Source organism: Fibrella arboris (assembly GCF_041321095.1).
Taxonomy (GTDB): Bacteria; Bacteroidota; Bacteroidia; order Cytophagales; family Spirosomataceae; genus Fibrella; species Fibrella arboris.
Map to the genome: position 1 here is coordinate 230,686 of NZ_JBGGWE010000001.1, position 57,671 is coordinate 288,356.

Below are 57,671 nucleotides of genomic sequence, written 5' to 3' on the forward strand. Positions count from 1 at the left end.
GCACCGGCAAACCGCAGGTACTCCTTCACGTACAGATCCAGATACAACGGGTTATGCTCGGGCAGGTAGCCGACACTCCGGCGCACGGCCATTGCGTCTGTCTGCACGTCGTGTCCATTCACGAGTACTGTTCCCTCGCTGGGTGAGAGGTAGCCCGTCGCGATTTTCATGGTCGTTGATTTCCCGGCACCATTGGGCCCCAAAAAGCCGACGATCTCGCCGGGCGAGACCTGAAACGTGATCGAATCAACGGCCCGTTGTTGACCGTACTGTTTAGAAAGATTGGTGATCTGGATAGACATTTGGCAAAAAAGGGCAAACTCTGCCTATTTTTAACGAATCATCAAGGCAAAGTTGTCAAAGAGTTTGGCGAAATCCGCAAACTCCTGTTGACCATCCAGACTCACGACTTAGCACTTCTTCAGACTACCTCCCTCCATGATCGATTCTTTATTCCGCAAAAAGACCGTAACACAGATTTTGAGTGATGCTGCCGATGGCGAATCCAGCAAGATGGTGAAAACGCTGGGGGTACGCGACCTGACCTCGTTCGGCATCGCGGCCATCATCGGCGCCGGCATTTTCAGTACCATTGGCCTGGCCAGCTATAACGGCGGACCAGCCGTGTCGCTGCTGTTTGTGTTTACGGCCATCGCCTGCGTGTTCACTGCCCTCAGCTACGCACAGTTTGCCAGTACGGTGCCTGTCAGCGGCAGCGCGTACACGTATGCGTATGTGGCTTTCGGCGAAATTTTTGCGTGGGTCATCGGCTGGGCGCTCATCCTGGAATATGCCGTCAGCAACATGGTGGTGGCTATTTCGTGGTCGGAGTATTTCACGTCGATGCTCAGCGGATTCGGCATCACGTTCCCCAAGTATTTCGCCACCGACTACGGCACCGCCCACCGCGCCTTTGAGCTGGTTGAACAAACCCGGCAGGCTGGTACGTCGCTCGACACATTGCCTGACAATACCCGCGTGCTGGCTCAGGCCTGGGCCGATGCCCCGCTCGTTGGCGATATACACCTGATCGCCAACCTGCCGGCGGGCATCATCACGGTGCTGATCACGGCACTGGTCTATGTCGGCATCAAAGAATCGCGGGTGGCGAGCAATATTCTGGTGGTGCTGAAGCTGGGCGTTATCGCGCTGGTTATTGGCGTCGGCGCTTTTTATGTGAAACCGGCCAACTGGTCGCCCTTTGCACCCAATGGCGTGGCAGGTGTACTGAGTGGCGTGGCGTCGGTGTTTTTTGCTTTCATCGGCTTCGACTCCATTTCAACCACCGCCGAAGAATGTAAGAACCCGCAACGCGACCTGCCCCGCGCCATGCTCTACTGCCTGGCTATCTGTACGGTCCTCTACGTGCTGATCACGCTGGTATTGACCGGCATGGTAAACTACAAAGAACTGGGCGTAAGCGACCCACTGGCTTACGTGTTCCAGAAAGTGAATCTGGATTTCGTGGCGGGTGTTATTTCGGTCAGTGCTGTAGTAGCCATCACGAGCGCACTGCTGGTCTATCAGCTTGGGCAGCCCCGTATCTGGATGACGATGAGCCGCGATGGACTGCTTTGGAAACGCTTTGCGACGATTCACCCCAAATACAAGACGCCCTCGTTCGCCACCATCATCACGGGGCTGATCGTGGCTATTCCGTCGTTGTTTATGGACCTGAAAACGTTCGTTGACCTCACCAGCGTAGGTACGTTCTTCGCCTTTATTCTGGTGTGCGCGGGCATTCTGTTCCTCGACGCCCGGGGACTCACGGCGCAGTCGAAGTTCAAGGTGCCTTACATCAACGGCAAATACATTATCGGACTGGCCTTTATCGCAGCCTTCGCGTATGCGCATGGGTTGCACATCGCTGAAGTGGCCGACGAGAAGCCATTGTTGCTCGTTTTCTGGTTCACCTGGCTGGTATTGGCCGTACAGGGGTTCCGCTATAATTTCTCACTGCTGCCCGTCATCGGCGTCTTGACCAACCTGTACCTGATGACCGAGCTCGGCGTGAGCAACTGGATTTCGTTCGGCGCCTGGCTGATCATCGGGTTAGTCATTTATTTCTCCTACGGCTACAGAAAGAGCAAACTGGCATAGGTTTCACTTACCGAACTGCCCAGTTCACGCCTAGCTGGTAACTGTGGTAGGCATCATTGTAGGGCGATGTGGAAAGCTGGATCAGGTCGCGCTGATAACGGAGATCGAGCGACAGGCTTTTGCTGAATTGATAGTCAGCACCCAGCAGCAAACCCGTGTTTGTGTGGGATTGGATAGCCACGACGGGCTGGCCTTCCTGTTGTGAGGTACCTTCCAGCAGAAAAGCCAGATACGGCCCGGCATAAAGATGCCAGCGTTCGGCGGCCTCGTGCCGGAACAGGAGCGGCACGTCCAGGTACGTTGCATTGACAGTCAAGGCGGTGGCGCTCCGGCTACTGGTCTTGTACCCGTCGAACCGGTAACCGCGTTGGGTATAGTTGACCTCACCCCGCATGCCCCAGGTCAGTGATAACGGGTACTCCGCCCAGAGACCGGCTGCGAATTTGGTGACGTTGCGCGATGCGGCACTTGAACTGCCGTTCTCCCCTACCCGACTGGCCGCCAGGCGCACACCCCAGGTGAGCGGTTGGCCAGACCCTCTACTCATTCCCAGCGAGTCACGCGAGATGTTGAACCGATATGAGGTGCGTACTCCCAGCGTGGTCATGGCTTTTTCGTGGGCGGGCAGGTAAGCAACGGCGTTGACACCCACCGCCCAGCGCGTCGATAGGCGATAATCATAACCCAGGGCCAGCATTGGCATGGCCCGGCTTTGATCGGTATAGGTCGGTAACGCCTCATAGTACGGGTCGTTGGGCTGTTCCACAAAAATACTGTCGATGTTCACTTCCCGCCTCCGTTGCAGCGACAGGCCAGCCTGCACTTTCAACTGATGCCGATCTGTGAGTAGGGGTAGCCAAACTGCTGACAAATCGATCATGCGTTCCTGCCGGTTGTAGAAATCGAGCAGGGCGCGGGGGTCTGGCTGCCCATAGCTGTTTAGTGTACCGTATAGCGGGTCAGTATTGGCCGAGCCGCCCCAGCCGATGCCCAGCGCGACACCCAGCCGGGGCCGAACGTAGGCTGTCAGTTGCTGCCGTGCCTGCCATCCTTTCCGGTACGGCGCCGGTAAACGGAGACTCGATACGCCCGTTTCTGCCTCAAAGCGGAACGATGATTGGGCAACGGCTGGGTACGTTGCCAGGCCGATGAGAAGTAAAAGGAGACGTTTCATGACGTGTGATGTTAGTCTGGGGTGTAGTACCGAAGCTCCAGCTTCGGTACTACACTTTTTCTAAAACCGATAGCCTGCCTGTAGGCCGAAGGAGCCGAAATCCTGGGTAGCGCGTAGCCAGGGGCCAATAGCCAGCCGATCGGTGGGAAGAAACTGGTAGTCGATGCTTGCCTGCGGCCCTGCCTGAAACGCCCCTTTGCCGGCGTTGGTGGTAAGATTGACCGATTGAATCAGAACAGATTGACCGTTGATCAATACGGTGCGGGCACTACGGCCACTGCTGATATGGCCGCGCTGGTAGCTCAGCTGGGCACCAAACGTGAGCCCAATACGATGCTGACGACTGTATAGCGGCAGCACCCTAACCCCGGCCAGCGCTGAAACGACGTTGACTACCGACAAGCGTCCCGTCTGAAAACCGGACTCGTACCCGCTGAGCCCACGCAGGTAACTCAGGCCAAGCGTCCAGCCGAAACGGGGGCGAACATAATGCGTATACCGGTTCTCGTAGATGAACGCGCTGTTCAGATCCTCGAAAAGAATACCCACCCCAACATGGAATTCATTACGAACAAACGGAATATCGCGCTGGATACGGGCATAGGCTTTGTTTTTGCGCGGGGCCAGCAAGTGGCTTTTTAGCGGAAATAGTTTATAGCCTACCCCCAGCGACCAGAAAGCGTATTGTTGTTGAATGGCATAGGTTCGTCCCAGGTACGTTACTCCGTCAATAGCGGGCAGCAGGCCGGGGTTGTAGGTCAGGTCGAGCGTCAGGCCACCCACGTCGGCACCAATGCCCAATTGCGCCTCAAGCACGTTCCGTTTCAATGCCTTGCCAGCCGTTTCGTTAAGGCGGTAGTAATCGGCTTCATTCTGCCACCGCTCCCGCATCGACGGGTTCGGCTCGGCCTGAGCCAGGGCGTCTAACCGGGTAATATCGGCGGTATAATCGCGCTGTTTCCAGGTATTGAACCCACCAACCAGCCCCGCACTGAGCCGAAGCCAGGGCAAGGGTTTATAGCCTACGAGCAACCGCGCGTCATACCGGCGGGCGCTCGGATACAGCGGCGCTGAACCTGACCGGGACTGAACGTTTATGTTGGCGGCATAGCTTTGGGCCTGACTGGCATCCAGCTCGGCATACCAGTGTGGGCGGTCATACCGGGCAAAAGCCCCCAACCCACTCATTGTGGCATCGCCATCGGCTACGGTGCTGATGGAGCCGATGGGCAGCACGGCCTCATTGCCCACGGTCAGTACGCGGCTCAGGCCCAGGTAGGCTTTGGGACCGAACGACCATTCCTGTGCTCTGACCGTAGTGGTCAGCAGCCCCAGCAAGGCACTGGCCAGGTAGGTGTATGTTGTTTTCATCACGAAGAGAATTACCGGTTCACAATAGACTTATCGCTCTGAATGAGCACGTTGGCATAACTAGTCCGAATCACAAGCTCGACTTTCCGGCCGGGCGGTTCGTACGTAAATGTTTGCTTACTGCCAAATTTTCCCAACTCGTCGGCCAGCCCATCAGGCACGCGGATGTCGGCATAGGTGGTGATTATATCATAGCGGAAATCAGCCACGTTTCGGGCCTGAACTGTCGTCTCCGCGCGAGCCGATTCGACCGATAACGCTTTCAACGACTGCGGATTGGGCTGTACCAACAACTTTCCATAATGGCTAGTGATACGGCAGGAGCCACCCAGATCACGCAGACTCACATCCGCTTTCTCGGCTTTCAGCGTCAGTATTGCGTCAAGGTTTCGTCCCTCGATGTCGCCGTAGCTGGAGGTGACGGTCAGCTTACCGGCCATATCGTCGAGGGTTAGCCTGCCAAATTCAAAAGCCACCGTCACATCGCCCGATAACCCCCGCAGATTTATGTCACCGAACGAATTGGTCATGGCCAGCACGACCTTTTCGGGGACATTGATTTCATAGATAACCTTCAGCTGACTCTGTACCTTACCCGCTCCCCCCGGAATAACGATCCGGTTCGACAGGTCGAGGGTATTGCCGTTGGTTTGAAGCGTATACTGATGATAGGCCACCTCACGCTCAGCCACGGCCCGATCGGGATGTTTGGCCACCAGCCGGAGCCGGATCGATACTGTTGGCCGGTTCCAGGTACGTACCTGAACGTCGGCTTTCTGGGCCTTCAGCCGGATGGCCTGTCCGTCGGCATAAGGCAGGTCTTTTTCGACTACCTTCGTCACCACCTGTAGCGGTGTTTGCGCGCGCCCCAGAATGGGGAGCCAGAGCAGGAAAAAGAAGAGAAGACGGGTCATGATCGCAGAAGCGTTATGAGTTCTTTAGTGACTTCGGCGCGCTGATTCTCCAGTTTCACCTGCGCCATTACCAGCGCCGGGTCATCGCCAAACGTTTGTCGCTCAGCCGCCAGCCGTTTTTGTTCATTCGTCAGCTCGCCCAGCTGCGCGCGCAGCTCGCGCACTTCTGGCTTCTGACAGACGAGGGCTGCTTCTTCACACTGCCGGTTAATGAACTCCTCGGCACGCTGGTCGGCAGCGCTCTGTTCGGGTAGTTCCCTATCGGTGGCCATTGGTTCCGTTTGCTGCTCCACGGCGTATTCGATTCGTTCGGCAGGTAGTGCGGTCATGTACCGGAACAGCCACGTACCCAGCAGTACCAGACAGGCGGCTGCCACGCCGGCTCCCAGCCAACGTACCTGGCCAATTCGCCGCGCCACAGGTATTGTACGGGCCGGTTCCACGGCCGGATGAGCAAGCAGCCGAGGCGATTCCTGAACGTCGGCAGCGTCTATTCCGGGCCGGTCGATTGCCGCCTCGATCCGGTTCCAGAGGTCCTTATCTGGGTCAAAATCGGGCAGTTCAGCCACCACGATAGCCAGCCGCTCGTCGGAATCCAGATCGGCTTCGATCCGGTCCCAGAGGTCGGGCCGGGGCTCATAGGCGGGAAGGAGGGCGAGGAGGTCGTTCATGAGAGTCGCTGTCTTAACAGTTTCTTCGCGTAGCTGACCTGCGACTTCGACGTCCCCTCCGACACGCCCAGCATCGTGGCTACTTCGTGGTGCATGTACCCTTCCACTTCCACCAGCAGAAACATAGTGCGGGCTCCAGTTGGCAGGGTGCGAATAGCGGCGTCGAGTTCAGCACCCGTTACGGTGTCGGGCAACAAGGCGGGCTGGTCATGCCGCGTCTCGTCGATGGTTTCGAAGCGTCCTTCAAGCTGCTGTTTCCGAATGGCCTGCCGCACGACAATCGTCTTGATCCAGGCCCCCAGCGTTGACCGGAAGCTGAATTGACCAAGCGATTTAAACACCTCGACAAAGGCATCCTGCAACACGTCGTGGGCATGATCGGGGTCGTTGGTGATGCGGTAGGCGGTTGAGTACATCGCCCGTTTGTAGCGGTCATACAACAGCCGCTGCGCCATTCGCCGCTCTGCCAACTGGTCGTCAAGGCATTGGCTGACCAGATCGCGTTCAGATATGTCGGGTGAAGTGGCCAGGCGAAACATGGTTTTAACAGCTACACAACAAAGTGCAGCCCGCCCAGCAATTGGTTGGAAAGGAAACAAAAAAGTTTACTGTTTTCTGTTTGCTGTTTTCTGTTGCTTCGCTACTCAGCAGCGCAACAGAAGACTGAAGACAGAAAACAGTAAACTTTTTTTCACTTCTTCCCAAAGATCAGCACGTGCTGTTGGGGGAGGCGGCTGTCGTTTTTGAGGAGTTTCAGACCGAGGGCGGTCATTTCGCGGGTGGCCTGCATCACACTCATTTTGTGATGCTCTTTGATCGGTACGTTCGGATCTTCGGCGCGGTATTCGACCAGCACGATTCGACCGCCCGGTTTCAGCGAACGGGCCAGCGCAACCCCCATTTCGCGGGGATTCGAGAATTCGTGATAGGCATCGACCATCAGGGCCAGATCGACGCTGTTGGCAGGAAGTTTAGGATCGGTGATCGTGCCGAGAATAGGCTCAACGTTCGTGAGATTCTCCTTCTTCTTACCCTCATTCAGGTACTCGATCATTTCGGGCTGAATATCTACCGCCAGCACGTTGCCCTGCGGCACGGCCCGCGCCAGCCGGAAGCTGAAATAGCCCGTTCCAGCGCCAATATCGGCCACGACGTCGGTTGGTTTCAAATCGAGGGCGGCCAATAACAGATCGGTGCGTTCTTCCTGCTGCCGTTCGGGCCGTTCGAGCCATTCGGCACCGAGGTGCCCCATCACCTGCGAAATCTCCCGCCCCAGGTACACGCGGCCAGTACCGTCGTAAGCAGGCGTTTTCTCGGTATAAAACGCCACTTTCTGGCTCGACGCCGGTGCCGAATCGGTTTTGGTTGTCGACTGATTCTGCGTTGCTGACTGTGGCCGGTTGCAGGCGGTTAAGCCGATCAGCAAGGCGAGAGAGAGGTGCGGTTTCATAAGATCACTGTCAGTAGAAGGCTGTCGGCTTTGCCGACGGATAGTAAACCACCTATACCCAAGCTTGTTCAGCCATTAAAACCATTCTTCCCAAACAGGTTACCTACACATTCTGTAAACGGCTATACTTGTGTTATGAACACGTACCAACCCGGTTTGCACATCCTGGCTACCTTCGCAGCACCTGCCGACCGGCTGACCGACGCGGCCGCCTGCCGGGCCGTGTTCGACAGGCTCATTGCCGAGCTGGGCCTGACGAAAGTGGGCGAAGTGTATCATTCGTTCGACAATGGCGGGTTCACGGCGGTGGTTTGCCTGACCGAATCGCACGTATCGATTCATACCTGGCCCGAATTCGGCCGCGCCACGTTCGATGTGTTCCTGTCGAACTACCTGCGCGACAATGCCGACAAAGTGCGTCTGTTTTATGCCGACACCCTGCGGGCTTTTGCGGGTACGGAACTCACGCTAGATACCGTTAGCCGATGACTGATACGCTCCCTACCGACACCCAGCCCTGGCCCACACCCGACACGGTGACCTGCCCCAACTGCCAGCACGAGCTAACGTATTACGACCCAAACAGTTCGTTTTACGGTTGCCCTCATTGCCAAAAGCTGTTCAAGGCGGAATACGATAACAGGCCAGCGGTTATTCCGCATCCCCGTCCGGCACAAAACGAAAAGATACCCATTGCCATTGGTACGGAAGGCTATCTGACCGGTAGGTGGGTGCGCGTAGTGGGGTTCATGCTGAAGCAGGAAAAAGGCACCAACTATCGATGGCGCGAATACATGCTGCTGCTGAAAAACGGCACCACACGCCAACTAGCCGAATTTAATGGCCACTGGATGTGGATCGAGCCAGCCGCCAGTCCGTACACAATTTCTGTCAGCTATGGTAAATCCTATGTGATCACTACCACTGGCGACGATTACCGGCTGTATGCCCGCTATCAAGCCGAGTTGATCATGGCTGTCGGTGAATTCGACTGGAATATCCTCGACGATGAGTCGCTGACCATCGAGGAGTTCATTGCACCGCCGCGTATGGTGGTCAACGAGAAAAATAATGTTCAGAATGACTGGTACGAAGCGACTTATCTTGCCAAAAAAGAGATCACCACCGCCTTCGGACTGGATGCCAACAGCCTGCCAGACCCGTATGGTGTGGGGGCTATCGAGCCCAATCGATTTGCCGACCGCTGGCCACACACCTGGCGATTAACCCTGTTGGCGGTCGTTGCCGTGATCGGGATTCATATCGTAAACCTCCTGTTTCGACCAGCGGGTACCATTCACCGCGAAACGCTGGCCAGTGTAGCGCAGTTTCAGCCAGGCGCCTTGACAGACCCCGTTCAGCGCGCCATCGATTCGGCCAGAATTGCCCGGTCGCAGCCAGTGCCGAAGATGGTCCGCAGCCAGTCGTTCACGATCAAAGGCCCAACGGCAGTCGATATCGACTTCAAATCTGATGTTGACAACACATGGGTTGAGTTTGCCACCGAACTGGTGAACGAGCAGACCAACCAGCGCTACATTTTTACCGAAGCGGTCGAGTATTACCACGGCTACGAAGGCGGCGAAAGCTGGACGGAAGGTGGCACCGAAAGCTCGGCCACGCTATCGAAGATTCCGTCAGGGCAGTATCACCTGGAAATAACGCCTTACACGCAATACGGCCAACAGCTCACCTTTTTGGTGACCGTGGGCCAGAATACATCACTGATCAGTAATGTCTTACTGCTCATTGGCCTGCTGATTCTGTATCCAATTTATATCCTCTTCCGGCGAAGCGGAGTGGAGAATCTGCGCTGGCAACAAAGTGATTTTGGCCCGAAAGACGAGGAAGAAGCATGATCTTTCCATGTTATGCTCGTCGTAATCGCTTGCCTGTGGCGAGTGACAACGCAGTTATCAACACACAACACGCCTCCCAAGCTTATGCTATCAAAGATTATCTCCACTCTTACGAAATCACCAATCTATGTCGGGCTTGTGCTTGTGCTGCTTGGCTTCTTCGCCTGGGCGGAGTTTACGGGCAATCGCCTCCTGGGTGACGACAACTACGAGACCGAAAAACATGGCTACGGCTCCGGTTCAGGCGGACGCGGCGGCTATCGTGGACGAACCGGCTTTTATCACAAATAACCCCCTTTTCGCATGGAATATTTAAACCAGAAGGCCATTGTTGCCTCCATTGTGTACTCGCTGATCGGCATCGTGATCCTGGTGGTCTCGTTTGTGGTGATCGAGAAGCTGGCCCCGGAAAACCTCTGGAAAAAGATCGTCGACGAGAAAAACGTAGCGCTGGCGATCATGGCGGCCGGGTTCATGCTGGCCGTGGCCTTCATCGTCGGTATGGCGTCGCATGGTTGACCAGCCAACACAGTCGGGCAGCAGACGCGGGGTAGCGGAGCAGGAATCATCGCAGCAATGGCTGTTGCTGCTGTCGGTCTTTGTCATTGCTACCTGCGGGCTGATCTACGAACTCATCGCGGGTACGTTGGCCAGCTACCTCCTCGGCGATTCGGTCACGCAGTTTTCAACGATCATCGGGACGTACCTGTTCGCGATGGGCGTGGGCTCGTGGCTGTCCAACAAGCTCGATGGCAACCTGCTGCGCTGGTTCGTTCGCATTGAGTTGCTCGTGGGGCTGGTGGGTGGCTTCAGCGCGCCGTTGCTGTTCGTTCTGTTTGAATATGTGGTGTCGTTCCGGCTCGTGCTCTACTCACTCGTGGGCCTGACGGGCATACTGGTAGGCCTGGAAATTCCGTTGCTGATGCGCATTCTGGAACACCGCGTGGCCTTCCGCGATCTGGTGTCGCGCGTGTTCACCTTCGATTACATCGGGGCGCTGCTGGCGTCGCTGATTTTCCCGCTCGTGCTCGTGCCCATGCTTGGCCTGGTGCGCACCTCGCTCCTGTTTGGGCTGCTCAATGTGGGCGTGGCCGTTTGGTTGCTGCTCAAATTCCCTGAAACCAGACCCTTCCGGCCAGGCTTACTCACAGCGGCGAGCCTGGCAACCCTGGCCTTGCTGGCTGGCTTCGTCGGTGCCGAACGGATCATGGCCTTTGCCGAAGCGGCGACCTACCAGAGTTCCGTGATCTACAGCAAAAGCACGCCCTACCAACGGATCGTGCTCACGCGCAACGCCCGGGACCTGCGACTGTTCCTGAACGGCAATCTTCAGTTCAGCTCGGCCGACGAATACCGCTACCACGAGGCGCTGGTGCACCCGGCCATGCAGGCCAACCCAGCCGCTAAACACGTGCTCGTGCTGGGCGGCGGCGATGGGCTGGCCGTTCGGGAGTTGCTTCGCTATCCCCAGCTTGAACGCATCCGGTTAGTTGATCTGGACCCCGGTATGACGCGCCTTTTCCAGGAAAACACGCTCCTGACCAGCCTTAACAACCGGTCGCTGCTGTCGCCGAAGGTACAGGTCATCAACGCGGATGCCTATGGCTGGGTACGTTCCGACACGGCCCGCTACGATGTGGTCATTGTCGATTTTCCTGATCCGTCGAACTACTCGATCGGTAAACTGTACAGCACGGCCTTTTACCGCGAACTGGCGCAACGGCTGGCTCCGGGCGGCGTAGTGGTGGTGCAGTCGACGTCCCCGTTTCTGGCGCGGCGGTCATTCTGGTGCGTGGTACATACCATGCAGGCTGAAGGTTTCCAGACACTGCCGTATCACGCCTATGTGCCGTCGTTTGGCGAGTGGGGCTTCGTATTGGCTTCGCTGCAAGACACGCCCCGACCACGCACCCAGACCGTACCGCCCGGCCTCCGCTTCATCGACGCCAACAGCCTCCGCCGCCTCCGCGATTTCCCGCCCGACATGGCCGAACTCCCCACCGACCTCAACAAACTCAACAATCAATCGCTGGTACAGTATTTCGAAGAAGACTGGGCCGCCGCCGGGCAGTGAACCGACGCAGCACCGACGCTCCAGCTTCGGTAGTCAATAGCCCGTTTACCACTACCGAAGATGGAGCTTCGGTGCTACACCATGAACCGACGTCGATTCATACAAACCACCACCTTTGGTGTATTCACAGTACCGCCCTTGTTGCAGGGCTGCACGTCGGCGAGCGGTGACGCGGCGGGCACATCGGCCGCCAGCATCGACTGGACTAACGTACCCGGAACGTTGCATGGACCCAATGCCAAAGCAGGGCACTGGCTCCGGCAGGCGTTGACCCCGGCCACCCACATAGAGCCAAAGGAATATGATGTAGTAATCATTGGCGGCGGCATTGCGGGGCTGTCGGCGCGGCGGTGGCTGTGGCGGGAAGGCAGTCGCAATGTGCTGATGATTGAGCTGGAAGCGCAGCCCGGCGGCAATTCCAGCAGCGGCAAAAACGAGGTGTCGGCTTACCCGTGGGGCGCTCATTATTTGCCCGTGCCTGACACAAGCCACAGCGAACTGATCGATTTTCTGCGCGAGACCGGCACTATCACGGGAGTCACGGCAAACGGAACGCCTGTTTACAACGACTATCACCTGTGCCACGACCCTGAAGAACGCCTCTTTCTCGACGGGCGCTGGCAGGATGGCCTGGTCCCAAGCGAAGGCATTCCCGATGCTGACCGCCAGCAGATTGTGCGCTTTTTAGCCCTGATCGAAACGCTGAAAAAAGCAAAAGGAACCGACGGTCGCGACGCCTTCACCATACCGCTCGACCGTTCTTCAGACGACCCTGTTTATCGCCAGCTCGACACGATAACCATGACGGAGTGGCTCGATCAGCGGGGATTCACGTCGACGTACCTGCGCTGGTATGTGGCCTACAGTTGCAAAGACGACTACGGCAGCACACCTGACCAGACATCGGCCTGGGCGGGGCTCCATTATTTTGCCTCTCGCAAAGGAACCGGCGTCGATGGCAGTGGCGCCGCCCTCCATTCGGCGGTATTGACCTGGCCCGAAGGCAACGGATTCCTGATGAATCAGCTTCGTCAACAGGCCGATGCGCCCATTCGCACGCAAGCTGTCGCCTACGCGCTTGACCTGAGCGAGCCCGGCGTCGTTCGTGTTTCCGTCAGCCACGTACCTACGGGCGAACAAACGGTGATCCGGGCCAAGCAAGTATTGCTGGCCATTCCGCAATTTGTGGCAAGCCGGCTACTGGCGAGCGTTGCCCCGAACCGGCCGGTCGACGGCTTTCAGTATGCACCCTGGGTGGTGGTGAACCTGACCGTTGAGGCGCTGCCCCAAACCGCCGGACCAACGCTCTGTTGGGATAATGTGCTTTACGGCACCGAATCGGTGGGGTACGTGTCGGCTAATCACCAGCACCTCACCGACAGCCCACAGCGGGTGCTCACCGTTTACCGCCCACTAACCGGCAACGACCCGGCGCAGGTACGTCGACGGGCCTATGCGACTACCCGGGAAGAATGGCTGACCCAGACACTCACGGAGCTGGAAGTGGCCCATCCGGGCTTATCGGCGTATGTACGCGAAGCCGAAGTCTGGGTGTGGGGGCACGGTATGATTGCGCCTACACCCGGTTTTGTCTGGGGCGAAGCCCGTCAGAAAGCCAGGCAGCCCATTCAGAACCGCATTCATTTCGCGCATAGTGACCTGAGTGGCCTGTCTATTTTTGAAGAAGCCTTTTCGCAGGGAATCCGTGCGGCGAAAGCGATACTGGACGCTGGAGGTGCTGATTTGGATCAAATTGATGGTTAATCACTTTTTTTGTCATCCCGCAACGGCAGACCGCTCCTGCCGTCGGGATAACAAAAACCACAAGCCTTACTATTCCCTACCCCACCAATGCCCTGGATCAAATCACCGGCTTATGACAGTGCGTTTATTCTCGCTCCGCCGTTTGTGGCGCTGGGGGTTGTGGCGTTGTTGCCAGCACAATACGGCCATAGCAGCGCCATGCCCGTAGCGGCCTGGGTGGGGCTGGTCCTGCTTATCGACGTGGCGCATGTGTATAGTACGCTGTTTCGTACCTACGCTGACCCTGCGCGTTTTCAACGGCAGCGGGTGACCTTTCTGCTGGTACCGGTACTCTGTTATGTGCTGGGTACGTTGCTGTATAGTCTCGGGGCCAACTGGTTCTGGCGAGGACTGGCCTATGTGGCTGTCTTCCATTTCATCCGGCAGCAATACGGGTTTCTCAAGCTCTATACTCGCCATACACAAACCACCCGCGTCGATGTGCTGACCATCTACGCCGCCACGCTCTACCCTATTCTGTGGTGGCACCTAACGCCCGGCCGCAACTTCAACTGGTTTGTCGATGATGACTTCTGGCAGCCCGCTTTATCAGCTCACGTAGCCGCAACTATAAAGACAGGGTTGGGTATAGGCTACGTTTTGCTGCTGTTTGGGTACGTTGGCCAGGAAATGAGGCGATATGTACAACAACGCAGCCTGAACGTACCCAAGCAAGCCCTGGTACTCGGAACGGCGCTGTCGTGGTATGCGGGTATTGTCTGGTTCAATGGCGACCTCACGTTCACCCTGCTCAACGTAGTGGCTCACGGCATTCCGTATATGGCCCTGATCTGGGTAAGCAACCGCCCTACCATGCCGACGCCGCTACAGACAAAAGTCTGGGGCGCGCTCCTGTTTGTCAGCTTTCTGGCGCTCCTGGCCTATCTGGAAGAGGGCCTGTGGGATGGCCTCGTCTGGCGTGATCATAGCGGTGTATTTGCCCCTTTTCAGCACCTGCCTACGCTGACAAATTCCGGTTGGCTGGTGCTGGTCGTTCCTTTGCTGGCCCTGCCCCAGCTAACTCATTACGTCCTCGATGGCTTCATCTGGCGGCGCGGTGATCAGTAGTAGGCGTAGTGCCAACGAGGTCAGGTTATCAGATGCGTAGCCCTGTAAGGCCGAAACGGTCCGCCGCCGCGGCCTTACAGGGCTATGCATCCAACGAAGCAACGAATAGGGCTTTACTTGATAGCCTCTACCCCTGCCTGAGCAACAGCGTGGTCGTTTTCTACCGTGCTGCCCGACACCCCAATGCCGCCAATTACTTCGCCACTGGCATCTCTGATGGGTATTCCGCCGGGAAATGTAATCAGCCCGCCGTTCGAGTGCTCGATGTTATACAGGGAACCACCCGGTTGCGAGGCCTGCCCCAGGTCACCCGTGTTCATATCGAAGAAGCGGGCCGTCTTCGCTTTTTTGATCGAAATGTCGACTGAGCCTAACCAGGCACCATCCTGACGCACAAACGCGACCAGATTGGCCCCCGCATCAACAACGGCAATATTCATTTTTAAACCTAGTTCGGTCGATTTGGCTTTGGCAGCGGCGATCAATTCTTCGGCTTGTGCTAATGTGATTCCCATGATACATATTAAGTTGACTGTATATAAGCTATTCCGAAACGGCTTTGTTATCGTTTACTGAGGTAACGCTCCGCTTCTATTTCCCGCTGGTACCCGAACATATTCCCACGAAATGGCTGTTACTTTTGCAACGCCATGATCACAGAACAGCCGCTCGAGTCCCGCATTCAGTACGAGTACAGCCCCGGACATTTTCGGGCGTCGGAGCCGAACGTGTATGAGCAGGAGCAACTCGCTGAGGGCGAGATGATTCTGAACATGGGTCCGCAACATCCCAGTACCCACGGCGTGTTGCGGCTTGAGATCGTGACCAGCGGCGAGATCGTGCAGGACGTAATACCGCACCTCGGCTACCTGCATCGCTGTTTCGACGCCCACACGCAGAATTTGCCGTTCAATCAGAGCATCCCGTTCGTTGACCGGCTCGACTACCTGGCGGCCATGAACGGCGAGCACATCTGGGCCATGGCCGTTGAACGGATGCTGGGCATTGAAAACGACCTGCCGAAACGGACCGAATACATCCGCGTGCTGGTAGCCGAACTGAACCGCATTGCGTCGCACTTTGTGGCAATCGGTACCTATGGCCTCGATATCGGCGCCTTCACGCCGTTTCTCTGGCTCATGCGCGACCGCGAGCACATTCAACGGATGCTCGAATGGGTCACCGGCGCCCGGATGCTCTACAACTACATCTGGATTGGCGGGCTGTTCTACGACCTGCCGGTTGGTTTCGAAGTCCGTTGCCGCGAATTTGTCACGTACCTGAAACCTAAACTGGTCGAGTTGCAGCAGGTACTGATCGATAACGAGATTTTCAGAAAACGGACTGGTAACGTGGGTGTTCTGCCCCTGGCGGTAGCCATCGACTATGGTTGTACGGGCCCGGTCTTACGTGGTTCGGGGCTTCGTTATGATCTGCGCCGGGTCGATGCGTACTCGGTCTATCCAGAGCTGGACTTCGATATTCCGATCGGTACCGGGCAGGCCGGAGCCGTGGGCGATTGCTGGGACCGGAATTATGTGCGCGTTCAGGAATGCTGGGAGTCTGTGCGCATCATTGAACAATGCCTTGACCGACTAACGGCCGACTATAAACGCACCCCCGATTATAACCCGCAGGCGATGGTTCCCAAAAAGATTCGGCCCAAAGCGGGTGATTATTATTTCCGGGGCGAAAGCGCAAAGGGTGAACTGGGTTTCTTTTTCCGCACCGATGGGCGATCCGATATTCCGGTGCGTTCGCATTGCCGGTCGTGCTCATTCCACAACCTGTCGGTTATTGCCGAGATTAGCCGGGGCGGCATGCTGGCCGATCTGGTGGCCGTTATCGGGTCGCTCGATCTGGTCATGGGCGAAGTGGACCGGTAACGCTTCACGAGCTGGCGATTACACTTTTACCTTGTCGCTCAGTGATGGCGTTGCCTTGGGCTCTTCTATATCCAGCGGAATAGTGACCACAATACGCGTTCCCTGGCCAGGTTGAGAAAGCAGCCGGAACACACCGTCCATCAGGCGGGCGCGCTGGCGCATGTTGTGTAAGCCCTGCCCATTCACTACGGCGTCGCCCTGCGACGGGCCAACGCCCCGGCCATTATCGCTAACGGCCAGTAGCAACCGGTTCTCCCGAATGCGCAGTTCAATCTCCACATCGGTCGCCTCCGAGTGCTTGATGGCGTTTGTCAGGGCTTCCTGGGCAATTCGGTACAAACCTATTTCGATGCTCTGCTCAAGTCGGGTATCTGCCCCCTGCGACAACACCCGGATAGTCAGCCCCGACTGTTGCACCGATTGCTCGGCCACATAGCGCAGCGCCGGTTCTAACCCAAAATCGCTCAGCACGGGCGGCATCAGGTTGTTCGATACGTGGCGTGTTTCCTGAATGATCTTCACGACGAGCCCTTTCAGACTGGCGTAGGTACGTTGCTCATTCTCGGGAAGAAGCTGCGCCGAACGGATATTTTCCACCAGCAGTTTCAGCCCCGTCAGCATCTGGCCGATCCCATCGTGCAGATCGCGGGAAAGGCGGCGGCGTTCGTCTTCCTGCCCCTGCACCAGCGAGGCCATACGTATGCGCTGTTCGCTCAGTTGCTGCTGATGCCGTAAGCCTGATTCGCGCAGAAGTTGCTGTTGGGTTTGCTGCAATGTCTTGTTGGCTTCCAGCAGCGCTTCATTAGCGGTTTCTGCTTGCTGCCTCGCCGTTATCAACTGCGTAAAATTAGCTCTGAGCGTTTGTACCACAGGGTTGAAAATCAGCAGGGCCTCAAGAAATAAGACCAACAGGGTCACCACCATCAATATGCGCTCGATACGCTGCAACGCCTCAATTTTTTGTTGCGCCTCAAACTGATATTGCCTGACAATCTGATCCATCTGACTCAGAAACTGACGTTCATGGGCCAGAATCGCATCGACGGCCTGCCTTTTCTCGGCCGCGGATAAGCCGGACTTTTCGAGCAGGTAGTGTGTTTCTGTTCGGATCGTTTCAAAGTGAGGCCTGATCTGCAGAAACATGGCCCGAATAGTATCGCTATTCGTGTGCTGCGCGTGTAGATCAGCCAGTTTGCCTGTCCGGAGCTGTATGTGGTATCGCTCCCAGGTAGCGAGCAGCCGGGCTAATTCGGCGGTAATCTGTTTTGTATCAACGAATGAAGCTGCCGTAGTCAACAGCAGTACATCTTTTACGATAGCCTGGCTTTGAAATCGCTGCCGACCGGCAAAATTGACCAGCCATGAATCATTCTCCTGCCCGCTTAATTGCCGTTGCACCAATATCTGCCCCCAGATAGTGAGACCTGCCACCAATGACAGCGCTAATAAATACCGGTACGTAAGCGAACGAATAGGCATTGGCATCTGCTTAATTTACAAGCTAATATATGGATTCCTGTTGGCTCTTCGTTCGTAGGGAAGCAAAAAACTGGCTTACGGTAAATACCGCTAATCAACAGTTTATGAGTTCCTTGCATCTTTTTAAACGACGAGTACAATTACTGACTCATCACACATTGGTCTGACAAACAGGCAGCAGTCACAAAATAGCCTGCCACAACTACATAGTATACCATCTTTTGACCTACTTCTGCTTTATACTTACCATACGTTGTTCCCAGCCTAAATCAATGTTTTCCGTAGCCATCAGTAGTCTTTTCAAATGCCTGCATTCATCCCGGCGGCGATCATCACCTGTGGTTTGAGGCCGCACATCCCGCAGGGAGCCTTGATAAACCGCAGTATTACGCCGATTTAATCAGTAAGAAATCACCGTCTATTTTTTTAGTGTCTATGCACTACCGTTTTCTCTTTTTACTTAGCAGTCTACTGCCTTTGTCGTCCAGCACATCGGCGCAGCAGACAACAATTCCCTATCAGCAGGTTGATCTGCAAAATCTGGCCGCGTTCAGGGCAACAGGTACCAACTGGAAAGTGGTAGGCGATGTGCTCTACGACCCGAATACAGCTGGTAAGGGCAGCACCAAGGCCGGTACCGGCATGCTTGTCAATACCCTCTCGGCCAAACCCAACGAACACCTGCTCACCGCCATGGAGCACGGTGACCTGCAACTGGAGCTGGACTTCATGATGGAGAAAGGCGCCAACTCCGGCCTCTATTTACAGGGCCGTTATGAAGTCCAGTTGTTCGATAGCTGGGGCGTGAAAAACACCCGTACCGTCGATTGTGGCGCTATTTACGAACGCTGGGACGAAAGCCGCCCCGAAGGCCGCAAAGGCTATGAAGGGCACCCGCCCGCCCAGAACGTCAGCAAAGCACCCGGCTTGTGGCAACACGTCTCGATCACGTTCCGCGCCCCACGCTTCAATAGTACTGGCCAGAAGATCGCCAATGCACGTTTTCTGAAGGTAATCCAGAATGGCGTTACGGTGCAGGAAAATGTGGAAGTGACCGGCCCAACCCGAGCCGCCGCCTTCACCGACGAAAAACCAACCGGCCCACTCATGATTCAGGGCGATCACGGTGCCGTGGCGATCCGTAACATCCGCTATAAGGCTTACGGTATTGAACCGGTAACGCTGACGAACATGAAACTGAGCGCCTACGAAGGTCGGTTCAAGTCAGTAGACGATATGACCGCTATGACGCCTAAACGCGAGATGAACCTCGACGTGCTGGCGCACCTGGCCCCCGGCAGCCGCGATAAGTTTGGCGGCATCATCACCGGCACCATTCATATCCCTCGTACCGGTCAGTACCTGATCGATCTCAACCTGGCCTGGATTCCGGCGGAGACAAACCCTACCAATCCGAATGGCGAAGGGCAACTGACTATTGCCAACAAGCCGGTGTTTACCATTAGTGGGCGCAACGGCGGATCGGCCTCGACTATGGTCATGCTCGAGGCGGGCGATCATCCGCTCAAACTGGCGTACTATAAAAACTTTGGCCTGTGGTATGCCCGCTCCAACGACATCACGCTCTCACTCGAAGGTCCCGGTGTGCAGTACACTACGCTTAACCCGGTCATTGTAGCGCAGGACCCTGTTGGTGAAATTTCGGTGCTGGCCAAAAGTGAACCCGTGATGCAGCGCGGTTTTGTGAATTATAAAGGGGCTAAACGTACCCACACCATTTCGGTGGGTGAGCCGGGTGAGGCCAACTACAGCTTCGACTTAAGTAAAGGTGAATTCCTGCAAATCTGGCGGGGCGATTTCCTCGAAACAACACCTATGTGGTATGGCCGTGGCGAAACGCAGCTGTCGGTGCCGCTCGGTAGCGTCATCGACATGGCCGGCAAACCGTCTGTCACGTTCCTGGCCGATGCCAACGCCGCCTGGCCCGATTCCAATTCGGTATACACCAATCAGGGGTATGATCTTGATAAAGATGGTCGGCCGGTATTTAAGTACACGCTGGGTACGGCAAGCGTTCGCGAGTCGTTTGCCGCACAGGATGAAGGTCGTCGGCTGGCGCATTCGTTCACCGTTGGTCTGGGGCAGGAAAAAGGCCAGCTCTGGTGCCGCGCTGCCGAAGGGAGCACCATTACCCAACTGCCCAATGGCCTCTACGCCATCAACGACAAGCAGTATTTCATTGAGTTGCCAGCGAATGAGAAACCAGTGGTTCGCACCACGCCACAACGTACCCAGGAACTGCTGATTCCCATCAAAGCAACCGGCGCCACGGGCACCGCCTCCTATTCAATTATTTGGTAAACCTTTTTTGGCATCCCGACCGGGACGACAAAAAATGACGCAAACAAGCACCAATGAAACTCATTCAAATAAATCTATACCAACTGGCTCAACGGACGCTCGTAGTGGCGGCACTCATCGGTGCCTGCCAGCTGCCGGCAAAGGCCCAGATTCAATCGAAAGACGGCAAGCCGGTTAGTTCGAGCAGTAAACAACCCGCTCCGGCTCCGAACGGATTGGCTAAACCGGAAGTTGACCCTGAGCGGGAAGATGATTTTTATAAGATCATTTCATTACCCGTTCCCGAAGATGTCGTGCTGGAGGTGGGTGGCATGGCTACGTTGCCCGACGGCAACCTGGCCGTTTGTACGCGCCGTGGCGAAGTCTGGATTGTATCTAATCCGTATATCAGCGGCGGTCAACGACCCACCTACAAGCGCTTTGCCCACGGCTTGCACGAACCGCTGGGCCTTGCTTACAAAGACGGTGATATCTATGTGACCCAACGCAGCGAGGTAACCCGCCTGCGCGATACCGACCAGGATGGCCGCGCCGATTCGTACGATAAAATGTATTCATGGCCACTGTCGGGCAACTATCACGAATATTCGTATGGCCCTACGTTTCTGCCCAACGGCAATATGCTGGTGACGCTCAACGTAGGCTGGAGCAACAGCCTTGGCCACGGTATCAGTCTGGTTCCCTGGCGAGGCTGGACGCTCGAGATCACGCCCGAGGGTAAAATGAAGCCATTTGCGGCAGGTATGCGATCGCCGGCTGGGTACGTTATGAACGAGGCTGGTGATTTCTTCTACAGCGAAAACCAGGGCGACTGGGTCGGGTCGGGTCGTATCTCGCAGGTCGAACGGGGCGACTTCATGGGTAACGCCGAAAGCCTTCGCTGGACTGGCCTGCCCGACTCGCCGCTACAAATCAAGCCGCAGGACGTACCCAACACCGGCGAGCCTCTCTACGACGTTTCGAAGCGCTTCACCGACCTGAAAGCCCCGGCCGTTTGGTTGCCCCACGGCATTCTTGGCATCTCTACGTCAGGCATGCTTCCCGACAATACAAAGGGCGGGTTTGGCCCGTTTGCCGGTCAGCTGTTCGTGGGCGATCAGGGACAGAGTATTCTGTCGCGTGTTGATCTGGAGAAGGTGAAAGGCGAGTACCAGGGCGTTGTTTTCCCGTTCCGGGAAGGGTTTTCGTCAGGCGTTTTCCGGCTCGTCTGGGGCCACGATGCCTCGATGTTCGTAGGCATGACCAGCCGCGGCTGGTCCTCGACGGGTAAAGAGCTGTTCAGCCTGCAACGGCTTGTCTGGACCGGGCGCACACCCTTTGAAATGAAGACGATCCACGCCATGCCCGACGGATTCGAGATCGAATTCACGACCCCCGTTGACCCGGCGCTGGCGGCCGATCCGGCGTCCTATAAAGTCACGGGCTTCAACTACAAATACCACGCTACCTATGGCAGTCCGGTCATCAATCGCGGCGGATGCCCGATCAAAGGCATTGCGGTGTCTACAGATGGGTTGACAGCACGGCTGGTGGTCGACAGTCTGCGCCTGGGCTATATCCACGAGATCACGGCGGCGGGCGTACGGTCGGCCAATGGGCGCACGCTGCTGCATAACGTAGGGTATTATACGCTGAACAACATGCCTGACGGCGAAAAATTAGCCGTGGCCAGCCTCGCGCCCGCGCCTGTGCACGACCATTCGATGATGGCCTCGACCGCCAGCACGCCGCCCATGCCTGCCACGAAATCGACGGGTAAAAAAACGGCGGCCAAAGCAACGACGACCAAACCGGCTGGCAAAACAATGGGGGCTGCTTCCGCCAAACGCGTGACCGAGATGCCTGCTTCCTGGGCCGGTGATGCCGATTACACCATCAACATGGGTACCAAGCCGGGCCTCAAATTCGCTCCCGCGCAATTCCAGGTGAAAGCGGGTAGCAAAGTGCGGGTCGTCTTCAATAACGAAGACGATATGCTGCATAATTTCGTCGTGGTCACGCCTGGTTCCGCCATCCAGGTGGGTGAGCTGGCAATGAAACTGGGGCTGGAAGGGCAGGAGAAAAACTACATCCCACAGACCGACAAGGTGCTGCACCATACCAACCTGTTGCAGCCAAATACCAACGAATCAATCTATTTCATTGCCCCAACCAAACCCGGCGACTACACCTACGAATGTTCAGTTCCCGGTCACTTCTACGTCATGCAAGGCATCATGAAAGTAGTGCCGTAAGGAGCATACCCAACTACCGCTTAAAAAACGGCACTCCTTCACGATGTGAGCGGGTGCCGTTTTTCGTCAGTTCGCTATCCGACTCACAGGGAACCGGCAAGGCTACTTTCATCGTCTTTCATGAACAAACACACTACAGCACTTTTTGCAGCATTGACGCTGTACAGCATGGCGCACGCACAGACACTCCCGAAGCCCCCCGTGGCTCCGCTGAAACCAAAGGAAATCGTTTCTCCCGGTGGTACCCGCACCGATAATTATTACTGGCTTAACGACCGCGAAGACAAAGCCGTTATCAGCTATCTCACGGCCGAAAACGCCTACACTGAGTCTGTCCTGGCTCCGCAGAAAGCGCTCGAAGAAACGCTCTTCAGCGAGATGAAGGGCCGTATCAAGCAACAGGACCAGTCAGTTCCGTATAAAGATGGCGCGTATTACTACCAGACCAACTTTATACAGGGCGGCGAATACCCGATTTACGTTCGCAAGAAAGGCGCCCTAACTGCTCCCGAAGAGTTACTGTTCGATTGCAACGCAATGGCCAACGGGCATTCGTACTATAATCTTGGTGGTTATGAGGTCTCCGACAACGACGAGCTGGCCATTTATTGCGAAGATACCGTCAGCCGCCGCCTGTATACGCTGCGGGTAAAGAACCTGAAAACGGGGCAGGTGTATCCCGAAGTGATCCCGAACGTGGAAGCGGGCGATTTTGCCTGGGCAACCGACAACAAAACGTTTTTCTATGTAAAGAAAGACGTGCAGACATTGCTGGGCTACCAAGTGTACCGACACGTATTGGGTACTGACCCCAAGGCCGACGTGCTGGTATACGAAGAGAAAGACAACCAGTTTTATATGGGGCTCTACCGGATGAAGTCGAAAAAGTACGTAGCCATTGTCAGCGACCATAACGGCGTTACGACCGAATACCGGCTGCTGGATGCCAGCAAGCCAACAGGTACGTTCAGCGTCTTTTATCCCCGGGAGCGCGGCCACGAGTACGACCTTCAGCACATTGGCAACAAGTTCTACGTGCGGACGAATTACAAAGCGCAGAACTTCCGCCTCATGGAAGCCGCCGACAACCTCACCACCACGACCAACCGCGCCGCCTGGAACGAAGTGATTCCGAACCGGGCCGACGTATTCCTGCAAAACATGGACGTGTTCACCAATCACCTGGTGTTGGGCGAGCGAAAAGACGGACTGGCCAAGCTGCGGGTGATCAACCAAAAAAACAGGGCCGACGAGTATCTTCAATTCGATGATCCGGCTTACGTAGCAGGTATCGGCAACAACCCTGATTTCAATACCAACATACTCCGGTTCGGCTACTCATCAATGACCACCCCCTCGTCGACCTTCGACTACAACATGGATACGAAGGAAAAGACGTTGATGAAAGAGCAGCCCGTTCTCGGTGGCTTCGACAAGAAAAACTACGTTTCAGAGCGCGTCTTCGTAACCGTTCGTGATGGTGTGCAGGTGCCCGTATCGATCGCCTACCGGAAAGGTACTCCCAAAGATGGTACCTCGCCGGTGCTGCAGTATGCCTACGGGTCGTACGGCAGCAACACCGAACCAGAATTTAGCGCCAACCGACTCAGCCTGCTGGACCGGGGCTTTATCTACGCTATCGCCCATATTCGTGGTGGTCAGGAAATGGGTCGGGCCTGGTATGATGACGGCAAGCTGCTGAAAAAGAAAAACACCTTCAACGATTTCGTCGACGTCTCGAAATGGCTGATTGCCAATAACTATTCGGCCCCCGACAAGCTGTTTGCGCTGGGCGGTAGTGCCGGTGGTCTGCTGATGGGCGCGGTCATCAATCAGGCTCCCGAGCTGTACCGGGGCGTGGTGGCGGCTGTTCCGTTCGTGGATGTGGTCACGACCATGCTGGACGAACGTATTCCGCTGACGACCGGTGAATTTGACGAGTGGGGCAATCCGAAGAAAAAGGAATATTACGACTACATGCTATCGTATTCACCCTACGATCAGGTGTCGAAACAGGCCTATCCGAACCTGTTGGTAACCACGGGCCTGCATGATTCGCAGGTACAGTACTGGGAACCCGCCAAATGGGTAGCCAAACTGCGCACCATGAAGACTGATAACAACGTACTGCTGCTGCACACCAACATGGAAGCAGGCCACGGCGGCGCCTCAGGCCGATTCAACGCCCTGAAAGAAGTAGCGATGGAATACGCCTTCCTGTTGCAACTAGCCGGAAAAGGTGCTCTGTAACGTACCTGGCTGCTCAGTAGAACCACGGTTGACCGGCCCTTCTAGGGCTAGTTAACCGTGTTCTTTTATGAGACATTTCCTCGTTGTCCTTCTGTGTGTATTCATCCTGCCCGCCACAGCGCAGGTGTTGGCCCCGAAACGGGTGAAAGATGAGATGGCCGATGCCGCACAGGCTTTCCTGAAGGCACTATCGCCCGACCAGTTGAAGCAGGCAACGTACCCCTTTGCCGATAACGAACGGGTAAACTGGGACTTTGTCCCCCACGCCCGCAAAGGACTGATGCTGAAACAGATGAACGCCGATCAGCAGAAGCTGGCCTGGGCCCTGTTGAAGACCGGTCTCAGCGACGAAGGCTACAGCAAAGCCACTCAGATTTCGGATCTTGAAAACGTGCTGCGGGTGGTCGAAAAACGGCCGGAGAATGATACCTATCGCGACCCGGAAGGCTATTACGTGACCATTTTTGGTGAAGTAGGCAGCAACGATCCGTGGGGATGGCGGTTTGAAGGGCATCATTTGTCTGCGCAGTTCTCGTCGCTAACGGGCAAGGTACTGTCACTGACGCCTATGTTTATGGGCAGTAACCCCGGCGAAGTGCGGATAGACGTTCCCCAGAAGGGTAAACAGGTATTACGGCAGGAAACCGAGATGGCTTTCCAACTCCTGCACAGCCTGAACGAGAAACAATTGACCCAGGCAACCCTGGCCAAAAAAGCCTTCGGAAACATCATGACGGGCAATAGTCGCCGCGTATCGCTGGAGCGAATGGATGGCCTGCCGTATGCGGATATGACCGCGAGCCAGCGCCGCCAGTTTCTAGACCTGCTTAAACTGTATGTGGACCGTTATCGAATTACGCTGGCCAAACAGCAGATGGACCGTATCGAAAAAGCGGGCCTGGACCAGCTTCGTTTTGCCTGGGCGGGCGATATGACCGAAGGAAACAGCATTGGCTACTACTACCGCATTCACGGACCAATGCTGTTAATTGAATACGACAACACGCAGAACAACGCCAACCACGTACACACCGTTGTTCGCGACCTGACCAACGATTTCGGCGACGACCTCCTCCGCGAGCATTACGAACGCGCGAAACACTGACGCTGCGCTAGCATTAGGTGGCCACTTGCTGTTCGTATTATAGCAACCAATAGATGGCGGCGTAACCTGACGACCACTTAATGACAGCGCAGCCTAAAACAAAGGGCTTGCTTTTCGTATTATAGCAGCAAAGCGGCTTAGCTGCGCCTTCATCATGGACTTTGGACGAATAACCAACCTCGACACCGTTACCTTATCCCTGCCGCCCGGCCATACATTCAATGCCCGGATCTGGACTGACGTGACGCCCTACAACCAACCCAATGTATTTATCGGCGGACCTGTTTGGGCCAATAAAGACTATGTGGGCAAGGTATATCCATCGACCGCCAAAGAGAAAGACTTCCTGCACCATTACGTTCGGCAGTTTAATACCATTGAACTGAACCTGACGCACTACCAGATCCCAACACCTGGCATGATCGACAAGTGGAAGACGGAAGCGGCAGGTGTAGTTGCCGAACGGAAGCACTTAGGCTTACCATTTCTGTATTGCCCCAAATTTCCGCAGGCGATCAGCCACGAACGATTGTTGCAAGGTGCCGAAAACCTGACGGACGAGTTCGTTAACGCCATTTTCGGGCTGGAAGAGTTTCTGGGCATGTCGTTCCTGCAACTGCCGCCTATGTTCGGCCCAGACAAATGGCCTGTTCTGGAACGCTATCTCAGCGACCTGCCCGACGACCTCGATGTAGCTGTGGAGTTTCGCCACCCCGACTGGTTCAAATCAGCCGCTATTTGGGGGCAAACCCTCGAACGGCTACACGGCCTGCACCGGCACACGGTCATCACCGACGTGGCGGGTCGACGCGATGTGTTGCACATGGGCCTAAGCAGCCCGGTGTTAACATTACGTTTCATCGCCAACGAGGGCCATCCAACCGACTATACCCGCACCGACGACTGGGTACAACGCCTTAAAAAATGGTTCGATAAAGGGTTACAAACGGCCTATCTGTTTGTGCATGGCGGGGGCGACAATGATACAGCTCCGGAATTGATTCGCTACTGGGTACGTCAGCTCAATGAGCATTGTGGACTAACTCTTCGCGAGCCCACGCTTCAACCGCAGGTGGTGCAGGGGAGTTTATTTTAAGCGATTACTCCTCCAGAAGTTTCCGCAACCGGTCGGGATAAGACAGATAAGCCTGATTGCCTTCTATGCGCATCGGAAATAGGCTATAGCCGCCCTTGTAATACCAGTAATATTCTTTGTTGACTGTGTATACTTCATCGGCATAAAAGCCATGTACCAGTTCGTGTGAGGCAGCGATGTAGTCGACCACCGTATCGGCCTCGAGTGGGTGCACAAACACTGCCCCCTTGGCCGGAATATTTACAATAGCTCCATACGGGCCAATGGCTTCATCGGCATTACGAGCCAGTTCAATGGCGCAGGCCACAGCGAAATCATTGTGAAACAGCGTGTACAGGGGCAATTCGTCGGCGAGGGCGTGGCTCGACACGTCTGGCTTTTCGCGAGCGACATTATCGAGCGCTACATTGAACAGGTACGTATCCGAAACGTCCCATTCCCTCATCTCACTACGGCGGACATAATGAAGGGCATCGTCGAAATCGATAACCAGAAAGGTATTCGTCTTCGGAAAATCCTGTCGATAAACGCAGTCGTGTATGATATCCTGCGCGAAGCCAACCGGTTTTACCTGCACTTTCAGTAGAGGGGCGGCAAACTCAAAATCCTTGTAGATGTACGTTATGGCGGCACTGTTGATGGGCAGAATCTTTACGTGACCTGCCACCATAGCCTCCCATTCAGCTGGTTCTGTTGCCATACATTTCCGCAACAGATTATCCATATAGAAATGGGTTGGACTTTTTTGGCCGGTAAATTGAACATGAATGACGCCTTCGTCCGTTATCAGGTTAATTGTTCCCTTTAAGCTAAGTTGGTCAACTGTAAGTAGAAGAATCTGGTTATATGCTTCGACAGACAACCAATCAGCCATGTGGGCGGGCAATGGGTATACTGGTGAGGCAACAGGAGCCGTTTCCTTTTTTTTGCGTCTGAATAGTTCGATCATACAGAACAGGAAGATACAACAATAACACGTGTCCGACGCATCAGTGAACCAACAAGTTATCTGGTTCTACAGGAATAACGCTGCACATTCTTACAAAAAATTGTATTTTTGCGGCTTAATATAAGGAGCCTTTAGTCGAACCAACGTTTTGAGTAACAGAAGTGCGGGGTACTACTCTTGAGATCATCGGCGTTTGCCCGATAACTGTTTAATTTTTTCAATTCTTCATGAAAAATGTATTGATTATCTGCGCCGGCCTGACCCTGTTGTCTTCGTGCGCTGCCAGCAAAAAGCAAAAAGCGGAACTGGCTAACCTACAGTCAGCTCACGAAAAAACGTTGGCTGACCTGAACAACTGCGATAAACGGACTACCGAATTGCAGTCGACAATCAAGAGCAAAGATGCTGAGTTGGCAAGCAAAGTCACCCAACTATCTGACTTACAAAGCCAGGTTGATTACTTGAAGAAAACAAACACCAATCTGCTCGACCGCATGTCTGACCTGTCGGTAGTGAGCAAACAAGGTGCCGAAAGTATTAAGAAATCGCTCGAAACGCTGAACGAGCAAACAAAATACGTGAACAACATCAATAACCAGATTCGCAGCAAAGACTCGCTGAACCTGGCGCTGGTGATGAACCTGAAGCGTTCACTGGCCGATATTAACGATCAGGACGTGCAGGTAGAAGTGAAGAAAGGTGTTGTGTATGTGTCTATTTCAGATAAGCTGCTGTTCAACTCGGGTAAGTTCGACGTTAATCCGCAGGCCGAAGCCGTTCTGGAGAAAGTAGCTAAAGTGGTAAACGACCATAACGAGCTCGACATTCTGGTTGAAGGCCACACCGACGCCGTACCATTTGTATCGGGTGTTCTGCGCGATAACTGGGATCTGAGCGTACTGCGTGCCACTGCCGTTTCACGGGTACTGCAAACCAAATTCGGTGTAGCCCCAACCCGCCTCACAGCCGGTGGCCGTGGTGAGTACTCTCCCAAAGATGATAATGCAACGCCTGAAGGCCGGAAATCGAACCGCCGTACAGAAATCATTCTGACGCCCAAGCTCGACCAGTTCTTCAATCTGCTGTCAAGCGGCCAAGGCAAATAAAGAGCCAACAGCAACGTACCTACAAAGAAGCCCCCGACCTTGACTGGTCGGGGGCTTCTTTGTAGGTACGTTGCTGCGCTCAGTTTGTTCGCAGAAATTGCCCTAGCCAGATGGCCAACGCACTGTACAGGCGCATGACAGGCGCAGGCACAATGTATTTCTGGATTATCTGTTTGCGTTCGTCGTCGGCGGGCTGGGCCAGCCGAAGGTATTTGGCCGCTAGTAGATTCCGGGGATAATACCGATCCCGGTATTGATGGCTGTCGAGCATCCAGCGGTAATAACGGGCGATGTTTCGCTTCAGCTTGTCATCGTATTTACCATCCAGTTCGCGGCCAATTGCCTCATACATAGCGATGCGGTTCCGCAGGAAATTGGCATCGTCATACTTATCCGTGAAGCTGGTGCCTCCCCGGTTCTTTCGGTACACCGACATTACATCGGGCAGGTAGCCGATTTTCCCCTGCTTGGCTTTCAAAATAAGCCGTGGAATATCACCGCTTACCGATTCCATAAACCAGGCCGGATACTCGCGGATGCTGTTGCGGTACACAGTACTCGAGGTAGCCATGAACCAGATTTCCTCTTCGCCAATCAAATCATCGATGGTGAAAAAAGGCTTCGTATCGGGTTCATTCAGGACATGCTCCGGCGTACCGTCTTCGTAGGTGATCACAGCATTGTGAAAGACCATCGAGTAATCGGGGCGCGCATCCAGGAAATCAGCCTGCTTTTGTAGCTTGTGTACGTCTGTCCAGTAATCATCACCGTCCATCAGCGCATAATACGCCCCTTCGGCCAGTTTCAGGGTCTCCAGAAAGTTGATGCCGCCATTTTTACCCATGTTGCGTGGGTGCAACACGCCCTTGACAAGGCCCGGATGCAGCCGTTCGTATTCCTGAATGATTTCCCGCGTGCCGTCAGTGGAGAAATCGTCGCCCACCAATATCTCGATGGGAAACGATGTCTGCTGAGCAAGCGCGCTGTCTATCGCCTGACGGATAAACCGATGCTGATTGTACGTGATAATCAGTACAGAAACTTTTACTTTCATTAAACGGCTACTTCTTTCGCCTGCGCAATTTGTGTACTCCAACCCTGAGGCTCTTCATTGTCGGCAGGCGTGGCCCAGGGATCATAAAATGGCAAAATACTCACCCAACGGCCAGCGGGGTTATCCCAGCTGAAGCGATCGGCAAAACTCGACGGGCTCACCCAGTGGGGCAGGTCATAGCGGAACAGGATCATATCACCCATATCCTGATACCCTTCCGTTTCTACGACGTGGTTATTGATGACGTACCCGGTACCGCCCGAATGATAATCATTGCCGTACTGGTTCAGCGCCAGAATCATGCCTACTTTCTGTGGGTTCAGCGGATGCCAGTGGCGCCCGAAGAAGCTGCCCCCCAGCGGATAGTGCGTTACCTGCGGGTGAAAATAGGGCTGGCCTTTCCGAATACCATATTGCTCGTTGTTCCCAGTCAGGCTATTCCAGAATTCGCGAACGGGGTCGAATACGTTCAGGAGCGTCTGACGGAATTCATCGTCCAGCTCCAGGATGGCATCGAACGTATGGTCATGGAACAGCTGCGGCGCCTGCTGGATTTTGGCAATGTGCAGCCGTTGTTTATGCTGGTTGTTATCAAAGCTATCAGGGGCCTGCGCCATAGGTGTTTTGGCCGCCCAGGCACGGGTACCATCAATGACGCTACGCAGCGTCTCGGGCGAGAATCCCGTTTTGATGATAACGATATTGGGCTCATTCACCAGCCGCATTACCTCTTCGTAAGGAATTTCGGGGACGATTTTCCCGTCTTTTATGTCGGCGTTAACTTTGATGATGTACTTAGCTACCTCCTGCATAGTGAGTTGTGATGTTGTGAGACAAGTTTAGCTGCCAGCTTCACTAAAAACCAGCGTTCAACGGGTTTCTTAGCCAGTGGAGACGCACAAACTTAGCGTATCTACGCTGATGAACGTCCTGATTATACTCAATGTTCAGGCTGATTCAGCGCATAACCAAAGCCGGAGGCGCCAAAGCCATTGCCATTATACAGCATGACCCAGTTGCCCTGATGCGCGAAGATATGGCAGTAGTCCATCATCAGTGAATCCCACCCGTCAGCCGATCGTTCTATGCCTGCCTGCTCGTCGGTGCGTGTCCAGTTGATGCCATCCGTCGATTCGGCGCAGCCAATCCGGTAGCTCCGCTGCACGTCGGTCCGGTAGTTGGTCGCGCTGCGGTACGAGAAATACATCCGGTACAGGTCACCGTCGCGGAATACCGTTGGACGGCCAATGGCATCGGTAAATTCGTCGTACCCAACGCAGACCTGCCCTGTGCGATTCCAATGCATCCCGTCCGTCGATTCGGCGTATTTCACGTCGTAGAACGGCTCAGGATGCCCGTCGATTACTTCGATTTTTGTGCACGACAGGTACCACATCCGCCAGAGGTCGTCGCGCTCACGGATCACGCAGGGCTGCGCTACCCAGACCTGATCAAAGATGTACCGATCCAGCAGGGGGCCCGTAAATTTCCGCTCGAACGTCAGGCCGCCATCCCGACTAATGGCCAGGCCGATACCCAGCCGGTATGAAGCCGTTTCGCTTTTGTTCCAGCCCGTATAGTACAGCCAGATCTCGTCGCCCACCTGCAAAAACCAGGAGGGCATGGCTCCACTTTCGTCGAACGTACCTACATCCCCTTTGGTCAGACAAGGCTTATCATGAACGTATAGTACCGTCGACAGGTCATCGGGGTCGAGTTCAACAAACGACGTGGCCGATTGAACCGCAGCGTCGCGGGTGGAGAAGTAAACCCGAAGCCGATCTTCCATCGGAAACCCGAAGGGAACCTGGGCGTGCGTCTGGCTAAATGGAAACGCCCCGGAGGGTTTGAAAACAAGGCCTTTTTTCTGCCAATTCATACTCAATGATAATGTCTGTACCACTGCTGAAAGACCATCAGCGTCCACAGCAGTTTACGGTGGTTTTGTTTACCGGAATAATGTTCCTGTTGAATCTGCCGAACGTACCCGGCGTTGAATAAGCCGTGCTGCTTCAGCGATTCGTCAGACAGCAGATCGTCGCACAGAGGCCGAAGTTCATTGCGTAACCACTGCGAGAGCGGAATACCAAACCCCTTCTTAGGCCGATCAATGATGTCGTCGGGAATTTTGTTGCGCATCAAGGTCTTCAGGATGTATTTGCCTGTCAACCCTTTTCGCTTGAATGATTCGGGCAGGCTATTCGCGAAATCAACGATGCGGTAATCGAGGAACGGGGCGCGTACTTCGAGCGAATTATACATGCTGGCCCGATCTACTTTCACCAGAATATCGTCGAGCAGGTACGTCATGTAATAGATATACGATGTCTGGTCGAACGCATCGGTGTTGGCAGGCAACTCGGCCAAATGTGCATCGATCAGCCCCAGTCCGGTTTGATCGGTCAGCTGAGCCTGCACATCAGCACTAAGCAGAAGCCGTTTCTGGGCAGGCGAAAAACTGCCCAGCCAGAGCGTGTGCGTGTAAGCCGGTTTCTCCTGAAACCCTTTCAAAAACTGCTTGGCTTTAAAATCCAGGCTGATGTTGTTGTCACTTACCGGCAACAACTCAGCTGCCCGGTTGGCCAGCGAGTGCACCAGGCGCGGCATCCGGCCATATACGCCCCGAACATAATCGGAGGCGAAGGTTGGGTAGCCCGCCAGCAGTTCATCGCTCCCGTCGCCGCCCAGCGCCACCGTTACCCGTTCGCGGGTGAATTGCGAGAGCAGGTACGTTGGAATGATGGAGGCATCGGCAAAAGGCTCATCCAGCTTGGCCGTAATATCGGGCAGTAAGTTGAGCGAGTCCTGAGCGGTCAGTACTTTTTCGTAGTGGTCGGTACCCAGGTGTCTGGCTACCGTACGGGCATAATCGGCCTCATCGTACGATTTTTCCTGGAACCCGATCGAGAACGTTTTGATCTTGCTTTCGCTGTTCTTCTGGGCATAGTAAGCCACCGCCGAACTGTCGAGCCCACCGCTCAGGAACACGCCTAGCGGCACATCGGCGACCAGCCGGGAAGCGGTTGCATCGTTCAGTAACGCATCGAACTGGCTCAGCGCCGCGTTGAACGAGATAGGCTGATGATTGAACTGGATCGTCCAGAAGGGGCGGTTAACCGTAATTTTCCCTTCCTCAAACAGCAGATAATGGCCAGGCTCCAGCTTCTGAATATCCCGGTAAATGCTGTAGGGTGTAGGTACGTATTCAAACGTCAGGTAAGCGTTCAGCGCATCGGGACTGATGGCTTTGCTCACGAGCGGGTGCTGTAGCAGTGCCTTGGGTTCTGAGCCGTAGATGAGTGTATCGCCAATGACACTGTAATGCAGTGGTTTTTTCCCCATCCGGTCACGGGCCAGCAGCGTTTGACCCGTTCTAAAATCATAGATGGCAAACGCAAACATCCCGTTGATCTTATCGAACAGCTTGACGCCATGCTCCTGGTAGAGATACAGGAGCACTTCGGTATCCGACGTGGTGCGGAAGTGGTATTTACCCAGCGCCTGTAGTTCTTCTTTCAGCGCGACGTAATTGTATATTTCGCCGTTGAAGACCATGCCAATTTGCTGATCTTCGGTGTAAAACGGCTGGTTGGCGCCCGAACTCAGGTCGATGATACTCAGACGGGCATGGCCTAGCCCAACCAGAGCGTTTCGGCCGGGTTTTACGTCGCCGCCCTGGAAATCGGGCCCCCGATGCTTCAGTTGCCGGATCATCCGCAACAGATCATCGTCGCTCCCCCGTCCTGTAAACCCTGCTAATCCACACATAATCAGTAACGCCTAGTTTTACCTGGCCATTAAGTTGTCATGACGCTATGTGGTCATTAATTGTCGCTTATCGCCACCCAACCAATGACCATTACTAACGGCGAAGCGCAATGCCAACTTAGTGACTACACACTTTAATAACCCTGTACCAGTTCGCCAGGTACGTCGAAATTAATCAGTTCTTTTACGCTATAGGGCATTTTTTGCTGTGACTCGTAATACGTCCGCATCAGAATCTCGGCAATGACGCCCATCAGCACCAACTGAATACCGACCACAAAAAACATGGAGGCGATAGTTGGCAATGGTGTCTCGACCAGGTCTTTCTGACCAGTCAGTTTGAAGTAAGCGGCTAGAATCACTGCCACAAACGTGACCAGAAAAGCCAGAATCCCCGCGCCACCAAAGAAGTGAATGGGCCGTTGCATGTACTTCTCCAGGAACTTGATCAGCACCAGATCGAGCAGCACTTTGTAGGTACGGAAGATGCCGTAATTACTTTTTCCGAACTGGCGCGGCTGGTAGTTGACCGGCATCTCGGTCACTTTCCCACCCTGCCAGGCACAATAGACCGGAATAAACCGGTGCATTTGGCCATACAGCGTTACGTCCTTGATCACCTCGCGGCGATAGGCTTTCAGGGTACAGCCGTAATCATGAAGTGGTACCCCCGAAATGCTGCTGATCAGCTTATTAGCGGTCATCGAAGGCAGCTTACGGGTCAGGAACTCACCCTTCCAACGATTCTGCCGCCAACCGCTCACTACGTCATAGCCGTCATCCAGCCGGTTGACGAGCTTGGCAATATCGTTGGGGTCATTTTCAAGGTCACTATCGATCAGCACGATCACCTCGCCCGACGCATGTTGAATACCCGCGTTGATAGCCGCCGTCTGCCCGAAGTTACGCTTGAAGTTCACGGCCTTTACCCGTTTGTTCCGCGAACAAACAAGGCGCAGCTGATCCAGCGAATCATCTTTCGACCCGTCGTTAACGGCAATGATTTCATAATCATACTGTCCGATAGCATTTTCGAGCGTATCAAACAGGATGGGAATGCTTTTCGATTCGTTATAAATCGGCACTATTACGGAGAGGTAGGCCATGCAACTGAACGGTTTTGAGACTGTCTGGAACGAGCAATAGACAAAAAGGTAGTAACGGCACTTAGGACCAAAAACGGATAAAAAGGAGCCAGGTAACGAGTTTCGGGATGGCGCAACACCACTACATACACGATGATGCAGTAAGCCACCGAGAGCGGGATCAGCAACAGGCGAGCGTCATGTTTCAGCCCGCGTCGGGTTAGTAATACCAGCCCAAGTAATCCTGGAATCAATACGAAGATATAATGATACACCCGAAGCAAAAACCGGGGCCAGTGTGACCGCACTATATCATCAAGGAACGTGTAGCCCCAACTGCCGTGTAAAAATGTAAACGTATAACGAAGCGGTGCCCACACATGATACACCAGCGGGTTGTCTTCGCGCACCGACCGGGTGTACCGGTTCATTTTCTCCTTTATCTGCGCCGAAATAGCACTTCGCTGCACCGAATCGAGCACCGGCCCGTTTCCCAGGCGGTAACACAGATTACGAACCGAGGTGACCGAATCGAGATTGAATTTTGCGGTGTACACATAGTTGGGTGGCGGCCCCAGTTCCTCGTTCACATACCAGCGCACCGGCGGCAGGAAATTGTTGTTCCCCCAGCCCTGAATCCAGCGGATGCCGGTATTGGGAAACCAGAACGAAAAGTCTTCGCCATAGGTCTGGCAAAAGGCCATCAGGTCGAAATAATTGGCAGGCCAGAAACTTTCGGGGTACCACGGACTTTTCAGCAAGGGAATCACCTCTTTGTAGGTCCGGTAGTTGCGCACCATCCAGGCCCCATCGGCTAGAACAAAGGGCAATAGAAAAAGGAAACTATACCGAATCAGTTGCTTGATTTTCAACTGCTTCTGTAACCAGCGAAAACCCCAGATCACCAGCGGAACGGCCAGTAATGGGGCGTGGGCAGGCTTCAGAAAGATCGACCAGGTTAGCCACGTACCGGCGGCTACCAGCGGTATCCAGCGAGCAGGTCGCTCATCGACGCGCAGGAAACTGTATAAAAAGAAGATGGAAACCGAAGCGGCAAGGCTCTCGGTCAGGAAATAGCCATCGAAAACACTGACAAACGTGCTGAACAAATAGATGAAGAACGCCCAGTAGAACGCCCGGTCGGCCTGGAACAGGCGCTTAGCGCACAAACCAAGCACATAGACCGATATGGCCGACACAATCAGTTGTAGCAGAATAACCAGGTTGCAAGCCACCGGCGGACTGAATAGCATCCGAAAAGCCAGATAGATAGCCGAATAAGCAGGCATTCGTACATCCGTTTTAAACCCCTGATGAGCCAGCAGGCTCTCGATGGGCTGGATGTACGTCATCATATCGCCGTTGCTCTGCCCCCAAAACCCATCGATGTCGTGGTAGTATGTCCGGGTCAGAAACCAGCTCAGAAATAGCCCCTTTACTATCAGCGCTACGCTAGTCCAGTAAAGCCAGCTACTGGCCGGTTTGAGCAACAGCGGTTTGGTCATAGGTACGTTGTTTTGTACCAATCGACAAACCGGCCCAGGCCTTCTTCCAGCGATACCTTCGGCTTGTATCCTAACAGCTCTGATGCCCGCGATACATCGGCATACGTGCGGTCCACATCGCCAGGCTGCATGGGTAGGTACTGAATCTGGGGGGCCTTGTTCATCAGCCGATACAACGTGCTCACAAGTGTTTGCAGCGTTACCGGACTATGATTGCCCAGGTTAATGATCTCGTACGTAGTGGGGTTCGCGTCGAGGTACGTTAGCGCGGCCATAATACCCGCCACGGTATCGCCCACGTAGGTATAATCGCGGGAGGTGTCACCCTTGCCAAACATGGGAATCGGCTGGTCGGCGGCCATCATCCGAACAAATTTGTGAATGGCCAGATCGGGCCGCTGCCGTTCTCCGTAAACGGTGAAGAAGCGAAGATTAACGATACCCATACCATACAGGTGATGGTAGTTATGAGTCAGCAGTTCGCACGAACGCTTGGTAAACGCATAGGGCGATATAGGCTGCTCAACGCTGTCGGTCTCACTGAAGGGTATCTTCTCATTGTTGCCATACACAGACGACGACGAGGCAAAAACCATCTTGCCGATGCCACGCCGCTGCATCCAGGCCAGCAGGTTATTCGTACCGGTAATGTTCGTACTGATATACTCGTCGGGCTGCTCGATGGATGGGCGCACGCCTGCTTTGGCCGCAATGTGAATAACGGCATCTACATCCGTATCGAGCGCATTGAGCCAGGCAGAATCCCGGATATCGGCCTCGATGAACGTGAAATTCGGATGGCTTAGCGCACCCGATATATTCCGTTCTTTAACGGCACGCGGGTAGAACGAATCAAAATTGTCAACGCCAATAACCCGGTATCCACTGGCCAATAGCCGATCCGTGAGGTGACTACCGATAAAGCCCGCGCATCCAGTGACTACTAATTGGGTAGAAGGTTTCATGAGTGAAATGGGGGTGGCCGTCGGCTGGTACCCGACGGCCACTGGCTCGATCAGGCGGTTTGCCCTAACCGAGCTACCATGCTATCGTGGATCTGCACCAATGTCTGATGCAGATCGTAGGTCCAGTTCCAGCCGGGGTAATGCTCTTTAAATTTATTCAGATTCGAAATATACCAGATATGATCACCAATCCGGTTGGTATCAGAGTAGGTATAATTCATGGTGTTGCCCGAGATCTCTTCGCATACGTTGATCGCTTCGAGCATGGAGCAGTTGGCATGACGGCCGCCGCCAGCGTTGTACACCTCACCAGCGCGAGGGTTCTGGTAAAAGTGCCAGAACATATTCACCAGATCATAGCTATGGATATTGTCACGTACCTGCTTGCCTTTGTAACCAAAGATGGTGTACTGCGTGCCCGTAATGGCGCACTTCATCAGGTAGCTCAGGAAACCATGCAGCTGCGCACCCGAATGGTTAGGGCCCGTTAAACACCCCCCCCGGAACACGGCCGTCTTCATACCGAAATACCGGCCATACTCCTGCACCAGAATGTCGGCCGCTACTTTCGACGCGCCAAATAAGGAATGCTTGGTATGGTCGATACTCATGAACTCATCGATGCCATCTTTGAAATACGGATGGTTTTCGTCGATTTCCCAGCGGGTTTCCGTCTCGATCAACGGCAGGTAGTTTGGGTTGTCGCCGTATACCTTGTTGGTCGATGTGAAGATGAATACCGCCTCCGGCGCGTGCTGCCGGGTCATCTCGAGCAGATTCAGCGTGCCGTTGGCGTTTACCGTAAAGTCGGTAAACGGTTCGCGGGCGGCCCAGTCATGGCTGGGTTGAGCAGCAGCATGAACGATCAACTTGATGTCGGCGCCAAATTCTTTAAAGATTGGCTCCAGTTGCGACACCTCGCGAATGTCGGCGGGGCGATGCGTATAATTACTAAACGCATCTTTCAACCGATTGCGATTCCACTCTGTTGAGCCATCTGCGCCAAAGAAGTACTGGCGCATGTTGTTGTCGATCCCTACGACCAGGTCAAACTTATCTGAAAAAAAGGCAACTGACTCGCTGCCAATGAGTCCTGCCGAACCTGTAACTAATGCAACATTCATACCTTCAACGCCTTGTTTATCAGCCTACACTATCCAAAAAATCCTAATTGAACGGGCTTAGTAGTGGGGCAAAGTAACGCAAAAAAGTCATATTCACTGCCACCATTCCCTAACAAAGAAAGAGGCGATACCCCATGGCATCGCCTCTTTCTTTCCGATGGCCTGGCAGAATTAAGCGCCCTGCCCAACCGTGCCAGCTCCAAACAGCTTCTCACGGATTTTTTGTGTCCGCGCATCCAGCTCTGGATTTGGCTTGTATTTATATGTCGACTGAACGGCGGCCGAATCAGGACCGGTTCCGTAAACCTCACCGTCGCCGGCTTTGTAGCCCGACCGGAAATCGTTCTTACGGAAATCTTCCTGACGGATGGTGTTATTCTTTTGGTAATCGCATGAAGCCAGTGAGAGACCAGCCAGCACACACATACCCATATACACGACGCGTTTCATAGCAGCTTGATTGTAAATCGAAAGTTCCGCAAAGGTAATCACAAAGTGGTTAGTCGGCAGAAATTGCTTATTGCTTTTTTAGATCGTTGATCTCTTGCTGTACAAAGGCCATTAATTCACCGATATGCGCCTTTGAAAAGTCGAACGGCACACGAGCCGCCTCATAAATGGCCCGGATGGGCGCCTGGTAGCCCAGCTTGAGCGCTTCTTTGTACCCCTGAAGGCCCGCCTGTGCATTCTGCCGGTAGTTGCGCCATACGCCAATAGCACCAAGTTGCGCAATACCGTATTCAATGTAGTAGAAGGGCACTTCGTAGAGGTGCAGCTGTTTTTGCCAGATGTATTCTTTGTAGTGCTCCAATCCACGCCAGTCAGTGATTGTGTCGGCAAAACGGTCATAGGTACGTACCCAGGCCGCTCGGCGTTCAGCCGTCGAGTGGATCGAACCTGATTCGGATGGCGTTCCATAAAGCCAGTGCTGAAACTGATCGATGGTGGCTACCCAGGGTAGCGTCTCTACGATTGATTCCAGGTGCGCCAGTTTAGCGCGACGCAGCTCATCTGGCTTATCAAAAAAGACATCCCAATGATCCATCGACATCAATTCCATCGACATCGACGCCAGTTCGGCGACCTCCATCGGTGGGTTACGGAAGGCCTTTAGGGGCAGCTCACGCGTCAGGAATGAATGAACGGCATGACCGCCCTCGTGTACCATCGTCACTAAATCGCGCAGGCTGGACGTGGCGTTCATGAAAATAAACGGAACGCCGATTTCTTCGAGCGGATAATTGTACCCACCCGGCGCCTTTCCTTTTCGCGACTCCAGATCCAGGTGGCCCATTTTCCGCATGATGCGCAGGTAACCACCCAGTTCACCCGTTGTATCGAGCCTATCGAAGCAGCGAATTGTTTTATCGACCAGATCGGCAGCTGTAGCGAACGGTACCAGCGGCGGATGCCCGTCGGGGTCCACTTTGGTATCCCACGGCCTCAGGGTTTGTACCGAATCGTCGGTACGCTGTAGTTTGACCAACCGTTCTGCGGCCTGCTCATTCAACAAAGGCACCACTGCTTCGGCCACCGATTCGTGAAAGGTAAAACAATCGTCGGGGGTATAATCGAATCGACCCAACGCAGCGAACATATAGTCACGAAAGTTGGCAAAACCGGCATTCTGCGCGATCTGCTGCCGTAACTCAATGAGCTTATCGAACAGATCATCCAGTTTTTCATGATCCCTGAACCGACGTTCCTGAATTAAAAACCACGCATTCTCGCGCACTTTCCGGTCTGTCGACTGTAGTAAGTCAGATGCTTTCTGAAGCGTAACCTCTTCGCGAATACCGTTCGTCTCAATGGTTACCGTCATGGCCCCGACAATGGCACCGTATTGCCGTTCTTCGGTCTGCATCTCCGTTTGCAGGGGCACGTTTTCGTCCCGGAAGATGGTGCTCGCCATCTGCATGCCACGTACCATCACTTGCTCGGCAGTAGTCGTCAGTTCGGCCAGCCACGGACTGTCCAACGCCTTTTTATCAAGATCATTCCCCAACGTACTCATCATTGGCTGAATGGTTTCGATAAAGAAGTTTAACCGTTCTACCAGGTCTGCATTGGCCGTATCGCAGGTCATGCGAATGTAGCGCCAGGCGAAGTTTTCGGAGAGGTACGATTCCAGTTCACTCCGGTCGCTGAACCAATGCCGCAGGGCATCGGCATGCGGAATGGGGCGACTCAGCAATTCATCGTAAAAAGGCTGTACATCGGCCCATGATTGAAGTTCATAGCTCTCGGGCAGGAAGTGCCGGGCTGGCCGGGCAAGAGTTAATTCAGCTTGCATAGATGGTCAAGATACAAAATCACTGACTTTGTATAGGACACCCAAAACCGGTTTTTTGTTGCAACCCAGCCTACAATCGCTACCGAACCAGCACCTTCACCGCCTGGCCCATTGCCCCATCGCGCACAGTGAGCAGGTACAACCCCGGCGCAAGTGGTATATCGGGTTGCCAGGTGGCTTCCGTATCGGTTAGTTTGAGCCAGTTACCCCGAATTGTTTGCCCGGCTACTGTCTGAATGGTAGCCGTTGGTGCCATCAGATTACGTAGCTGAAGCTGAAACTGCCGACCGTCAGACGGATTGGGGTAGACCTGAATGAATGGCTGGTCGGTACGAATGATCACGGCAATGGTTTTCGAGTAGTTTACCGATCCATCCTGGTCGACCTGTTTTAAACGGTAGTAGTTGGCTCCATGAGCGGGCTGCTCGTCGAGCAACGCGTAGGTACGTGGCCCATTGGTAGTACCGGCGGCAGGCAACGTACCTACTTCGATAAACTCAGCCGCATCGGTACTGCGTTGCACCACGAACCGGTCGGCCGTCCGTTCCCAGGCCGTGGCCCAGCTTAGTTGCACCCTATTGGCAACTGGTTTTCCCTGAAAACTGACCAGTTCAACGGGTAAGGTTGGGGCATGTACTGTACCGCTTAGGGCCACACTCCCAATCCGTATTAAGCGGGCGGGATCGGTAGCACCCCAAAAATAGATGCGAACAGTGAAGGTGGCGGTGATGAGACTAATACCTGTTATCGGAACAGTAATGTTAGTAGGAGTGGCTGTTACTGATCCAATGCTCAAGGAAGTATAGGATGAAACAAACCCATTCGTACTACTTCGTACTTCAAAAGCAGATGGCCCTGATAATATAGTTGCCGTATTATTGTTCTCTACATTGATCGCAAACTGGGTAATCGTTAGGCTGTATGTACTGGCTGGCGTTATCTTAACTTCTAAATATCGCCCCAGATTAGGGGCAGTTACATCCCACTGATTACAGTTAAAGCGACTACTAGCAATTGTCGTACTAGCTCCCGGATTAACATAGGCCGCCACAGATGCTGTCACATTAGTGGCAACTGGGCTCGCGTTGACTCCAGAATTCCCAAAAGACCACGTAGCCAAATTCTGACCGATACTGACCGAATGTATGGTACAAAGTAGACATAGGAGTATCACAACGCGACCGATAAGGCTTGTGGAATAAGTAGACGGGGTGTTCATAAAAAATAAATTACGCTGGGATATACTAGACTATAATTTCGTGTGTTTCAAGCTGTAGCCGAGATGACAAAAAAAGTGATAAATGCTGAATAAATTGAGTAAAAAACACCAGTAAATAAATAGCAATTATCTGATAATCAAAATATGTGTTTCTAAAATAGAAAATTTGCTTACTTATATTTTATAGCAAACAAAAAGCCCGACTCAGAAGTATCCGAGTCGGGCTTTTAACGTACAGTTTATAAAAGGAGTCGTTTGCTAGCTTAGACGTTCATGAGCGATTCACGGCGGCGCATTTTACCGGCTGGGATACCGAACATCATCTTGAATCGACGGCAGAAATAGGCGGTATCTTTGTACCCTACTTCAGCGCCGATTGCCCGAATGCTTTTCTTGCTGGTGCGTAGCAAGCCCACAGCCGCTTCCATCCGCTGGTATTCGATATAGTCCTGCGGATTGATGCCCGTCAGCATCTTGAAATACTGACCCACGTAATCTTCCGATACGTTGGCCACATTGGCGAGCACTTTATTCGAGAGGTCACCACCAATATTGTCTTTGATATAGGCAAAGATGTCGATCAGGCGAGGATCTTTAAAGTAAGTACTATTGGTGACCAGTTGTTCAACAAACAGACGTTGCTTCAGAATATAACGGATCACCTCAATCACGATCTCCTCGGTCTTGATCTTAATTACCCGCCCTTTGCCAGCCACATCGGTCATATCCTCGATCAGGATTTGCCGGATGGCCTGCGCCAGCGTTTCATCATGCTTGATGATAAACGGCGGCACGTCGAGCGAATTGAAGAAGTTGACTGAGTCGAACACCTTCGCTTCAAAAGAGACGTACCCAAACGAATTGGGCATATTGCCAATACGGGTCGGGTCGCGGTTCGCCTCGAAATAATGTTCCCGGTGGGTCATGAACTCTTCATTCGTGACGGGCTTCGGGTTCGATGGTTCGCCGTAGGTAACCGTTACGTGTTTGCCACCTGGAATGAAGAGCATATCACCGATATCAACTTTCTGATGCTCGTCGCCGTATGACACTTCACCGTTATATAGGATCAACAATGTGTTCTCCACATCGTAGAAATTCTTGATCACAATGGGCTGGAGGATACGAATATTCCGTGCCTTGATAAATTTCACCCCCAGCGATTCGATAATCTTATTATAGTCTTCCATAGTCGGAACGGGATTACTGTAGCCGTGTTGCGCTGCAATATTGCACAAAACTAATAAATTGTACAAAACTAATACAAGCACAAAAGTTTCCGTTAGCTAAAAAAAAATGGCCCTATTCGCTGAAAATAGGGCCGTCACCTCATTAAAATATAGTTTTTTTAAGAAACTACCTATCGAATCAGTTCGCGGGCAATCACTAATTTTTGGATTTCAGAGGTACCTTCATAGATCTGGGTGATCTTGGCGTCGCGCATCATTCGCTCAACATGGAACTCCTTGACGAAGCCGTAACCACCGTGTATCTGAACGGCTTCGGTGGTTGCCCACATGGCAATATCCGACGCAAACAGCTTAGCCATAGCGGCTGCCTGCACATAGTCTTTGTGCTCGTCTTTCAACCGAGCCGCCTTATAGACCAGCAGGCGGGCCGCTTCAATTTTCGTTGCCATTTCGGCCAGTTTAAATTGAATGGCCTGGTGCTCATAAATGGCTTTACCGAACGCCTTGCGCTCCTGGCTGTACTTAAGCGCCAGCTCATAAGCCCCCGCCGCAATGCCGAGTGCCTGAGCCGCGATACCGATTCGGCCACCGTTCAGGGTCGACATGGCGAATTTGAAGCCGAACCCATCCTCACCGATTCGATTTTCTCTGGGCACTTTCACATCGGTGAATAGTAACGAATGAGTATCTGACGCGCGAATACCCAGTTTATCTTCTTTTTTCCCGACCACAAAGCCGGGGGTTCCCTTCTCAACGATCAGGCAGTTGATGCCCCGGTGTTTTTTTTCCCGGTCTGTCTGCGCAATCACCAGCGCCACCCCCGACGAGCCCCCGTTGGTGATCCAGTTTTTGGTGCCATTTATGACGTAATGGTCGCCCCGGTCTTCGGCGGTAGTGCTTTGTGAGGTAGCATCAGAGCCTGCTTCGGGTTCTGACAAACAGAACGCGCCAATCATCTGCCCGGTAGCCAGCGGTACCAGGTATTTCTGTTTCTGTTCTTCTGACCCGAAGGCTTCCAGCCCATAGCAAACCAGCGAATTATTGACCGACATGATGACGGAAGCGGATGCATCGACCTTCGAAATGGCCTCGATAGCCAGTGCATAAGAGACGGTATCCATACCGCCGCCGCCATAATCAGGTGAGACCATCATCCCCAGGAAGCCTAATTCACCCATCCGACGTACCTGTTCGGCTGGAAATTGCTGGGCATTGTCACGCTCAACAATACCCGGCAACAGTTCGGTATTGGCAAAGTCACGGGCGGCTTCCTGGACAGCCAAGTGTTCTTCTGATAAATTAAAATTAAGGCCCTGCAGGTCTTGTGGTGCCGTTGTCATAGTTGTGATGATGAAACGAGTTACGACAAAAGTACAAAGTAAATAGTATGCATGCATACGGTTTTTTGTCCTCTGGCCTCTGTTTTCTGTTGCTTTACTAATGAGACAAGTCGTTGCCTGGCGGCGGAACAGAAGACAGAGGCCAGAAAACAGAGGACTCCTTATGATGCCTGCCCGCCATTGACACCGAGAACCTGCCCGTTCACGAACGAAGCCTCCTCAGACGCCAGGTACAGATAAGCGTAGGCAATGTCTTCGGGCTCACCCATTCGTTTGGCGGGAATCAGTTTAATGGTAGCCTGTCGGGCCTCTTCGGGCATCGCATCGGTCATATCGGTCCGAATAAAACCGGGCGCAACGGCATTGGCGGTAATCCCTTTCGAGCCAAGTTCTTTGGCCCAGGTACGGCACATGGCAACCACCCCCGCTTTGGTGGCAGCATAGTTTGTTTGGCCGAAATTGCCGTGTACGCCCACCACCGACGAGGTACAGATGATTCGGCCATAGCCGCGCTCGACCATATGTGGCACCACCGCTTTTGTACAGTTGAAGACACCCGTCAGGTTCACGTCGATCACCTGTTGCCACTCGGCATGGCTCATTTTAAGCAGGGTGCGGTCGCGGGTGATACCTGCATTATTGACCAGAATATCGATCTGGCCATGCTGTTCCAGTACCGACCGAACGGCTTCTTCCACGCCAGGTACGTCGGTAACGCTCACCCGCATGAAGGTGGCCTTCCGACCCTGATCGCGTAGGCTTTGGGCGGTTGTCTCGCCGTCATCAAGCATATCCCAGATAATGACGGTGGCACCCTCGCGGGTAAAAATGTCAGCAGCAGACCGGCCAATGCCGCGCGCTCCTCCTGTAATGATGGCAACTTTATCGTTTAGGCGCATAAGCGTTTTTAATGGCCCATGCCCGGTGAATCATGGACAATGACTCTGCCTGGGTACGTTCCGTGGCGAAGCCATGATCCATTGTGCATGGGCCATCTTTTTTTACTCAAACAACAACATAATCAACTCGGCAACGCAGGCAGGCTTGGTTTGGCCTTCTACTTCGAACACGCACTCGATGATGGCCCGAACACCGTCGCTGTCTTCATTGGCATTGGTCGGCTCGGCGTGGTGCAACCATGCTTTCATACGTACCTGGCTTCCACTTGGTACCGCATTGGTAAAGCGAATTTTGTTGGCTCCGTAGTTGATGCCCATCTTCACCGACTCCACTTTGTAAATATCGGCCAGCAAATGAGGTGCCAGTGATAATGTCAGAAATCCGTGCGCGATGGTGGTCTTATAGGGCGATTCACGAGCGGCCCGGTCTGGCTCCAGATGAATCCACTGGTGGTCGCCGGTGGCGTCAGCAAACAACTGGATTTGCTCTTGTGAGATCGTCACCCAGTCTGTTGTACCGAGTTCCTGCCCGGCATGGGCCGTGAAAGCGGCGAGGTTAGGGAATGTTTGCATAGGCATCAAACGTTGGTCTATAGCAACCAGCGTCTACAAAGTGTTAACGTTTATCAAATACGGTTCGGGGCCAATCGTCTGGCTGGCTTTTCACGGTATTGGTCAGGATAGTCGCTGTTTTGAGCCATTTGCCAAGCCATTGGCATCCACCCACACGATTTATAGCGTTGATCTTCCCTTCCACGGTGAAAGCCGGCTTGCCGGCTGGCCTTCGGTAATAACCAGTACGTACTGGCAAAGTTTACTCACCGAATTCATGGCCCGGCACCGGATTGATCGCTTTTCGGTAGTTGGTTTCAGTATAGGCGGTCGTTTTGCCCTGATCACCGCTCAATTGTTTGCCAACCGGGTGGGCGAGCTAGTATTACTGGCTCCCGATGGCATTACGCAAAACCCCTGGTTTACGCTGGCCACGTCGACTAAAGCTGGACGAGCGTTGTTACGTTTCTTCCTGAATAACACACCGTTGTTCACAAAGGCAGCCCATGTATTGGTTAAAGCTGGTCTGCTCAATGCGTCATTACTCCGCTTTGGCGAAGCAACTATGCAGACGCCCGCCCAACGTACCCAGATCTATCAATCCTGGACGGGTTTTCGATTGCTGCGCATTGACAGGCATGTGTTTGCCAAAACGATGATCGAGCATGGCGTTCAGGTACGTCTGTTTCTAGGAATGTACGATGTTGTTTTGCCCCAACGACGTGTACAGCCGCTCATCGACCTATTGCCCAACAGTGCATTAACCCTGTTGCCAACCGGACATACTTCGCTGGTCAAACGGGTGGCCGAGCAACTGTAAACCGGGGAAAATGTTATGCCTATTTAGCCCATTCAATCAGTATATACTAAACATTTACGTGAGTTATCCACACTTTACCCCTAAATCAGTGTGGATAACCTAATATATTGTGGATTACTTTCCTTGGGCCTTTCATACTAAAGCGTTACTTTAGATAAGTAGACCTTTCCTTGTTGACTATGTCATACGAATCGGCTTTCTCACTCGCCAATGCGCTCGTCTTCCCTCAATGGCTATTGATGTTGACGGCTCCGCGCTGGCACGTTACGCAGTGGCTCACCCGAACGCTGCTGATTCCCGCCCTACTCGCCATCCTATACGCGTACTACCTGTTCACCAGTACAGGCGGCACGCTCGACTTTATGTCGTTTGCTACCTTAAAAGGAGTCATGACGCTCTTTGAGCAGGGCGGCGAGGGCGTACTGCTGGCCGGCTGGATACATTACCTTGCCTTTGATCTGGTCGCTGGCTGCTGGATCCTCCGTGATGCCCAGCAGTACACTATTGCCCACGGCTGGCTGGTTCCCTGCCTGCTGTTCTGCTTTATGCTCGGTCCGTTAGGCATGTTACTGTATGTGCTTATACGGGGAAGAAAAGGCTTAAGCCCCTTGCCTTAAGCCTGCTAACCAGGCTAAAATTGGCGCGGCGACCGCTTCGGGATGAAAAACCAGGTTGAAATGATCGCCAGGCGTTTTGTGGTACGGTTCATCGGGATAGCGCAACACATTGTCGGGAGGGGTATGGATCCGAACATCGGGGGTGGCGGGCGGGATAGGAAACGGGGCCAGTAAAACGCGTAGCTGCTGATAAACATACCGCCGTGGTTGGCTGAGCATGTTGTTAATCAGTGCTTTGTGTAGCGATCGAGACTCGTCGAACGGATATTTTTTCAGGGCATAGCTGGCAAATGCGTTACTCTGCACAATACCCCAGTTGACAAGTAGCCGAACCAGGCCAATATTACGGGTGAATGTGATTACCTTCTTGACATCGGTGTATGATGAGATAAGCACGGCCCGGCAACCCGTTTGCGCTTTTAGGTTGGCCGCAATCCAGCCGCCCATCGAATGCCCGATCACCACGTCGTCGGCGCTGATCTGATGGGTCCTGGCCAGGTACGCTGCCAGCGTCGAAACGTTTACGGTTTTATCGTCGGGATCCCACCGGGCAAATTCATCCCGTAAGTTCAGTGTCAACACCGACGCTGTAGGGAGTAGCGGAGCCAGGTTATCGAAAATACTTGGGTCTTCGACGTACCCATGAATGTAGATCAGTCGGGCCATACGCAGGGAGCAATTTAGTGGCTCAATATACGCCTTCCAGCCCCGTTGGCCTTGCTAATGATCCATTTTCATTGCTATTACCGAATTATTACGAAAAGCCGCAGGCGACCGAAATACCTAACAGATTCATAACCATAGGCCAATAGCTACGTCATGGGACCAGGCGACTTTTGTAGCGAGAAAACGGACTATGAATCGCCGGAACCTACTTAAACGGGCGGGCGCTGGTCTTGCCACCCTGGCTACGCCTTCGCTTGCCGCCCACGCCGCTTCCCTTTTGCCCGATTCACACGCATCGGCGGCCTGTTCTCCCTCGCTTACAATCGAACCAGCACCCCGTCGTTCGGTACGCATTGCCCACCTCACGGATGTACACATGCAAGCGATGGTAGGGGCGGCCAAAGGGTTTGGCCGCTGTTTGCACCACGCCCAAAACCTCGCGATCAAACCCGATTTACTGGTCAACGGCGGCGACGCCATCATGGAAGCGCACGGTAGGGGGCGTAGCAGTGTTGAACGCCAGTGGAAACTGTATCGCGAGGTGTTGCAGCAGGATAACAGCCTGCTGGTCTTGAGTTGCGTAGGCAACCACGATATCTGGTGCCGCGAGGAAACAGCGATAGCCCTGGCCGATGGGCGAAAATGGGCGATGGATGAACTGGCTATCACCCGGCCCTATTACAGCCTTGACCGGAACGGCTGGCACCTGATCATCCTCGACAGTGTGCAGGCGAACGCTGACGGAAGCTGGTACACCGCCCACCTCGACGAAGCGCAGTACGACTGGCTGGTGGCCGATTTACGGGCAACGCCCGCTAACGTACCCGTGCTGGTGATCACGCACATTCCGATTCTGGCCGCCTGCGTTTTCTTCGACGGCAAACGTTACGAAGGACAGACCTGGAACGTACCTGGCCGATGGATGCACGCCGACGCCCGTCGACTGGTTGATCTGTTTGCCAGGCATCCCAACGTGAAAGCCTGCCTGAGTGGCCATATCCATCTGACCGATCGTGTGGATCTTAATGGAGTCAGTTACTACTGCAATGGAGCGGTGAGCGGTGCCTGGTGGTTCGGTGCCTACCAGTATACCGCCGCGGGCTACGCCGTTGTCGATTTGTACGATGATGGCAGCGTGCAGAATCAGTATATCACGTATTCCTAGTAAACAACGGGTTTACCTACCTTCGTGGCGACAAGATGTTCGTCCATGAAATCGATTTTATTCGGTCTGCTCACCGTAACGTTGCCTGCTTTTGCCCAGCTTCCGTTGCCAGCTTTGATTCCCCAACCACAATTCGTGCAGGCAGGGACCGGCCAATTCACGATTACCGCCAACACGCAGCTGGCCGTGTTGACGCCGGTTGCCGAGGTGCGACAGCTAGTGCAGGCCAATATGCCCGGCCTGCGTCTCAACGACCTGGCCAGGCCCACCAATGCGATTACCGTCCGGCTGGCACCTGTGCCTAACATCGGGCGGGAAGGCTACGAGCTGGTGGTTTTGCCAACGGGTATCCGGCTCACGGCTCCTGAACCGGCGGGCATTTTTTATGGGCTACAGACCCTACGGCAATTGCTTCCTGCCGACCGTGAACGGCCGAATTTTCGATTTGCAGGTACGTCTGTCGCAGCAGCCAGCCGGACCACCATTCCAGCCGTTACGATCCGTGACCAACCCCGGTTTGGCTGGCGGGGCATGATGCTCGATGTGAGCCGGTCGTTTTTTACGAAAGAGCAGGTCAAACAGTTTATCGACCAGATGGCTCGCTACAAATACAACGTGTTTCACTGGCACCTCACCGACGATCAGGGCTGGCGGGTCGAGATCAAAGCACTGCCCCGCCTGACACAGGTGGGGGCCTGGCGAGCGCCGCGCACGGGCCGCTGGACTAACCGCGAGAACCCCATTCCCGGCGAAGCCCAGAACTACGGCGGTTTCTACACCCAGGATGATATTCGCGAAGTGGTGCAGTACGCCGCCGAACGGCAGGTCATGGTAGTGCCCGAGATTGATATGCCAGGGCATATGCTGGCCGCCATTGCTGCCTATCCGGCTTTAACTTGCAGCGGAAAAGTGGTCCCGATCTATCCAAACGGGAAATTCTACAAGCTGGAAGACAACAACTTGAATCCGTGTAACGACAGCACGTACCTGTTTGTCGATAAGGTGCTGACCGAAATTGCGCAATTGTTTCCCGGCCCCTACATACATATCGGTGGCGATGAAGCCTACAAAGGATTCTGGGAACAGTGCGCCGCCTGCAAACCGCTGATGGCAGCCAACGGGCTGAAAACTGTTGAGGAAATCCAGCGCTATTTCATCCGGCGCGTGGAGAAGATCGTACAGAGCAAGGGCAAACGACTCATTGGCTGGGATGAGATTCTGGAGGGAGACGGTCCGGCGATTCGGTTGGCTCCCAATGCGACCGTGATGAGCTGGCGCGGGATGGCTGGCGGAATTACGGCGGCTAAACAGGGGCATCCGGTGATCATGACGCCCTACCAGAACTGTTACCTCGACCTGTATCAGGGCGACCCCTCGGCCGAACCAAGTACCTACGGCATCTGTCGCCTCAGCAATTCGTATGCCTTCGAGCCTGTGCCAGACAGTGTACGGGCCGAGCTTATTCTGGGCGGGCAAGCCAACCTTTGGACCGAGTCGGTGCCTACTGTCCGTCATGCCGAGTACATGATCTGGCCGCGTGCATTGGCCATTGCCGAAGTACTCTGGTCGCCGAAAAACAGCCGCAACTGGCCTGACTTTATCCGGCGTATCGAAAGCCATTTTACCCGTTTCGACGTGGCAGGCACCAACTATAGCCGTAGCTATTTGAATCCATACGTAACCGTGCAACGGCAGACCTCGGGGTTACTGGACATTATGATCAGTCACGAACTGGCCGGCATCGACCTGTTCTACACCACCGATAATACCCTGCCCGATGCACTCTCTCCGCGGTATCTTCAGCCCTTCATTTTCCCGAAAGGAGGCGACCGTCTCCGCGTGGCAGCCTACCGGGACGGAAAACCCATTGGGCGACTACTCGATATTCCCATTACCGACTTAGCCGCCCGCGCCCGCTAGGAAACGTACCTAAAATAGCGTAGCCAGGCAACCTCTGCCTGTAAAGTAACGTACCTGCGTCAGACAGACGCGGATCTACTCCAGTTTCTCCAGTATTACCTATCCTTTAGTTCCATGTCTGTAACCATAGCCCCGCTCACCGAAAGTCTCCCTTCGTTTATCGAGCAGCAACAATCCTCATCATTGACTGTGCTGGTTGATACCCATACTGCTAAACATTGCTACCCGCTGGTGAAGTCGCTGTTACCAAAACATACGCTGGTTCGAATTCCCGCTGGCGAGGGGCACAAGCAACTGACTACCTGTGAAACCATTTGGGGGGCGCTCACCCGCGCCAACGTTGACCGGCATGGGTTGGTGTTGAATCTGGGGGGCGGTGTCATTGGCGATATGGGTGGTTTTTGTGCAGCAACGTATAAACGGGGCATTGCCTTTGCCCAGTTGCCCACTACCCTGCTGTCGCAGGTCGACGCCAGCGTGGGTGGCAAGCTGGGCATCGACTTTCAAGGCTTAAAAAATCATATAGGCGTTTTTCAGTTACCCAGCGCCGTTCTGATCGACACGGCCTTTCTGGGTACGTTGCCCGAACGGGAGTTGCGTTCAGGGTTTGCCGAAGTGATCAAGCATTGCCTCATCGCCGACGCCGCCGAGTGGGCGAGGCTCCGGCGTTATGACCTGGAAGACATCGACTGGAACAAGACCGTAGCCCATTCAGTAGCGATTAAAGAACGTGTAGTGGCGCAGGACCCCACCGAGAAAGGCCTTCGGAAGATTCTGAACTTCGGACATACGCTGGGTCATGCCGTTGAAACGCATTTTCTCGACCGCCCCAGAGGCCGCTTATTGCATGGCGAAGCCATTGCCGCTGGTATGATTATGGAAGCTTACCTCAGTTTTCAACTCGGGATGATCGAGGCGACTTTACTGCAGGAAATCGAAGAATACCTTTTTGCCGTATATGGTCGTGTTGCGCTGAAAACTGAGGATACGGAGCCAATTCTGGCCCACACGCTTCAGGACAAAAAAAACCGGGCCGGGCAGGTACGGATGGCCCTCGTTGATGGCCCCGGGCGATGTGCTTATGATATACCGGTCAGTAAAACATTGATGCGCCAAGCCCTTGATTACTATCGGGGTTAATAAATTATCAATTCGGTACGTTGTATGCTTGCAACACCAAACAATAGTCGGTAGATTGCTGTTGAAAGCATACATCATTTCCTTCACTTCACCTTACTTATTATCTGAATTAACAACATTTACATCCATAATTATGAGCAGATTTGTCGGCTTGTTCGTTGTGCTGGCTTTGGCCGGTTTTAGCATGGTATGCTGTTCGCCTGGAGGCGGCAAGCTATTCGTTGAACATGATTACAGCTATGAAGGTCACTTCAAGGATTATAAATCGTTCAACTTTTTGGAGTGCGAGTTCATCGACTCAACCTTACTCTGCTCTGACATTCAGGACGCCATTCGGCACCAGATGGAAGCGCGTGGATATCGGGTCAGTAACCGCGCCCCGAATCTGCTCGTTTCGTACAATATTTTCCGCAGTGATCTCCGTTTCCGGGGGTATCAGCAGCCCATTATCAAAGATTGGGTTGTGCGGGAAGATGATGACGCTACCTACAAACGCGTTGATTATAACCTCGACGAAGGCACGCTGATGATCTCCCTGATCGATGCCGAAACATACCAGGTTATCTGGAAAGGCTACGCCTCGAAAATGATGCGTAACGCCAATTTCAAGAATAACTACTTTAAAGGGATTGTCCGGTCCATCTTCGACCAGTACCCGCTGATGGCTACCAACAGTGAAAACACGGGCTACGGGCGATAAATAACCCATTGCGTCTATAAAAAAGCGTCGACCAGTAAATGGCCGACGCTTTTTTTATGGCTACCAAGCAGCTATCTGTTCATGTACGAAGCACCACACCCATTGTTCCCCCGGCTCGGCCGATGCGATAACAGGGTGTTGCGTGGCCAGAAAGTGTTTGGTCGCGTGTTTATTGGGCGACGAATCGCAGCAGTGCGTTTTGCCACAGGTTTGGCAGGTACGTAGATGCACCCACGAATCACCCGTTTTTACGCATTCTTCGCACACATACTCCCGGGCAGACAGCAACCCGGTAAGCGTGGCGAGTTCTTCGCATGGTTTGGGACGGAGCATAGCCTGACGACGAATCGATTGGTTTGTTCGACCGCCCAATTTATTAAAATTGGCCTACCTACCAACGCCACAAACCCCGTTGGCCGTTACCTCACTGTTTAGGCTTTGTCTGCTGCCCGTTCGGACCTGTCTTCAGCGGGTCTTTGCTCGCGCCTTCCGGTGTTTTATTCCGTTTGCTGGCGTCGCTGTAAGAGCCTTCTTTCTGAGCACGATCGGTAATGGTGATGTTGGTTGCCCCCGGCGAAGCCGCCCCATTACTACCCGTTTTTGTAGCGCTGCTGGCTTGCCCGGCAGCTGAAGGCTGGTTCTGCTTTGCCTTGGCGTCCATCATAGCGGCGCGACTTTTGGGTTGTACTGATCGAACCGTTTTGGTACCGGTACCTGATGCGCCACCCGGCGACGGAACGCTGGCAGACCCCTCGGATGTGCTTCCCTGCGTTTGCACTGGCTTGATGCCCGCCGAACCCGTGTTCCCGTTCCGCGTCCCGGTTCCTTTTGGTTTTGCCGGAGCCGGTGCTGTTGTGGGTGCTGCCGTTGAGCCACCCGCAGCACTGGCGCCACCGGTAGCCTTCGTTCCGGCCGACGTACCTGGCTTATCACCACCCGGCGGGGGCACGTTGGTGGGCGATGTAGGCGAGAGGTTCGAATTACCGGATCGTGAAACACCATCTTTCATTTTTGGGCTGCCTTCCCGGCCTACGTCAACGCCCCCTTTGCGGTTAAGGCCCTCGCGTGATGATGTTTTTCTGGGTGGTGAAGGAGTCGCATTCGCGCTGGATGATTGCTGCGTTGGCTGTTGGGCAACAGCCAGGTTGGTTAGGCAAAAGGCAAAGACCAGGCTGGTTATCCAGTACTTTTTCATGTCGTTGAGTTTGATTAGCAAATATTATAGTAAACCCGCAGGTTTTATAGGTTGTTTAACCGACCAGTAGCGATTCACCACCGTCGATCCAGATGGGCGTGCCGGTGATGTGGCTGGCCCGGTCAGAAGCCAGGAATAGCACCAGGTCGGCGACCTGATCGGCGGTGCCCGGTTTTCCGTCGGTGAGTGGAATGCTGCCTGCCGGAAACTCTACCGGTTCTTTGATCGTATCGATATCCCGTTTCGAGGAATTATCGTCGATCTCCGTGTCGATGGCGCCGGGGCAAACCACATTCACCCGGATTTTATCTTTGGCCAGTTCCAGCGCAATCAGCTGTGTGAAAGCAACCTGCGCCGCTTTTGTGCTCGAATAAGCGGTTGATCCTGTATTGGTGAAGATACGGGTACCATTGACAGAGGCCGTAATGATGATGGCACCTCCACCCTGCCGTTTCAGGAGCGGCACGCCAAAATGAACCGTCATGTAGGTGCCGGTGAGGTTAATGTCGATCGTTTTCTGCCATTCCTCGGGCGTCAGCTCGTCAATCGGCGCCCACATACCGTTGATACCTGCATTGGCGAAAATAATGTCGAGTCGGCCAAAGCGTTTGGCCAATTCGTCGTACACTCGCTTCATGTCATCAGCTTTGGCGATGTCGGCCGTCAAGGCTAATCCCTCGCTACCTGCCTGCTCCACGGCCCGGATTGTCTCGTCAATTTCGTCTTGGGTGCGGCTTATGGCAACGATTCTGGCCCCTGCCTTTGCCATCAGCACGGCCGTTGCTTTACCAATACCCGACCCTGCACCAGTAATGAGCGCTACTTTTCCTGCTAGTTCCATTTCATTGATAGCCATTTTCTCTGAATAAGCCGGAGACCTGCCAAATGGTTGAGAAGTTTTAGGGACGGGCGTTCCAACGCGCACCTCCTGTGCAACCCGGTCGTTGAGCCCTATCCATCAGTGGTGTATTATTCCGTATGTTTATCACTCCGCTTGTGCACCAGGCGCTTCGTCAAATACAGTCCTGTGATCTATCTTTAGTCGGCCGAAGGTGACGGGCAACTCCGTTACACCCAGAGGCCTTAAAGCCTTCAAAGCGGCATCTTCAGGTACGTTATTCATGAAACAGCTCTTCCAACCGGGTCGACCAATTTGCCTTCTGCTGTTTTTGCTGGCTTCTGCGCTTTCCGGACAAACACAGACCATTCAGGGTGACAGTGTACCGGGCGGCGGGCCACAGCCAGCCAGACGGGGCATGTATCGCTTAAGAAGCACCCTCGCCAAACCCGCAACCTCTGTTGAAACGACCGATTCATTGCTGGTGCAGACTCGCCGGTTAGCGTATGTGCCGGGGCAGATAGTGGCCCTGAGCCAGTTGGCCAATCTACGGGTGCAACAACAGCAAACTCAGGAGGCAGCGGCCCTTATTCAGGAAGCAGGCCGGTTGGCTGTCCAGCTCCGCGACGTAAACGAAACAGGCTGGACATTAGGGCAGGTTGCCCGGATACAGGCGAGTAGCCTGCGTACATCACCCTCATCGGCAGCGCTTTTCAGCCCCATCCTTGAATCGTTGGGCAAAACGATGGCGGCCAATGCCATGGCACGTGGCCGGGGGCCAGACAATTTTCCGTTCACAATGGAACCACCCACAACGGCCGGCAGGCGACTACCCGACCGAAAATCTCCGCCTGAAACGCCCGTTGATTACACCACTACCGTTCCTACTGCACCGATGAACCCCGACTGGGTACGTCATTTTCGGATGAAACCCGATTTCGTGGACCGCTGGCTGGATACGCTCATTCATTTCGACAGAAAGAACCCACAGGTCATTCGTCAGTTGACGGTACAGAAAAAACTCCGCGACTCGAGCCAGGCCCTGAGCAAAGCCTTTGCCCAGGAGGGCGACTACGCCAAAGCGTATCAATATTTTCTGCAATACACAGCCTACAAAGACAGCCTGACGGCCGAGGCAACCAGTCGGCGGCTGGCTTCGCTGGCCTACAAACAGAACCTGCTGAAAAAGGAGTCGCAGATTCAACTGCTGACAAAAGACCGTCAGTTACGCGAACAGGACGCCAACCGCCAACGCCAATACGTGCTGGTTCTGATCGGGTGTATCGCGTTGCTGGGTGCATTCTTATTCGTCCTAAGCCGGAACAACCGCGCCAAACAAGTGGCCAACCAGCAGTTGAATGAGCAGAAAGAGGCCCTGCAAACCACGCTCGCCCAGTTGAAAACCACACAGGCGCAACTGATTCAATCCGAAAAAATGGCGTCGCTTGGGGAGCTGACGGCGGGTATCGCGCATGAAATTCAGAATCCGCTCAACTTCGTCAATAACTTCTCGGAAGTCAGTACCGAGCTGGTCACTGAGCTGATCGATCACCGTGCCGAACCACACCGCGACGAGGAACTGGAAAGCGAGTTACTGGCGGATGTGCAGCAGAATCTTCAGAAAATAAGTGAACACGGCAACCGGGCATCGGCCATTATCAAAGGCATGCTGGAGCACGCCCGCACTACCGGTGGCCAGAAAGAACCGACCGACCTGAATGCGCTGACTGACGAATACGCTAAACTGGCCTTCCACAGCCTTCAGGCAAAAGACAGATCGGTTGCTGTCAAACTGACTATGCATCTGCACCCAATGCTGCCTGATGTACTGGTGAGTCAGCAGGAAGTGGGGCGGGTTATTCTCAATATTGTCAACAACGCTTTTTATGCGGTTCAGAAACGGCAGCAGCAGGGCGAAGCTGGCTACCAGCCCGAAGTTGTTGTCTCCACGCAGCAGGACGTGAATCAGGTCTGCATCACCATCCGCGACAACGGCACGGGTATGCCGGCATCGGTAAAAGCGAAGATTTTCCAGCCGTTCTTCACCACCAAACCCGCCGGACAAGGTACTGGCCTCGGCCTGTCGATCAGCTACGACATCATCACAAAAGGCCACGGTGGCACGCTCACCATAGACACAGAAGAAGGGCAGTTCACTGAGTTTACGATCAAGCTGCCAGTGGTGGGGTAGCGTTAGGGGCGTTTGGTGCTTCGCGAGCTAGGCCCTTCGACTAGGCCGGTTCGCCGCCGCGATCCCCGACTAGGCGTCCCCGACTAGGCCGGTTCGCCTAGTCGGAGGGCCTACAGCGCGAAGCAACACGCATCAGCACCAATCAATACGTAACCACACAGGTTAGAATACGCCATTCAACGCCTTACCAGACTAAACAAGTAGAGACGATCAGTAACGTATCTGGCCTAGGTACGTTGCCAGCGCCTCAACGAATAGTATGGTCCCTCGGAATCAGTTTGATGCCATTGTGGTCGGGTCAGGCATCAGCGGCGGCTGGGCAGCCAAAGAACTGACGGAAAAAGGATTGCGCACCCTCCTGCTCGACCGTGGCCGCAACGTGGCGCACGTGACCGATTACCCGACGGCCCTGCTGAATCCCTGGGATTTTGACCATCGGGGTCAGGCAAGCCTTCACACAAAAAAAGAGTACGCCGTTGCCAGCCGGAATTACGCGTTTTATGAAGGGAGCGCC

General features: G+C 54.1%; 52 protein-coding genes (2 of these 52 only partly in view). 23 read left to right on the plus strand and 29 right to left on the minus strand.

What is annotated here, in order from left to right; translation table 11 throughout:
- Window positions 1–302 carry the 5' portion of a gliding motility-associated ABC transporter ATP-binding subunit GldA gene (gldA, locus tag ACAW75_RS00865; RefSeq protein WP_370726768.1) on the minus strand. Its footprint begins 613 nt before the window's first position, so only the first 302 of its 915 coding nucleotides appear in the window; the start codon lies at window positions 300–302; the stop codon falls past the left edge of the window.
- A gap of 136 nt (window positions 303–438) precedes the next feature.
- On the opposite strand from gldA, the gene ACAW75_RS00870 reads away from it, so the two are divergent.
- Window positions 439–2,100, plus strand: a complete 1,662-nt coding sequence (locus tag ACAW75_RS00870; RefSeq protein ID WP_370726769.1) for an amino acid permease — start codon at window positions 439–441, stop codon at window positions 2,098–2,100.
- A 7-nt stretch (window positions 2,101–2,107) separates the two neighbouring features.
- On the opposite strand, the gene ACAW75_RS00875 is transcribed toward ACAW75_RS00870, so the two are convergent.
- From ACAW75_RS00875 to ACAW75_RS00900, 6 genes are all read right to left on the minus strand, one after another.
- Complete coding sequence (locus tag ACAW75_RS00875) at window positions 2,108–3,274, minus strand: porin family protein (RefSeq protein WP_370726770.1); 1,167 nt, start codon at window positions 3,272–3,274, stop codon at window positions 2,108–2,110.
- Between the two features lie 60 nt (window positions 3,275–3,334).
- Complete coding sequence (locus tag ACAW75_RS00880; RefSeq protein WP_370726771.1) at window positions 3,335–4,645, minus strand: hypothetical protein; 1,311 nt, start codon at window positions 4,643–4,645, stop codon at window positions 3,335–3,337.
- Window positions 4,646–4,656: 11 nt separating this feature from the next.
- Window positions 4,657–5,559, minus strand: coding sequence for a DUF4097 family beta strand repeat-containing protein (locus tag ACAW75_RS00885; RefSeq protein ID WP_370726772.1), 903 nt, complete (start codon window positions 5,557–5,559; stop codon window positions 4,657–4,659).
- Entirely contained in the window at window positions 5,556–6,230 is a 675-nt protein-coding gene (locus tag ACAW75_RS00890; RefSeq protein WP_370726773.1) for a hypothetical protein, read from the minus strand. The genes ACAW75_RS00885 and ACAW75_RS00890 overlap by 4 nt, the downstream gene beginning before the upstream one ends.
- Complete coding sequence (locus tag ACAW75_RS00895; RefSeq protein ID WP_370726774.1) at window positions 6,227–6,769, minus strand: RNA polymerase sigma factor; 543 nt, start codon at window positions 6,767–6,769, stop codon at window positions 6,227–6,229. The genes ACAW75_RS00890 and ACAW75_RS00895 overlap by 4 nt, the downstream gene beginning before the upstream one ends.
- Before the next feature lie 152 nt (window positions 6,770–6,921).
- Window positions 6,922–7,680, minus strand: a complete 759-nt coding sequence (locus tag ACAW75_RS00900) for a class I SAM-dependent methyltransferase (protein WP_370726775.1) — start codon at window positions 7,678–7,680, stop codon at window positions 6,922–6,924.
- 135 nt (window positions 7,681–7,815) lie between these two features.
- On the opposite strand from ACAW75_RS00900, the gene ACAW75_RS00905 reads away from it, so the two are divergent.
- The 7 genes from ACAW75_RS00905 to ACAW75_RS00935 all read left to right on the plus strand — a co-directional run bounded on the left by ACAW75_RS00905 (window position 7,816) and on the right by ACAW75_RS00935 (window position 14,484).
- On the plus strand, window positions 7,816–8,169 hold the full coding sequence (locus ACAW75_RS00905; RefSeq protein ID WP_370726776.1) for an S-adenosylmethionine decarboxylase family protein: 354 nt from the start codon (window positions 7,816–7,818) through the stop codon (window positions 8,167–8,169).
- Window positions 8,166–9,539: a DUF4178 domain-containing protein gene (locus ACAW75_RS00910; RefSeq protein WP_370726777.1), complete on the plus strand. Its 1,374-nt coding sequence runs from the start codon at window positions 8,166–8,168 to the stop codon at window positions 9,537–9,539. Before ACAW75_RS00905 ends, ACAW75_RS00910 begins: the two co-directional genes overlap by 4 nt.
- Before the next feature lie 84 nt (window positions 9,540–9,623).
- The gene (locus ACAW75_RS00915; RefSeq protein ID WP_370726778.1) at window positions 9,624–9,830 is read left to right on the plus strand and encodes a hypothetical protein; all 207 of its coding nucleotides are present in this window, start codon (window positions 9,624–9,626) and stop codon (window positions 9,828–9,830) included.
- A 12-nt stretch (window positions 9,831–9,842) separates the two neighbouring features.
- Window positions 9,843–10,058, plus strand: coding sequence for a DUF350 domain-containing protein (locus tag ACAW75_RS00920; RefSeq protein ID WP_370726779.1), 216 nt, complete (start codon window positions 9,843–9,845; stop codon window positions 10,056–10,058).
- Window positions 10,051–11,613 carry a polyamine aminopropyltransferase gene (locus tag ACAW75_RS00925; protein WP_370726780.1) on the plus strand — a complete coding sequence of 521 codons (1,563 nt, stop codon included), beginning with the start codon at window positions 10,051–10,053 and terminating at the stop codon, window positions 11,611–11,613. Before ACAW75_RS00920 ends, ACAW75_RS00925 begins: the two co-directional genes overlap by 8 nt.
- Window positions 11,614–11,694: 81 nt before the next feature.
- Entirely contained in the window at window positions 11,695–13,377 is a 1,683-nt protein-coding gene (locus tag ACAW75_RS00930; RefSeq protein WP_370726781.1) for an FAD-dependent oxidoreductase, read from the plus strand.
- Window positions 13,378–13,464: 87 nt separating this feature from the next.
- On the plus strand, window positions 13,465–14,484 hold the full coding sequence (locus tag ACAW75_RS00935; RefSeq protein WP_370726782.1) for a hypothetical protein: 1,020 nt from the start codon (window positions 13,465–13,467) through the stop codon (window positions 14,482–14,484).
- 113 nt (window positions 14,485–14,597) lie between these two features.
- On the opposite strand, the gene ACAW75_RS00940 is transcribed toward ACAW75_RS00935, so the two are convergent.
- Window positions 14,598–14,999 carry a GlcG/HbpS family heme-binding protein gene (locus tag ACAW75_RS00940; RefSeq protein WP_370726783.1) on the minus strand — a complete coding sequence of 134 codons (402 nt, stop codon included), beginning with the start codon at window positions 14,997–14,999 and terminating at the stop codon, window positions 14,598–14,600.
- A 135-nt stretch (window positions 15,000–15,134) separates the two neighbouring features.
- Between ACAW75_RS00940 and ACAW75_RS00945 the strand changes: the two genes are divergently transcribed.
- Window positions 15,135–16,370 carry an NADH-quinone oxidoreductase subunit D gene (locus ACAW75_RS00945; RefSeq protein WP_370726784.1) on the plus strand — a complete coding sequence of 412 codons (1,236 nt, stop codon included), beginning with the start codon at window positions 15,135–15,137 and terminating at the stop codon, window positions 16,368–16,370.
- 18 nt (window positions 16,371–16,388) lie between these two features.
- On the opposite strand, the gene ACAW75_RS00950 is transcribed toward ACAW75_RS00945, so the two are convergent.
- Window positions 16,389–17,849, minus strand: coding sequence for an ATP-binding protein (locus tag ACAW75_RS00950; RefSeq protein WP_370726785.1), 1,461 nt, complete (start codon window positions 17,847–17,849; stop codon window positions 16,389–16,391).
- A 435-nt stretch (window positions 17,850–18,284) separates the two neighbouring features.
- On the opposite strand from ACAW75_RS00950, the gene ACAW75_RS00955 reads away from it, so the two are divergent.
- The 5 genes from ACAW75_RS00955 (at window position 18,285) to ACAW75_RS00975 (ending at window position 26,856) form a co-directional block, all read left to right on the plus strand.
- Window positions 18,285–20,171 carry a 3-keto-disaccharide hydrolase gene (locus tag ACAW75_RS00955; protein ID WP_370726786.1) on the plus strand — a complete coding sequence of 629 codons (1,887 nt, stop codon included), beginning with the start codon at window positions 18,285–18,287 and terminating at the stop codon, window positions 20,169–20,171.
- Between the two features lie 53 nt (window positions 20,172–20,224).
- Window positions 20,225–22,405: a plastocyanin/azurin family copper-binding protein gene (locus ACAW75_RS00960; protein ID WP_370726787.1), complete on the plus strand. Its 2,181-nt coding sequence runs from the start codon at window positions 20,225–20,227 to the stop codon at window positions 22,403–22,405.
- 120 nt (window positions 22,406–22,525) lie between these two features.
- Window positions 22,526–24,655, plus strand: a complete 2,130-nt coding sequence (locus tag ACAW75_RS00965) for a S9 family peptidase (RefSeq protein ID WP_370726788.1) — start codon at window positions 22,526–22,528, stop codon at window positions 24,653–24,655.
- Between the two features lie 67 nt (window positions 24,656–24,722).
- Window positions 24,723–25,760: a DUF3500 domain-containing protein gene (locus ACAW75_RS00970; RefSeq protein ID WP_370726789.1), complete on the plus strand. Its 1,038-nt coding sequence runs from the start codon at window positions 24,723–24,725 to the stop codon at window positions 25,758–25,760.
- 154 nt (window positions 25,761–25,914) lie between these two features.
- Window positions 25,915–26,856, plus strand: a complete 942-nt coding sequence (locus ACAW75_RS00975) for a DUF72 domain-containing protein (protein WP_370726790.1) — start codon at window positions 25,915–25,917, stop codon at window positions 26,854–26,856.
- Between the two features lie 4 nt (window positions 26,857–26,860).
- Here the strand turns inward: ACAW75_RS00975 and ACAW75_RS00980 are convergent, their stop codons facing one another.
- Window positions 26,861–27,556 carry a DUF1444 domain-containing protein gene (locus ACAW75_RS00980; RefSeq protein ID WP_370726791.1) on the minus strand — a complete coding sequence of 232 codons (696 nt, stop codon included), beginning with the start codon at window positions 27,554–27,556 and terminating at the stop codon, window positions 26,861–26,863.
- A 476-nt stretch (window positions 27,557–28,032) separates the two neighbouring features.
- Between ACAW75_RS00980 and ACAW75_RS00985 the strand changes: the two genes are divergently transcribed.
- Window positions 28,033–28,911, plus strand: a complete 879-nt coding sequence (locus tag ACAW75_RS00985; protein WP_370726792.1) for an OmpA/MotB family protein — start codon at window positions 28,033–28,035, stop codon at window positions 28,909–28,911.
- 79 nt (window positions 28,912–28,990) lie between these two features.
- On the opposite strand, the gene ACAW75_RS00990 is transcribed toward ACAW75_RS00985, so the two are convergent.
- The 15 genes from ACAW75_RS00990 to ACAW75_RS01060 all read right to left on the minus strand — a co-directional run bounded on the left by ACAW75_RS00990 (window position 28,991) and on the right by ACAW75_RS01060 (window position 45,926).
- Complete coding sequence (locus ACAW75_RS00990; RefSeq protein WP_370726793.1) at window positions 28,991–29,965, minus strand: glycosyltransferase family 2 protein; 975 nt, start codon at window positions 29,963–29,965, stop codon at window positions 28,991–28,993.
- Window positions 29,965–30,777 carry a hypothetical protein gene (locus tag ACAW75_RS00995; RefSeq protein WP_370726794.1) on the minus strand — a complete coding sequence of 271 codons (813 nt, stop codon included), beginning with the start codon at window positions 30,775–30,777 and terminating at the stop codon, window positions 29,965–29,967. The genes ACAW75_RS00990 and ACAW75_RS00995 overlap by 1 nt, the downstream gene beginning before the upstream one ends.
- A gap of 128 nt (window positions 30,778–30,905) precedes the next feature.
- Window positions 30,906–31,844: a glycoside hydrolase family protein gene (locus ACAW75_RS01000; protein ID WP_370726795.1), complete on the minus strand. Its 939-nt coding sequence runs from the start codon at window positions 31,842–31,844 to the stop codon at window positions 30,906–30,908.
- Window positions 31,845–31,846: 2 nt separating this feature from the next.
- A complete protein-coding gene (gene asnB, locus ACAW75_RS01005; RefSeq protein WP_370726796.1) occupies window positions 31,847–33,733 on the minus strand; it encodes an asparagine synthase (glutamine-hydrolyzing) in 1,887 nt (628 codons plus the stop codon).
- A 134-nt stretch (window positions 33,734–33,867) separates the two neighbouring features.
- Complete coding sequence (locus tag ACAW75_RS01010) at window positions 33,868–34,839, minus strand: glycosyltransferase family 2 protein (RefSeq protein ID WP_370726797.1); 972 nt, start codon at window positions 34,837–34,839, stop codon at window positions 33,868–33,870.
- Window positions 34,821–36,323: a hypothetical protein gene (locus ACAW75_RS01015; protein WP_370726798.1), complete on the minus strand. Its 1,503-nt coding sequence runs from the start codon at window positions 36,321–36,323 to the stop codon at window positions 34,821–34,823. Before ACAW75_RS01015 ends, ACAW75_RS01010 begins: the two co-directional genes overlap by 19 nt.
- Window positions 36,320–37,288 carry a GDP-mannose 4,6-dehydratase gene (locus ACAW75_RS01020; RefSeq protein WP_370726799.1) on the minus strand — a complete coding sequence of 323 codons (969 nt, stop codon included), beginning with the start codon at window positions 37,286–37,288 and terminating at the stop codon, window positions 36,320–36,322. The genes ACAW75_RS01015 and ACAW75_RS01020 overlap by 4 nt, the downstream gene beginning before the upstream one ends.
- Window positions 37,289–37,338: 50 nt before the next feature.
- On the minus strand, window positions 37,339–38,412 hold the full coding sequence (locus ACAW75_RS01025) for an NAD-dependent epimerase/dehydratase family protein (RefSeq protein ID WP_370726800.1): 1,074 nt from the start codon (window positions 38,410–38,412) through the stop codon (window positions 37,339–37,341).
- Between the two features lie 171 nt (window positions 38,413–38,583).
- The gene (locus ACAW75_RS01030) at window positions 38,584–38,862 is read right to left on the minus strand and encodes a hypothetical protein (RefSeq protein WP_370726801.1); all 279 of its coding nucleotides are present in this window, start codon (window positions 38,860–38,862) and stop codon (window positions 38,584–38,586) included.
- Between the two features lie 67 nt (window positions 38,863–38,929).
- Window positions 38,930–40,705 carry a M3 family oligoendopeptidase gene (locus ACAW75_RS01035; RefSeq protein ID WP_370726802.1) on the minus strand — a complete coding sequence of 592 codons (1,776 nt, stop codon included), beginning with the start codon at window positions 40,703–40,705 and terminating at the stop codon, window positions 38,930–38,932.
- 79 nt (window positions 40,706–40,784) lie between these two features.
- The gene (locus ACAW75_RS01040; RefSeq protein ID WP_370726803.1) at window positions 40,785–41,501 is read right to left on the minus strand and encodes a T9SS type A sorting domain-containing protein; all 717 of its coding nucleotides are present in this window, start codon (window positions 41,499–41,501) and stop codon (window positions 40,785–40,787) included.
- Between the two features lie 686 nt (window positions 41,502–42,187).
- On the minus strand, window positions 42,188–43,114 hold the full coding sequence (locus ACAW75_RS01045; RefSeq protein WP_370726804.1) for an AraC family transcriptional regulator: 927 nt from the start codon (window positions 43,112–43,114) through the stop codon (window positions 42,188–42,190).
- Window positions 43,115–43,284: 170 nt separating this feature from the next.
- The gene (locus ACAW75_RS01050) at window positions 43,285–44,454 is read right to left on the minus strand and encodes an acyl-CoA dehydrogenase (RefSeq protein WP_370726805.1); all 1,170 of its coding nucleotides are present in this window, start codon (window positions 44,452–44,454) and stop codon (window positions 43,285–43,287) included.
- Between the two features lie 161 nt (window positions 44,455–44,615).
- Entirely contained in the window at window positions 44,616–45,353 is a 738-nt protein-coding gene (gene fabG / locus ACAW75_RS01055) for a 3-oxoacyl-[acyl-carrier-protein] reductase (protein WP_370726806.1), read from the minus strand.
- A gap of 102 nt (window positions 45,354–45,455) precedes the next feature.
- Window positions 45,456–45,926: a MaoC family dehydratase gene (locus ACAW75_RS01060; protein WP_370726807.1), complete on the minus strand. Its 471-nt coding sequence runs from the start codon at window positions 45,924–45,926 to the stop codon at window positions 45,456–45,458.
- Window positions 45,927–45,966: 40 nt separating this feature from the next.
- Between ACAW75_RS01060 and ACAW75_RS01065 the strand changes: the two genes are divergently transcribed.
- Window positions 45,967–46,725, plus strand: coding sequence for an alpha/beta hydrolase (locus ACAW75_RS01065; RefSeq protein ID WP_370726808.1), 759 nt, complete (start codon window positions 45,967–45,969; stop codon window positions 46,723–46,725).
- Between the two features lie 179 nt (window positions 46,726–46,904).
- Complete coding sequence (locus tag ACAW75_RS01070; RefSeq protein WP_370726809.1) at window positions 46,905–47,342, plus strand: ABA4-like family protein; 438 nt, start codon at window positions 46,905–46,907, stop codon at window positions 47,340–47,342.
- On the opposite strand, the gene ACAW75_RS01075 is transcribed toward ACAW75_RS01070, so the two are convergent.
- On the minus strand, window positions 47,325–48,008 hold the full coding sequence (locus ACAW75_RS01075; RefSeq protein ID WP_370726810.1) for an alpha/beta fold hydrolase: 684 nt from the start codon (window positions 48,006–48,008) through the stop codon (window positions 47,325–47,327). The two genes, ACAW75_RS01070 and ACAW75_RS01075, sit on opposite strands and share 18 nt — an antisense overlap.
- A 190-nt stretch (window positions 48,009–48,198) precedes the next feature.
- Here ACAW75_RS01075 and ACAW75_RS01080 point away from each other — a divergent pair, with 190 nt between their 5' ends.
- The 4 genes from ACAW75_RS01080 to ACAW75_RS01095 all read left to right on the plus strand — a co-directional run bounded on the left by ACAW75_RS01080 (window position 48,199) and on the right by ACAW75_RS01095 (window position 52,933).
- Entirely contained in the window at window positions 48,199–49,173 is a 975-nt protein-coding gene (locus tag ACAW75_RS01080) for a metallophosphoesterase family protein (protein WP_370726811.1), read from the plus strand.
- Window positions 49,174–49,218: 45 nt separating this feature from the next.
- Window positions 49,219–51,093, plus strand: coding sequence for a beta-N-acetylhexosaminidase (locus tag ACAW75_RS01085; RefSeq protein ID WP_370726812.1), 1,875 nt, complete (start codon window positions 49,219–49,221; stop codon window positions 51,091–51,093).
- A 114-nt stretch (window positions 51,094–51,207) separates the two neighbouring features.
- A complete protein-coding gene (aroB, locus tag ACAW75_RS01090; RefSeq protein WP_370726813.1) occupies window positions 51,208–52,233 on the plus strand; it encodes a 3-dehydroquinate synthase in 1,026 nt (341 codons plus the stop codon).
- A 133-nt stretch (window positions 52,234–52,366) separates the two neighbouring features.
- Window positions 52,367–52,933: a DUF4136 domain-containing protein gene (locus ACAW75_RS01095; RefSeq protein ID WP_370726814.1), complete on the plus strand. Its 567-nt coding sequence runs from the start codon at window positions 52,367–52,369 to the stop codon at window positions 52,931–52,933.
- A gap of 60 nt (window positions 52,934–52,993) precedes the next feature.
- Here the strand turns inward: ACAW75_RS01095 and ACAW75_RS01100 are convergent, their stop codons facing one another.
- The 3 genes from ACAW75_RS01100 to ACAW75_RS01110 all read right to left on the minus strand — a co-directional run bounded on the left by ACAW75_RS01100 (window position 52,994) and on the right by ACAW75_RS01110 (window position 54,984).
- Window positions 52,994–53,266, minus strand: coding sequence for a UBP-type zinc finger domain-containing protein (locus tag ACAW75_RS01100; protein ID WP_370726815.1), 273 nt, complete (start codon window positions 53,264–53,266; stop codon window positions 52,994–52,996).
- Between the two features lie 91 nt (window positions 53,267–53,357).
- A complete protein-coding gene (locus ACAW75_RS01105) occupies window positions 53,358–54,128 on the minus strand; it encodes a hypothetical protein (protein WP_370726816.1) in 771 nt (256 codons plus the stop codon).
- A 55-nt stretch (window positions 54,129–54,183) separates the two neighbouring features.
- The gene (locus ACAW75_RS01110; protein ID WP_370726817.1) at window positions 54,184–54,984 is read right to left on the minus strand and encodes an SDR family oxidoreductase; all 801 of its coding nucleotides are present in this window, start codon (window positions 54,982–54,984) and stop codon (window positions 54,184–54,186) included.
- A gap of 265 nt (window positions 54,985–55,249) precedes the next feature.
- On the opposite strand from ACAW75_RS01110, the gene ACAW75_RS01115 reads away from it, so the two are divergent.
- Both ACAW75_RS01115 and ACAW75_RS01120 read left to right on the plus strand, forming a co-directional pair.
- Window positions 55,250–57,157 carry a sensor histidine kinase gene (locus ACAW75_RS01115; RefSeq protein ID WP_370726818.1) on the plus strand — a complete coding sequence of 636 codons (1,908 nt, stop codon included), beginning with the start codon at window positions 55,250–55,252 and terminating at the stop codon, window positions 57,155–57,157.
- 259 nt (window positions 57,158–57,416) lie between these two features.
- A protein-coding gene (locus ACAW75_RS01120) for an FAD-dependent oxidoreductase (RefSeq protein WP_370726819.1) crosses the window boundary here: on the plus strand, window positions 57,417–57,671 show its 5' portion. It continues 1,467 nt past the right edge of the window; 255 of the gene's 1,722 nt are visible here — the first part of the coding sequence; its start codon is at window positions 57,417–57,419; the stop codon falls past the right edge of the window.

Bases quoted from the DNA above. Each gene is read 5' to 3' on its own strand.
- ACAW75_RS00975 (WP_370726790.1), top strand. From the start codon at position 25,915: ATGGACTTTGGACGAATAACCAACCTCGACACCGTTACCTTATCCCTG.
- ACAW75_RS00940 (WP_370726783.1), bottom strand. From the start codon at position 14,999: ATGGGAATCACATTAGCACAAGCCGAAGAATTGATCGCCGCTGCCAAA.
- ACAW75_RS00965 (WP_370726788.1), top strand. From the start codon at position 22,526: ATGAACAAACACACTACAGCACTTTTTGCAGCATTGACGCTGTACAGC.
- ACAW75_RS00895 (WP_370726774.1), bottom strand. From the start codon at position 6,769: ATGTTTCGCCTGGCCACTTCACCCGACATATCTGAACGCGATCTGGTC.
- ACAW75_RS01000 (WP_370726795.1), bottom strand. From the start codon at position 31,844: ATGAATTGGCAGAAAAAAGGCCTTGTTTTCAAACCCTCCGGGGCGTTT.
- ACAW75_RS00985 (WP_370726792.1), top strand. From the start codon at position 28,033: ATGAAAAATGTATTGATTATCTGCGCCGGCCTGACCCTGTTGTCTTCG.
- ACAW75_RS01085 (WP_370726812.1), top strand. From the start codon at position 49,219: ATGAAATCGATTTTATTCGGTCTGCTCACCGTAACGTTGCCTGCTTTT.
- ACAW75_RS00890 (WP_370726773.1), bottom strand. From the start codon at position 6,230: ATGAACGACCTCCTCGCCCTCCTTCCCGCCTATGAGCCCCGGCCCGAC.
- ACAW75_RS01095 (WP_370726814.1), top strand. From the start codon at position 52,367: ATGAGCAGATTTGTCGGCTTGTTCGTTGTGCTGGCTTTGGCCGGTTTT.
- ACAW75_RS01020 (WP_370726799.1), bottom strand. From the start codon at position 37,288: ATGAAACCTTCTACCCAATTAGTAGTCACTGGATGCGCGGGCTTTATC.
- ACAW75_RS00905 (WP_370726776.1), top strand. From the start codon at position 7,816: ATGAACACGTACCAACCCGGTTTGCACATCCTGGCTACCTTCGCAGCA.
- ACAW75_RS00960 (WP_370726787.1), top strand. From the start codon at position 20,225: ATGAAACTCATTCAAATAAATCTATACCAACTGGCTCAACGGACGCTC.
- ACAW75_RS01050 (WP_370726805.1), bottom strand. From the start codon at position 44,454: ATGACAACGGCACCACAAGACCTGCAGGGCCTTAATTTTAATTTATCA.
- ACAW75_RS01100 (WP_370726815.1), bottom strand. From the start codon at position 53,266: ATGCTCCGTCCCAAACCATGCGAAGAACTCGCCACGCTTACCGGGTTG.
- ACAW75_RS01105 (WP_370726816.1), bottom strand. From the start codon at position 54,128: ATGAAAAAGTACTGGATAACCAGCCTGGTCTTTGCCTTTTGCCTAACC.
- ACAW75_RS01080 (WP_370726811.1), top strand. From the start codon at position 48,199: ATGAATCGCCGGAACCTACTTAAACGGGCGGGCGCTGGTCTTGCCACC.
- ACAW75_RS00930 (WP_370726781.1), top strand. From the start codon at position 11,695: ATGAACCGACGTCGATTCATACAAACCACCACCTTTGGTGTATTCACA.
- ACAW75_RS01015 (WP_370726798.1), bottom strand. From the start codon at position 36,323: ATGACCAAACCGCTGTTGCTCAAACCGGCCAGTAGCTGGCTTTACTGG.
- ACAW75_RS00990 (WP_370726793.1), bottom strand. From the start codon at position 29,965: ATGAAAGTAAAAGTTTCTGTACTGATTATCACGTACAATCAGCATCGG.
- asnB (WP_370726796.1), bottom strand. From the start codon at position 33,733: ATGTGTGGATTAGCAGGGTTTACAGGACGGGGGAGCGACGATGATCTG.
- ACAW75_RS00920 (WP_370726779.1), top strand. From the start codon at position 9,843: ATGGAATATTTAAACCAGAAGGCCATTGTTGCCTCCATTGTGTACTCG.
- ACAW75_RS01045 (WP_370726804.1), bottom strand. From the start codon at position 43,114: ATGGAAGACTATAATAAGATTATCGAATCGCTGGGGGTGAAATTTATC.
- ACAW75_RS01115 (WP_370726818.1), top strand. From the start codon at position 55,250: ATGAAACAGCTCTTCCAACCGGGTCGACCAATTTGCCTTCTGCTGTTT.
- ACAW75_RS00970 (WP_370726789.1), top strand. From the start codon at position 24,723: ATGAGACATTTCCTCGTTGTCCTTCTGTGTGTATTCATCCTGCCCGCC.
- ACAW75_RS00955 (WP_370726786.1), top strand. From the start codon at position 18,285: ATGCACTACCGTTTTCTCTTTTTACTTAGCAGTCTACTGCCTTTGTCG.
- ACAW75_RS01110 (WP_370726817.1), bottom strand. From the start codon at position 54,984: ATGGCTATCAATGAAATGGAACTAGCAGGAAAAGTAGCGCTCATTACT.
- ACAW75_RS00925 (WP_370726780.1), top strand. From the start codon at position 10,051: ATGGTTGACCAGCCAACACAGTCGGGCAGCAGACGCGGGGTAGCGGAG.
- ACAW75_RS00875 (WP_370726770.1), bottom strand. From the start codon at position 3,274: ATGAAACGTCTCCTTTTACTTCTCATCGGCCTGGCAACGTACCCAGCC.
- ACAW75_RS01010 (WP_370726797.1), bottom strand. From the start codon at position 34,839: ATGGCCTACCTCTCCGTAATAGTGCCGATTTATAACGAATCGAAAAGC.
- ACAW75_RS01025 (WP_370726800.1), bottom strand. From the start codon at position 38,412: ATGAATGTTGCATTAGTTACAGGTTCGGCAGGACTCATTGGCAGCGAG.
- ACAW75_RS00880 (WP_370726771.1), bottom strand. From the start codon at position 4,645: ATGAAAACAACATACACCTACCTGGCCAGTGCCTTGCTGGGGCTGCTG.
- ACAW75_RS01035 (WP_370726802.1), bottom strand. From the start codon at position 40,705: ATGCAAGCTGAATTAACTCTTGCCCGGCCAGCCCGGCACTTCCTGCCC.
- aroB (WP_370726813.1), top strand. From the start codon at position 51,208: ATGTCTGTAACCATAGCCCCGCTCACCGAAAGTCTCCCTTCGTTTATC.
- ACAW75_RS01060 (WP_370726807.1), bottom strand. From the start codon at position 45,926: ATGCAAACATTCCCTAACCTCGCCGCTTTCACGGCCCATGCCGGGCAG.
- ACAW75_RS00915 (WP_370726778.1), top strand. From the start codon at position 9,624: ATGCTATCAAAGATTATCTCCACTCTTACGAAATCACCAATCTATGTC.
- ACAW75_RS01030 (WP_370726801.1), bottom strand. From the start codon at position 38,862: ATGAAACGCGTCGTGTATATGGGTATGTGTGTGCTGGCTGGTCTCTCA.
- ACAW75_RS00910 (WP_370726777.1), top strand. From the start codon at position 8,166: ATGACTGATACGCTCCCTACCGACACCCAGCCCTGGCCCACACCCGAC.
- ACAW75_RS00945 (WP_370726784.1), top strand. From the start codon at position 15,135: ATGATCACAGAACAGCCGCTCGAGTCCCGCATTCAGTACGAGTACAGC.
- ACAW75_RS00935 (WP_370726782.1), top strand. From the start codon at position 13,465: ATGCCCTGGATCAAATCACCGGCTTATGACAGTGCGTTTATTCTCGCT.
- ACAW75_RS00900 (WP_370726775.1), bottom strand. From the start codon at position 7,680: ATGAAACCGCACCTCTCTCTCGCCTTGCTGATCGGCTTAACCGCCTGC.
- ACAW75_RS00870 (WP_370726769.1), top strand. From the start codon at position 439: ATGATCGATTCTTTATTCCGCAAAAAGACCGTAACACAGATTTTGAGT.
- ACAW75_RS00950 (WP_370726785.1), bottom strand. From the start codon at position 17,849: ATGCCTATTCGTTCGCTTACGTACCGGTATTTATTAGCGCTGTCATTG.
- ACAW75_RS00995 (WP_370726794.1), bottom strand. From the start codon at position 30,777: ATGCAGGAGGTAGCTAAGTACATCATCAAAGTTAACGCCGACATAAAA.
- ACAW75_RS01075 (WP_370726810.1), bottom strand. From the start codon at position 48,008: ATGGCCCGACTGATCTACATTCATGGGTACGTCGAAGACCCAAGTATT.
- fabG (WP_370726806.1), bottom strand. From the start codon at position 45,353: ATGCGCCTAAACGATAAAGTTGCCATCATTACAGGAGGAGCGCGCGGC.
- ACAW75_RS00885 (WP_370726772.1), bottom strand. From the start codon at position 5,559: ATGACCCGTCTTCTCTTCTTTTTCCTGCTCTGGCTCCCCATTCTGGGG.
- ACAW75_RS01070 (WP_370726809.1), top strand. From the start codon at position 46,905: ATGTCATACGAATCGGCTTTCTCACTCGCCAATGCGCTCGTCTTCCCT.
- ACAW75_RS00980 (WP_370726791.1), bottom strand. From the start codon at position 27,556: ATGGCAACAGAACCAGCTGAATGGGAGGCTATGGTGGCAGGTCACGTA.